The organism is Micromonospora sp. NPDC003241 (assembly GCF_053589795.1).
In genome coordinates this window covers 1-56,925 of the sequence record NZ_JBSFSO010000030.1, presented here as the reverse complement: position 1 = coordinate 56,925, position 56,925 = coordinate 1, and the positions used below count along the sequence as shown (strand labels likewise).

The following is a 56,925-nucleotide window of genomic DNA, read 5'->3' as shown; positions in this document are numbered from 1 at the left end:
GACGAAACCCCGGTCCGGATCCTCCACGTTGACCCGGCACTCGACGGCCACCCGGTCGTCGCCGAAGGCGGCCTGCGCGGCGGCGCGGGTGCGGGCGTACGCGCGGGGCAGGTCGGCCGGCACGCGGACCACCGTCATCCCCCGGCCGCCCCCGCCGGCCGCCGCCTTGACGATCACCGGGTAGCCCACCTCGGCGGCGACCAGCGCGGCCTCGCCCACCGTCGGCACCGGTTGCACCGCGCCCGGCGGCAGCGGCAGCCCGGCCCGGCGCATCAGCGCCCGGGCCGAGGACTTGTCCGCCAGCGCGGCCATCACCTGCGGCGACGGGCCGACGAAGGTGAGCCCGTTGTCCGCGCAGATCTCGGCGAAGTCGGCGTCCTCGGACAGGAAGCCGTAGCCGGGATGGACCGCCTGCGCGCCGACCTTGCGGGCCGCCTCCACCACGGCGGCGGCGTTGAGATAGCTGCGGCGGCTGGCCGACGGTCCGATCCGGACGGCCTCGTCGGCCAGCCGCACCGCGGCCGAGTCGGCGTCCGCGGTGGAGTAGACCACGGCGGTACGGATGCCCAGCTCACGGCAGGCTCGCAGGATGCGGAGGGCGATCTCGCCCCGGTCGGCGATGAGCACCTTCTCGAACACGGTCCACCACCTCAGGCCGGGTCCAGGGCGACCAGCGGCTGGTCGTACTCCACCGGCTGGCCGTCGGCGACCAGCACCTCGGTCACCCGGCCGGCCCGGTCGGCGGTGATCTCGTTCATCAGCTTCATCGCCTCGACGATGCCGACCACCTGCCCGGGTCGTACCAGGTCGCCGACGGTCACGAAGGGCGCGGCGCCGGGCTCGGGCGCCCGATAGAAGGTGCCGACCATGGGCGAGCGCACCGCGCTGCGAGGGACCGGCGGCACCGGCGGCACACCGACTCCGACCGCGACGGTGGGTACGGGCGACGCGGGGTGTACGGCCGACGCGGCGGGTGCGGTCGGCGTGCCGGGTGTGGGGGCGAGCGGGATGGTTCCGGCCTCGTGCTGCCATTCCACCTCCAGCTCGGCCCCGCCGGCACACAACCTGAGGCGGCGCAACGGACCGGGCAGCTCGGCGACGAGTCGGCCGGCGTGCCGCCGCAACCCGGTCAGCGTGGCCTCGGTGTCCGCCTCGTCGCGCGCTCCGGACTCCGATCCGGCGAGGTCCGGCCGGTGCGGGTCCGATCGGTGTGACTCCGGCCGGTGCGGGTCCGATCGGGGCGGGTCCGTCACGCCGGCCGCGGCCGGTGCGGGTGGCGGGCAGGTGGGCTCCGGAACGTGCTCGTCCCTCGGCGTCGGGGCGGGCGCCGGCTGCCTCACGGCTGCCGCTGGCCGGTCGACCGGTGCCGCGACACCGGGCCCCGGCAGTCCGCCCTCCAGGCCGCCCGGCACCGGCGGCCGGACCGTCGGGGTACCGGCGACGGCGGGCACGGTGCCGCCCGGGGCGCTCACCGGGCACCCGCCCGCAGGCCGGTCCGGGCCGCGCCGAACCGGCGGAACCGGCGTCGGCGGCGCTGCACCAGCGTGGCGACCGGCAACTCCAGCAGCGGCAGCAGGTTCGTCAGCACCGCCTCGCGGACCGCGTGGGCCACCGCCTCCGGGTCGTCGGCGGCCGAGCCGGGTGGTTCGGGCACCACCTCGTCGACGATGCCGAGCCGGATCAGGTCCGGGGCGGTCAGCTTCAGTGCCCGGGCCGCCTCCGGCGCGGCGGTCCGGCCCGGCCAGAGAATCGCGGCGCAGCCCTCCGGGCTGATCACCGAGTAGACCGCGTGCTGGAGCATCAGCACCCGGTCGGCGACCGCGAGGGCGAGCGCGCCGCCGCTGCCGCCCTCGCCGGTGACCACGGTGACGACCGGGGTGGGCAGCACGCTCATCGTCAGGATGTTCTCCGCGATGGCGGCGGCCTGGCCGTGCTGCTCGGCGGCGATGCCGGGGTCGGCGCCCGGGGTGTCCACCAGGGTCACCACCGGCAGGCCGAGCCGGGCGGCGAGTCGCATCAGCCGCAGCGCCTTGCGGTGCCCGGCCGGGCTGGCCATGCCGAAGTTGCGGGCCACCAGTTCGGCACTGGTGTGTCCCTTCTGGTGCCCGATCACCATCAGGTGCCGGCCGTCGAGCCGGGCCAGTCCACCGACCACGGCCGGGCAGTCGCCGCCGAGCCGGTCGCCGTGCAGCTCGGTGAACCCGTCGAAGGCGGTCTCCAGGTAGTCCAGCGTGGTCGGGCGGGCGGGATGCCGGGCCAGCCGTACCGTCGCCCAGGCGTCCCGGGTCGTCGACTCCGGGTCCGCGACCGGGCCGACGGGACGCGTCGACGTGGGCGCGACGCCGGGTCGACGCCCGCCGGCCGCGGCGGCGAGCAACGTCGTCAGCCGGGCGCGCAGCGCGTGCCGGGGCACCACCATGTCGACCTGGCCGTGCCGCAGCAGGAACTCGGCGGTCTGGAAGCCCTCCGGCAGGTTCCGTCCGGTGACCTGGCGGATCACCCGGGGGCCGGCGAAGCCCATCCGGGCGCCGCTCTCGGCGATCACCAGGTCGGTGCAGGTGGCGAACGAGGCGGCCACTCCCCCGTACGTCGGGTCGGTGAGCACGCTGACGGTGAGCAGCCCGGCCTCCCGCAGTGCGGCGATCGCCTGGCTGACGGTGGCCATCTGCATCAGGGACAGGGCGCCCTCCTGCATCCGGGCGCCCCCGGAGGCGGTGACCAGGACCAGCGGGACGCCGGCCGCCAGCGCCTCCTCGGCGGTGCGGGTGATCAGTTCACCGACCGCGCTGCCCAGACTGCCGCCGAGGAACCGGAAGTCCATCACGGCGAGCGCGCACCGGTACCGGCCGACGGCGGCGGTGCCGCAGAGCACCGCCTCGGCGAGGCCGGTGTCGGCGCGGGCGGCGGTGAGCCGGTGCGGGTACGGCAGCACGTCGACGAAGCCGATCGGGTCCACCTCGGCCGCGCGGTCCGGCAGCGGCTGGAAGGAGGACGGGTCGACCAGTTGACGTACCCGCTCGGGTGCCGCGAGTCGGGCGTGCCGGCCACACTCGGGGCAGACGTCGAGGTTGCGCCGCAGCCGTTTGCGGTACAGCAGGGTGGCGCAGCCGCCACAACGCGACCAGAGCGTCCCGTCGGCCGGCGCGCTGGCGGTCACGACCGTGGCCCGTCGAAGTGGTAGAAGCAGCGGGCCATCGCGTCGCGGGGGGACCGCCAGGTCGGCAGGTACGGCGAGACGTACGGACTCAGTCGGGCGCTGACCCGCTGGAACTCGGGATGGTCCCGGACGGCGGCGACCGCCTCGTCGCCGGGTGACTCGGTCTCCAGCAGGTGCACGTACAGGTCACCGAGCCGGTAGAGCGACCGGTGCCGCACACCGACCAACCGGGGCAGTTCGGTGGTGTCGGACTCGGCGAAGATCTCGGCGACGGTGGCCTCGGCGGTCGGGTCCACCTTCGCGACGATCAGCGTGCGGTCCATGCTGGACCTCCCCCCATGGCCGGTGGTGACACCACCGGATGCCCGGACGACTGCGGCCACGATGCGCCGCCGCGCGTCACCCGAGCGTCACCGGAAGCTCGGCCCACAAGAACGTTTGGTGACGTTCCGTTGACGCTTGCTGTGCCTCACCTGTGTGCCGCCGAACTTCATGATCATCGCAAGTGTGCAGTTCAGAGCCGTGTTCATGAAGCGAGTTTGGTTACTATGCCGACAGCAGCGTTGACCCAGAGTAACTGCGATTGATAATCTTCACGACGGAACCGACCCGTCCCGCAGGGGGTACCGCCGTGGCCGCCGAACCACCCGCGCCGACCACCGGCGAGCACCGCACCGCCGAGGTACGACTGCACTTGCTGGGCGGTTTCCGGCTCACCCACGACACCGCACCGGTGGTGGTGCCCCGAGGACTGCAACGGATCATCGCGCTGATCGGGCTCCGGCCCGACGCGACCCGCGCCCACCTGGCCGGGCTGCTCTGGCCCGAGGCCGGCGAGGACCGCGCACTCTCCTCGCTGCGCACCGCGCTGTGGCGACTGCGGCAGGATCCGTACTGCCCGTTGACCACCACCGCCGACACCATCCGCCTCGACCCGCTGGTCACCGTGGACGTCGACCGGCTGATCGAGACCGCCGCCCGGGTACGCGACGGCCAGGCGCCCGAAGACGCCGCCGAGGCGCTGGCCGCCGGGCGGCACGACCTGCTGCCCGGCTGGTACGAGGACTGGGTGCTGACCGACCGGGAACGGCTGCGCCAGCTCGGGCTGCACATGCTGGAACAGGTCGCCGCCCAGCATCTGGCCGCCGGCCGGCACGGCGAGGCCCTCGAGGCGGCGCTGGAGGCGATGTCCGCCGAACCGCTGCGCGAGACGCCGCACCGGCTGGTGGTCCGCATCCACCTCGCCGAGGGCAACGCCTTCGAGGCGGTACACGCCTTCTATGTCTACCGCGACCTGCTGCTGCGGGAACTGCGCCTGGAACCGTCCCCGGCGATGAGCGCGCTGCTCGACGAGACGCTGGAACCGATCCGCCGGGCCACCCGGGTACCGGCGGAGACCGGCCACCCGGGCGGCCGGGCGCGGTTCCGGACCCGCTGACTCACCGGTACCGCTGACTCACCGGTACCGCTGACCCGCCGGACCCGCCGACCCGCCGGTGGCGTCACCGGCCCGACCGGTCGCGTTGACGGGCAGGTGACAGTCCGCCGGACAGGGTGACACCGGACAGCCGTCCGTGGCCCGGCCAGATGCCCGGGCGGGAACACCGGTGAAAGGGGTCCGATGAGCCGTCTAGTGATCGTGAACAGGATCATCCCGGGAGCGGAGGGACGGGTGGCACAGATATTCGCCGAGTCCGACGCGACCGAACTGCCCAGCCTGACCGGGGTCCGTCACCGGTCCCTGTACTGCCTGCACGACCTGTGCGTACACCTGATGGAGACCGACGACGTCGGCACGGACGCCCTCGCGGCGGCCCGCAACCACCCGCTGTACCGCGAGGTCAACGAGCGGCTCTCCGCGCACACCTCGCCGTACCTGCCGACCTGGCGCTCCCCCCGCGACGCGATCGCCAGCTGCTTCTACCGCTGGGACGCCGCGGACGTCCCGGCGCCCCGCGTGGCCGGCTGACCGGCGGTCGGCTGATGTCCACCCGAGCACCGCACGTGCTGGTCATCGGCGCGGGCACCGGCGGTCTCTGCCTGGCGCACGGGCTGCGCCGGGCCGGGATCAGCGTCGCCGTGTACGAGCGGCACCGGACCCGGGCCGACGGGCTGCTCGGTTACCGGGTGGGCATCGGGCCCACCGGCAGCCGGGCGCTGCGCGACTGCCTGCCGCCCGAGCTGTTCCGGATCTACCTGGCCACCTGTGCCCGCTCGCCCCGCTACTTCAACGTGCTCACCCAGCGGATGCGGCACACCGCGTCGTTCCCGTTGCGACCGGACACCGACCCGGTGGACACCGAACGGTCGGTGGCCCGGATGACGCTGCGTCAGGTGCTGTTGACCGGCATGGAGGACGTGGTGCACTTCGACCGCACCTTCACGCACTACGAGCAGCACGACGACGGTACGGTCACCGCGTACTTCGCCGACGGCACCAGCGCGGTCGGCGACCTGCTGGTGGCGGCGGACGGCACGCACTCCGCGGTCCGCCGGCAGTACCTGCCGCACGCCACCGTCCGGGACGCCGGCACCGTCAACATCGCCACCCGGATCCCGCTCACCGCACACACCCGGGGACTGCTGCCGGAGACCGTCCGGCGCGGCATCTCACTGATCTTCGGGACCGGTGGGGTAATGGGCGTCCTGCACGTGATGGAGTTCAAGTGGGACGGCGACGGACGACTCAAGCCGGACGTCCCGCCCGCCGACGCGGCCCTGCTGGCCGACTGGCCGGGGCTGCGACACGACCCGACCCGCGACAACATCAACCTGGTGGTGTGGAGCACCGCGCGGCGCTTCCCGGTGGACGTGCTGCGCCGTCGGGGCGGGGATCTGGTCCAAGTGGCGCTGGAGTTGACCGCCGACTGGCACCCGACCCTGCGCGAACTGCTCAGCCGCGCCGACCCGGACAGCGCCCTGCCGATCCGGGTGTCCACATCGGAGCACGTGCCACCGTGGAAGAGCAGCACCGTCACGCTGCTCGGTGACGCGATCCACACCATGACGCCGGGTCGGGGTGTCGGCGCCAACACCGCGTTGCGCGACGCCAACCTGCTGCGGCGGCACCTGGTCCACGCCGTGGCCGGCGAGAAGACGCTGGTGCAGGCGGTGGCCGACTACGAGGCGACCATGCTGCCGTACGGCTTCGCCCGGGTGGCCGACTCGTTGAACCGCAGCGGCACCAACGGTGACGACCGGATGTACAAGCCGGTGTTCGGCCGACTCGCACTACTCGGCGCACGCGGATACTTCCGGGTCACCAGCCGGGTACCGCCGCTGCGCCGCAAGTTCGTCGACGACTTCTACACCTATCGCGGCGAGGAAGACTGATCCGTCCCCACCCGACCCCCGGCACGACGACCCCGTGCCGGGGGTCGCCGTGCCGGCGTCGTGGTGTACCCACCGTGTCCACACCGTCCGTTCCGCCTCGGACACCTGCGGTGAACCCCGTCCCGCGAGTACGGACTGTTACATGGCCTGCCTGTTGCCCCGGCCCCACGTGTGCGAAGCTGCGGCGAGCTTTTTTCGCGACGATTCGGACGTAGGACTTCAGGGAGGTTTACCGTGGGCGACTCCTTCGGGAGCTGGCTGATACTGCTCGTGGCGCTGCTGGCAGGTCTGGCGGTGGGCTGGGTGCTGCTGCGCGGGCGACGGGGCGAACCTCCCGCGTCGACCACCGCGAGCACCACCACCAGCGAGCCGACCCCGGCCGCCACCGTCAGCGAGCCGACCCCGGCCGCCGTCGAGACCGAGCCGACCCCCGCCGCCGTCGAGACCGCGCCGGCCCCCGCCGCCACCATCGCGGAAGCGGCCCCGACCGCAGTGGAGACCGAGCCGGCTCCGACCGCGGCCGAGAGCGAGACCTCCGCCGCCGCGACCGAGGCGGCGCCGACCACCGTCGAGGCCGCGCCCGTCGCTGAGACCGCGCCTGTCGCCGAGCCCGAGACCTCCGCCGTTGTCGAGGCCGAGCCGGCGTCGACCACCGTCGAGACCGCGCCTGCGGTGGACGTCGAGCCGGCCGCCACCCAGCCGGTGGTCGACGCGCCGGTGAGCACCAACACCGCCCCGGCCGGGGACGTCGTCACCGCGCCGACGACCGTCGACGCGACGGCGGCAGCCGAGCCCGAGCCCGTCCCGGCGGTGTCCGCCACGCCGGTCACCACCGAGCCGGTCACCCCTGAGCCGGTCACCCCGGACCCCGTCGCCGAGCCGGCCGTCACCGAGTCCGCCACGTCGCCGGTCGCCCCTGAGCCCACCGCGTCGCCGGTCACCACCGAGCCGGTCGCCGCTGAGCCGGTCACCACCGAGCCCGTCGCCGCTGAGCCGGTCGCCGCTGAGCCGGCCACCACCGAGCCGGTGGCATCCACCGAGCCGGTGGCATCCACCGAGCCGGTGGCAGCCACCTCGGTGGCCGCGCCCGCTGCCGGCGCGGCGGACGACTTCCGGCGTATCCAGGGTGTCGGGCCGAAGATGGCCGCCGCGCTGCAGGGCGCGGGCATCCTCACGTACCGGCAGTTGGCCGAGCTGGACGAGGCCGCGCTGCGGGAGGTCATCAAGGGTGCCGGGCTGCGCGCCACCGCGAGCCTGGTCACCTGGCCACAGCAGGCGAAGGTGCTGGCGGCCGGCGGCACCGACTGACGGCACGCCCCCACACGGGCCGCCGACGCGGACGGGTCTTCGGACCGTCCCGGGTCGGCGGTCCGTTCCGTTGCGGTCACCGTGTTGCCGGTGATGGTGTCCGGGGACACGGCCCGTCGACGGGGACGCGCCGGCCTCCGTTTGGCCGTTCGGTCCGTCTGGGTACAAGGCCCGGCACCGTGCAACCCACCGGACCGTGGAGGAAGCCATGCGTGGCACGTCGATATTCGGAGTCCTGGTCGTGATCTGGCTCATCATCGGCGCGGTCGCCGCCGGTCAGCGCGGCTACTACGACAACGAGGAGACCAACTGTGCCGAGTTGGGCACCATACTGGTGACCATCGTCGCCGGGCCGCTCAACTACGTCGGCGCCAACCCCCAGGTCGAATGCGAACTGCCGCAGCCCTCGCAGTGACTCTTCCCGGGTGGCGCCGGGTGACCCCCACCCGGCGCCCCCAACACCCCAACACCACCCGACATCACTCGTCGGCGCACACCTCGCACGAAGAAGATCACGCTCGATCCAGGATCGAGTGGCCTCGTAGCGCGACGCCAGCCACTCGATCCCGGATCGAGCGTGATCTTGCGGAGAGAGCGACGGTCACCGGCCCAGGACGGGGGTGCCGGGCCCAGGACGGGGGTGCCGGGGCGGACGTGACCGGCCCCCCGCGCCCGGTCACGAAGGACCAGGCGGCGGAGGGCCGGGCGGCGGAGGGCCGGGCGTACGGGTGGGTCAGCGGAAACAGTGCGCCACGGGCACACGGCTCCCCTCGCAGTTGGTGGGGTTGTTCTCGATGACGACGGTGTCGTCGTCGATCTTGATCTGGGCCCGCTCGACGTGCACGCCGCCGGCCTGCACGGTCGCCCGGTTGCCGGTCACCTGGCTGCGATAGAGCGAGGCGTTCCCGGCGGTGACGAACAGCCCGGCACCCAGGGACTGCGGCCCGACCGCCGCGTTGGCCTGCACGTCGCTGCCGCGCACCAGCAGGTTGGACTTCTCGGCGTAGATGCCGCCACCGTTGCCTCGGGTGGTGTTGTCCTGGATCACGCTGTCGTCCAGCGGCAGCAGGCCCTGGACGGTGGAGATACCGCCACCGGCCACCGCGGCCAGGTTGTCCCGGATCGTCATCTGCCGCAACACCAGCACCGCGTCCGAGTTGGCCAGGCCACCGCCGGTCTGGGCGCTGTTGCCGATCACCGCGCTGTCGAAGACCTTGGTACGCGCGGAGAAGCTGGCCAGGCCACCGCCCTGCCCGGCGTTGTTCTGCACGAAGGTGGAGGAGTACACGTCACCGGCGGCCCGGAAGTTGGCCAGGCCACCGCCGTAGCTGACCGCGCTGTTGTGCCGGAACTCGGTGCGGTGCATGGTCATCACACCGCCGTTGAGCAGGCCCCCACCCTTGCCCTGGGCGCCGGCGGCACGGTTGCCGATCAGCCGGCTGTCGCTGATCTGGAGGTTGCCGTCGTTGAAGATGCCTCCGCCGCCGCCCTCGGGGGACAGCGAGGTGCTGTTCACCACGGTGACTCCCTCGACCACCGCGGTCGCGCCGTGCACCACGAAGAGGCTGCCGCCCTCCAGCTTCGACCGACCGTTGCGCAGGGTCACGTCACGCAGGGTCAGCTCGCCGCCGTCCCGGACGGTGAAGAACCGGAACTCCTCGGCGTCGGCGGCGCGCACGATGGAGGCGCCGGAGCCCTCGATGGTGATGCCGTGATAGATGACCGGCAGTCCGGCCTTGTCGTCGGCCGGGTCGCGCGGCGGCGCCTCGGCGTCGCCCGGGGTCTCGGCGGCGTCCGCGGCCTCCCGCGCGTCGCGGATACCACCGTCGTACTCGTCGACCTGCGCGAAGGCGTGGGTCAGGGTGTAGGTGCACTCCTCGGCCAGGCGCAGCGTCGCGCCGCCCTCGGCGTTGGCGCGGACCAGCGCCGCGATGAGTCGGGCGGAGTCGCACGGCACCTTGATCGTCTCGGCCCGCGACGGACGACCGTTGCGGGCCGGTCGGTCGGCGGACGCGTCGTCGCCACGCCCGGAGGCGGCGCCGTCGCGGCGGCCGTCCCGCGCGCCCTCCGGTTCGCCGCCGTCCCGCGCGCCCTCCGGTTGCCCACCGTCGTGCCGCCACTCGGGGCGCTGCCGGTCCGGACGTTGCCGCGCGGAGTCGGGATCGGGGCCGGCGTCCGGGACGCCGGGGACGTCGGAGTACATCGCGGCGGGCCGCTCCGGGCTCGGCGCCGGTGTGTTGCTCTCGGTGGCGGAGGCGACGGCGGTCACGCCCGCCGCTCCGACCACCAGGGTTCCCGCCATCAGGCCGCCGGCCAGCAGCCAGCGGGACCGCCGTCCGGGTCGACCCGACCCGGGGCTGCCTCGGTAGGTGGACATCAAGGTTCCTGCCTCTCGTGCATGCGAAGACACGGCCGCGCCGAACCGGGCGCGGGGTGGCGGACGTCGCCTCCGCCACCAGAGGTCACCGTACGGCGATCAAAGGTTCATATCCGGCATACGTGAATAAGTACGCCACTCGCGTTCATGTTGTCTCAGAGAGGACCCGAGTCATCCGCCGACGTGGATGCCCGGCCGCCGGGCCGGGTCCGGCTCGGACTTGCGCAGGATCTCCCGGACCACCGGCGGCGTGTCGCCCCGTCCCAGGATCAGATAGCGCAGCAGGTGCGCGATCGGGTTGCCCTCGGACCACTCGAAGTGCGCGTGCGGACGTACGCCGGTGGCGTCACGCAGCGCCAGCAGGATCGCGGCGATGGCGTTCGGCGCGGCCGGGCTGCTGGCCCGCAGCACCCGGTACCCGCCCACCTCGACGCCGCACACCCGCAGCACGTGCCGGAACCCGGACGGGTCCACCACGTCGATCTCCAGGAACAGCACGTCGGTCGCGCCCGGCACCGGGTTCAGCCCACGCTGGGCGCGCTCCTTGATGGTGTACTCCTTGACCGCGCCGCTGCGCCGCTTGTGGGCGATCACGTGCAACCGGCCGTCGTGCGCCACCGAATCGGCGACGAAGCGCCGCGCCACCTCGTCGAACTCGACCCGCTCGGCCCGCAGCTCGGTGGTCCGGCTGACCCGGGAGACCAGCGAGACGGCGATGATGCCGAGGATGAACAGGCCGGAGATGGCGATCCCGTCCGGCTTCTCGATCACGTTCTCCACCAGGGCGTACACCAACACCAGGGTGAGCACGGTGAAGCCGACGGAGGCGGCGCGCTGCCGCCGGGCGACCGCGGCGATGGCCACCGCCACCGACGCGGAGACCATCATCGCCAGGATCCCGGTCGCGTACGCGCCGGCCTGCGCGTCCACGTCGGCGCGGAAGAGGACGGTCAGCACGATGCAGACCAGCGTGTAGACGATCACCACGGGCCGTACCGCACGCGCCCACTCGGGCGCCATGCCGTACGAGGGCAGGTAGCGCGGCACGATGTTGATCAGTCCGGCCATCGCCGAGGCGCCGGCGAACCAGAGGATCAGCACGCTGCTCAGGTCGTAGACGGTGCCGAACGCCTCGCCGACGTGTTCGTGGGCGAGGTAGGCCAGCGCCCGCCCGTTGGCCGCACCGCCCGGCGCGAACTGCTCGGGCGGGATGAGCAGCGTGGTGACGAAGGTGGTGGAGAGCAGGTAGACCGACATGATCAGCGCGGCGACGGTGAGCAGTCGCCGGGTGTTGCGGATGCGCGCGGCCAGCCGGGCCTCGGCGTCCCGGCCCTCCCCGGCGACCAGCGGCATCATGCTCACCCCGGTCTCGAAGCCGGAGAGTCCCAGCACCAGCAGCGGGAACGCCAGCGCCGCGGTCAGCGCCACGCCGCCCGGTCCGCCGCCGCCCGTGGTCAGCGCCGCCGTCCAGTCCGCCAGCGGGGCGGGATCGGCGGCGAGGTCGGTCAGCGACACCACCACGATCACCGCGTTCAGCGCCAGGAACACGGCGACCAGTGGCACCGCCACCGCCACCGCCTCCCGGAAGCCGAGCAGGAACACCCCGCCCAGGATCAGCAGCAGCACCACGGTGACCGTGACCGCCACGGCGGTCCCGCCGAACGCGTCCGGCAGGTACGGGTTCTGCAACATGTGCACCGTGGCGTCGGCCGAGGAGAGGGTGATCGTCACGATCCACGAGGTGGCGACGAAACCGAGCAGCACCAGGACGAAGACCTTGCCCCGCCAGAACGGCAGCAGCCGTTCGAGCATCGCCACCGACCCCTGGCCGTGCGGGCTCTCCCCGGCCACCCGGCGGTACATCGGCAGCATGCCGAACAGGGTCAGCGCCACGATCAGCAGCGTCGCCAGCGGGGAGAGCGCCCCGGCGGCCAGCGCGGCGATGCCGGGCAGGTACGACAGGGTGGAGAAGTAGTCGACGCCGGTCAGGCACATCACCCGCCACCAGGCCTGCGACCGGGTCTGCCCCTCGGCCGTCTCCGGTCCGACCGGCTGCACCTGGTGCACGAACAGCCACTGGCGCAGCCGGCTCTCCGGCCGGGCCGGGCCGGCCGGTACCGCGACCCGGTCGGGCACGGTGACCCGTCGACCGGCCCGTTCGCCGGGGCGGGTGGGGTCCCGCGCGGCACGCAGCGACGGTTCCGGTGTCCCGGACGCCGGGCGGCGCCGGTCCCGGCCCCGTCGCGCTCTGGTCCCGTCCCCCATCGCGGTCAGCCGCCGGGCGGTGTGGCCAGCGCGCGGGCCAGGGCGGCGGGGTCGTCGACGGTCACCGTCAGCCCGGGATGGCGCGGACGGCCGCCCGGCAGCAGCGCCGGCACCGGTCGCGCGAAGCGGACGCAGAGCCCGGTGGCGGTGGAACTGCCGAAGGTGACGCCGAGGTCGGCGGCGGACAGGCGCGGACCGACCACCCGCCACCAGCGGTAGGGGCCGGTGGTCTCGGTGTCCAGGACGTTCGCCCGATCGGTACGCAGCCGCCAGGGCCCGAACCGCACCGTCAACGTGTCGCCGTCGACCCGTACCCAGGCGGTGGAGGGCCGTACCCCGAGCAGGGCCAGGAGCGGACGCAGCGGCGGGTCGAACCGGAACGGGAAGCGGTGTGTGGTCATCCCCGGACCCGCCGGCCGACCCGGTCCCCCGGCCGACTCGGACGAGGCGGTGCGGCGGGGCGCGGGCGGGGCCGTGCGGCGGGACGCCGGAAGGCAGCGGTCATGGGCGCCGCGTACCCCGCGAAGGCCGGCCGACACCCCCCTGGCCGGCCGGCCTCCTGTTCCCCCCGTGCTCACATACCGGGCGACGTCGCCCGGGCGGGTCGGATGCCCCCGTGCCTCGCCGTCGGGCGAGACGCGGGGACCCCCCGTCCCGGCTACTGCAGGAATGCCCCGAGGGGCGACAGCAGCAACCGACCGAGCGCGGAGGCCGTCTGGTCCAGCCGCGCGCGCTCGCGCTCGTGTCGATGCGGGTCGTGCCGGCATCGCCAGATCCGTTGTGCGTTGCGCCAGGCGACATCCCGGGTGTACTCGATCAGCTCACCCTGGTACCAGTCGTCGATGTCGCCGTTGACCATGTCGATGAGCAGCTGCCACTGCTCAAGGTAGCCCCGGCGCAGGCCGGGGATCTTGTCGGCGAAGATCCGGTTGATCTCCAGGTAGTCGCGGTGCTGGTCGCTGCCCTCGACCGGCTCCGACTCCAGGTAGTCGAACGTCGTGACCAGGGCGAACGGCAGGTCGAAGTTGATGTGCGCGTTGACGCCGGCCGCCGCCGACGGCAACGGCCGGGCGTCCGGGCCGCGCATCCGCTCGAACAGGCAGGCCCACGCCTTGGGCGTACCGGGGCTGGAGTCGCTCCACATCCGCAACGCGTCGAAGTAGCGGGCGGCGAACTCGACGTCCAGCCGGGACAGGAAGACCGGGTCGACGAACCGGTCGGCGTAGAGGCCGTCCAACACGCTCGTGGTGATGGTGAGGTAGAGCTTGTTGAAGTCGGCCAGCGGGCAGCTCTCCAGCAGCGGTGGCAGCCGGACCAGCATGTCCTGGAGCTTGGTCAGGTGGTCGACGACGGCGGGCACGTCGGCCGGGTGATCGGCGAGCAGGTCCACGATGTCCCGGTGCACTGGCCCCCAGACCGGTTCACTCACGCTGCCCCCTCGCTGCTCCCGGCGTCGCGATCCGACGCCGGGCACAGCCTTTCAGGCGGGGACACCGCCGACATCAGTAGAACTACGTATCCGACACCGACACGCGACTACGCAGGAAGATGGCGCTCGCCTGCACCCGGGTACGTACGTGGAGCTTGTCGAAGATGTGCGAGACGTGCACGCCGATGGTCCGTTCGCTGATGAACAGCCGCTGGCCGATCTCCTTGTTGGTCAGCCCCTCGGCCACCGCGGCGAGCACCTCGCGCTCCCGCGCGGTCAACGCGGCCAGCTCGTCACCGGTGCCGGGCGGCGGCTCGACCCGACCGGCGGGGCGTTCCTCCAGCTCCACCCGGGCCCGGCCGGCGAGGGTACGGATCTCCTCGGTGAACGGCACCGCGCCGAGGCCCTGCGCCGCCTGGTACGCCTGCCGGAGCAGTCGGCCGGCGGTCGCCGTTCGGCGGCGGCGGGCCAGCAACGCCTCGGCCTGGCGCAGTCGCGCGTAGGCCGCCGGATACGGATGGTTGCGGCGATCCCACTCGGCTGCCGCCCGCCCCCACAGCTCCGGGTCGCTGTCGTCGAGTCGGCTCACCTCGGCGGCGCAGAGCGCCAGGTAACCGTCGACCACGTCGCGCACCGGACGGGCCGCGGGCACGCTCCGCCCGGCCACCCGGTCGGCGATCTCCCGCAGCCGGCGTACCGCGCTCTGGTCGACCGCGACGGTGCGGCTGGCGTGCGCCTCGGCCTCGGCGCGCAGGCCGTGCCAGACCAGCACGGCGAGGATCACCAGGTCGTCGGAGCGGGTCTCGGTCAGACCGCGCTGCACCGCGTGCCGGGCCACGTCGTGCCGCCCCTGCCACATCGCCAGCCCGGCGCGCAGGGTGAGCAGCGGGATGACGTGCCGGGCTCCGCCGCCGGCCAGCATGGTGGCCGCCGCGTCCAGGTCCCGGGCGGCGGCCTCGACGTCGCCGTACCCGACCGACAGCTTGCACCGGGCCAGCAGCAGCTCCACCGCGTCCGCCCCGGACGGGCGGTGCCGCAGCGCCGCCGCGATGACCTTCTCCGCCTCGGCCCACTGCCCCACCCGGAACAGCCCGTTGGTGGCGACGGCCAGCAGCCGGGTCTCGTAGGCACGACCCAACCCCAGCTCGGCCACCCGCTCGGCGCCCCGGCGGGCCACCACCACCCCCTCCTCGAGGATGTTCAGCGGCCCGGTGAGCAGCTCGGCCAGGTGCAGGTAGGCCCGTGCCACGTCCTCCGGGCGACCGGCCCGCTCGGCGGTCTCCAGCGCCCGCCGCAGCACCGCCAGGCCGGCGTCCGGATCCTCCAGGTACGCCTCGGAGAAGCCCAACGCCGCGCTGGCCAGCACCACTTCGGTGGTGGCTCCGTCGACCTGCTCCGCCAGGGCCAGCGCCTCCCGCGCGCGCTGGCCCGCGTCGGCGTACCGGCCCAGGTAGACCAGCAGGTCCGCCAGGTGTGCGGCGGCGGCGGCCCGCTGGCGGGGTGTGCAGTCCGCGGTGTCCAGCGCCTGCTGGTACTCCACCTCGGCCAGCGCCGACCGTCCGGCGGCGGCCAGATATCGCGCCCGCCGGATGTGCAGCTCGCAGGCGGGCAGGTCGGTGTCGGTGTCGGCCAACTCCTCCAGCAGAGCGAGCGCCCGGGCGTACTCGCCGCTCTTGTGCGCGGCCTCGGCGGCCTGACCCAGCAGCGCCGCCCGGTCGACCCCGTCCCGCCCCTGGCTCAGCTCCACCGCCACCGACCAGTGCCGGTGCGCCTCGGCGTAGCCGTACAGCCGCTCGGCCTCCTCGGCGGCGGCCACCGCCGCCGGCAACGCCCGCTCCGGTTCGCCGGCCAACCGCCAGTGGTGCGCCAGCCGGGCCTGGTGCAGCTCGCCCGGCGCGGCGGTCAGCGCCTCGGCGTAACGCCGGTGCAGCAGGGCGCGTTCGGCGGGCAGCAGCTCGTCCTCCAGCACCTCGGCGACGAGCCGGTGCCGCAGCCGGTAGCCGTCCTCGGAGCCGACCAGCAGCCGGTGCGCGACGGCGGCCTTGACCGCGACGAGCAGGTCCTGCTCCGGCAGCCCGACCACCTCGGTGAGCAGCCGGTGCTCGACCGGCTCCACTCCGGCGGCGACCGCGTGCACGGCCTGGTGCGCCGGTTGCGGCAACGCGTCCACCCGGGCCAGGAACACCTCGCGCAGCGTGTCGGACAGGTCGTCGCGGCCGTCGCGCAGATCCCGGGACAGCTCCTCCACCACGAACGGGTTGCCGCCGCTGCGTTGCCACAGCCGGTCGGCCGCCTCGGGCGCGAGCGGGGCCCGGACGATCGCCCCGGCGAGTTGCTCGGTGGCGGCACGGTCCAGCGGCGCCAGGTCCAGCACCCGCACCGACCGCAGCCGACGCAACTCGGTCAGCACGCGGCGCAGCGGGTGCGCCCCCTGCAACGACTCCGATCGCACCGCCGCCAGCACCGACAGTTGCAGGTCGCCCAGACCGGCGAGCAGATAGAGCAGCAACTGGCGGGTGGTCCGGTCGACCCACTGGAGGTCGTCCAGGACGAGCACCAGCGGGCGACCACCGGCGATCACGCCCAGTCCCCGGGACACCCGTTCCAGCAGCGCCCCGGCACCGTCCGGCCCGGTCGCGTCCTCGGCGAACACCCCGAGCAACGCGCGCACCGACGCGGTGGCGGCCGGCGGGAGGTCGGCGTCGAGACGCCGCAACGCCTGCCGCAACGGATGCAGCGGTGAGGCGTCGCCGATGTCCAGACAGGATCCGGTGAGCACCAGTGCCCCGGCGGCGCTCAACTGCCCGCCCACCTCGTACAGCAGCCGGGTCTTGCCCACGCCGCTCTCGCCGGTGAGGAAGACCCCGGCGGTGTTTCCCGGCGGAACGTCGTCGAGCAGCGCGGCGCGTACCGTCGCCACCAGGTCGGCCCGACCGACGAGCGGTGTGGTGTCCACGTCGCTGGCCATGGCTCGCAGCCTAGTCACAGCCGCCGCCCCCGTTCTACCGCCGCCGCGCCGCCCCTCCCCCACTCGCGTCGACATTGCGACCGAAGGTTGCGCTCGGCCGACATACGTCGTTCTGCAGATCCGCCGTCGGACCGGGGATGACAGTCTCCGGGACATCGTTGGCACGTACGGGGGGAGAGGCAGGTGCGATCTCGATGCCCATGTCGATTGTCGCAGGTCAGCCGGCCCAGCGAAGGCGCTGGCCGGTAGCCGAGGAACGACGGACGGTCACTGTCCTCTTCGTCGACATCGTCGGGTCGACACGTCTGGTCGACCGGCTCGACCCGGAGGACGTCCGCACACTGCAACGCGTCTACTTCCGCACGGTCGCCCGGGTGCTGCGGCGCTGGGACGGCGTGGTGGAGAAGTACGTCGGTGACGCGGTGATGGCGCTGTTCGGTGCCCGGACCGGGGACGGCTTCGAGGCGTACCGGGCGGTGCGGGCCGGGTTGGAGGTCCAGCGCGCCCTGGACCGCCGGCCGCTGGCAACCGCGCCCGGGCTGCGGGTCCGTGTCGGGGTGGCCACCGGCGAGGCCGTGGTGGACCTGGCCGCCGGGCGCGACGGCGGGCACGGCATGGCCAGTGGCGCGGTGATCACGCTCGCCGCCCGCCTCCAGGAACACGCCCCGCACGGCGGGGTGGCGGTCTGCGCGGCCACGCACCGGGCCGTCGCCGGACTGATCGCGCTGCGCCCGGTGCCGGCGGTGACGGTCAGAGGCAAGACCCTGCCGGTCGGCGTCTGGCACGCCGTGGGCACCGTGGCGCCCCGGCCGCCGCGCCACGACACACCGCTGGTCGGCCGGCACCGTGAGCTGGCCGCCGTCCGGGAACAGCTCGCCGAGGCGGTACGCGGACGCGGCGTACGGCGACTGGTGCTGACCGGTCCGCCGGGCAGCGGACGGAGCCGGTTGCTGCGCGAGCTGGCCCGCAGCACGCCGACGCTGGACGGGGTACCGGTGCGGTGGTGCCTGACCGCCTGCCCGCCGTACCCGGACGGGCCGCTGGCACCCGTCGTGGAGCTGGTGCGGACGCTGGCCGGCAGCCGTACCCCCGCCACCGACACCGACGTGCTCCGCGACCGGCTGGCCGCCGCCCTGGGCGGATCGGTGTCGGGCGAGCACCTGGCGGCGGCATTGGACACAGTGGACGATCTGGTGACCGGCGGCGGGGCCGCCGGTGCCCGAGCGGCGATGCGCTGGCGGGACGTCCTGCTCGGGCTGGCCCGCCGACAGCCGGTGGTGGTGGCCGTGGACGACCTGGACCGGGCCGCCCCGGCACTGCGCCGGCACCTGGACGCCCTGGTCGACCTGGCCACCGCGGACGGGCTGCCGCTGGTGCTGGTCGGCACCGGGGCGGGCGTCGACTCCGCCCGGCCGACGGCCCGGGTCCGGTTACGTCCGCTCGACACGGTGACCGTGGGTCGGCTGCTGCGTCGCCTGCTGCGCCGGGCCGGCCAGCCGGGCGGTCTGGTGGGGCGGCTGATCCCGCTGGTCGGCGGCAATCCCGGGCGGGCGGTGGCGTACGTGCGCTCGCTCGCCGGGGCGGACCCGGCGCGGCTTGCCGTGCCGGAGAGCATCCGGCGGGCCGCCGAAGCCCGGCTGGACCGGTTGGACGGCCCCCGGCGGGCCGCTCTGATGGCGGTCGCCGCCCTTCCGCCCGGCTGTCCCGTCGCGGACCTGGCGCGGGCACTCGGCTGGGCGGCGGCGCAGGTGGAGGCGGCCCTGCGCGCGTTGACCGGGGCGGGCCTGCTCGTCCGGCTGCCCACCGGCGGGCACGCGTTCGTCGACCCGGCGCTGCGGGAGGTCGCCGTCGCCCGGCTTCCCCGGGCGACCCGGGCCACCTTCACCCGCCGGGCCGGTGTCCCGGCCACCGACGCGCCGCCACCCGAGCCGGCAACGGCACGGCCCACGGTCGCGCGGGCGGCATCGACGCATCCAGGATCGGTTCGTTCGGGACCCGCCCGCTCGCAACCGGCCGCGCGGTCGGCGCGGTCCGCATCGGCGGCGCGGTCCGCATCGGCGGCGCCATCGTCATCGACGGCGCGGTCGGCACCTGCCGCGAGGTCGGCGTCGGCCGCAGGGTCGGTGCGGTCGTGGTCAGCGAGCGGCCAGGAAGGACAGCGCGCGCTCCCAGGCGAGCGCGGTGGAGGCCGGATCGTGGTCGGCCTCGGCCGGATCGGTGAACAGGTGACCCGCACCCGGGTAGCCGTGAACGGTGACGTGGGCGCCGGCGGCGGTCATCTCCCGCCGCCACTGGTCGACCTCGTCCGGCGGGTCGTACGGATCCGGGTCGGCCAGGTGCAGCTCGACCGCCAGCCCCGGCCGGGCGTCGGTGGGCGCGCCGCCGGTGCCGTGGAACAGCAGCAGGCCGCCGCTGTCGGGGCGTTCGGCCAGCATCGCGCCGGCCACCCCGGCGCCCATCGAGAACCCGGCGAGCACGGCGTCGGGCGGGAGCCCGTGCAGCGCGGCCCGGGCGCGGTCCAGCACGGTCTGCTGCCCGATCCGGTCGAGCAGGGCGAAGCCCTCCTCGACCGTGTCGACGGCGGGTACCCCGTACAGGTCGGGCGCGTGCACCTGGTGTCCGGCGGCGCGCAGCCGCTCGGCGGCGTCCCGCACCGCGGGCCGCAGCCCGTACACGGAGTGGAAGAGTGCGACATGTCCCATTCGCTCATCGTGCCGGACGGCACCGACACCGTCGGACCGCCGCGCGCGGGTGGCGCGGTCAGTCTCGGCCGGCGCCGTCCGGTCCGCCGGCCGGCGCCTCCGAGCCCGGTCCGTCGTCCGGCCGCGCCGGAGCCGTTACGCCGTCCCCGGCACCGGCGTCCGGCCGGAGGACCCGGCTGTGCCCCCGGAACTCGGCGATTACCTGTCCGTCCGCGCGGCTCACCGTGACGTCGTAGATCCCGCTGCGGCCGTACCGGGTCCGTTCCGTGGCCCGGGCGACCAGCACGTCCCCCTCGCGGGCCGGACGGACGAAGGTGATCTCGCCGCCGGCTGCGACGGTGGCCGGGCCGTGGCTGTTGCAGGCCAGTGCGAAGGCGGTGTCGGCGAGCAGGAAGACGAAGCCGCCGTGGGCGATGCGGTGGCCGTTGACCATGCTGTCGGTGACCCGCATCCGGGCCGTCGCGGTGCCGTCCCCGGCGCTGACCAACTCGATGCCGAGCCGGTTCGACGCCATGTCGGCCTCGAACATCTCGTGCGCGGCGGTGCGGGCGTCCACCTGGCTCCCGACGGTGGTCGGCGGGGCCCTGCGCCCCGGGGACCGCCATCATGCCACCGTCGACCGGGGCGTCCGGCGCGGTGGGTCCGCGACGACGACCGGGCCGGATCGGTGTCCCCGATCCGGCCCGGCGCTGATCATCGCCCCGCCATTGTCTCGCAGTTGCACATTGTTGGCAACAAGGCTGGACAACGACCCGTCGATGTAACTAGCCTGCTCGCCATGAGTCCTTACATCACCGATGCCGCCGCATGGCAGGAGAGCTGGGACCGGCAGCAGGAGGCGTACCTGCCGGACCGGGAACACCGCTTCACCGCCATGCTCGACGCGGTCGAGGCGGTCCGCGAGACCACCCCGCCGCGACTGCTGGACCTGGCCGGCGGCACCGGCACCATCTCGCTGCGCGCGCTGCGCCGCTTCCCCGACGCCGAGCTGACCCTGGTCGACCTCGATCCGGCGCTGCTCGCCCTCGCCACCGCCTCGCTCGGCGACCGGGCCACCATCGTCACCGCCGACCTCACCCGGCCGGACTGGGTGGACGCCCTGCCGCATCGCGGTTACGACGCGGTGCTCACCGCCACCGCGCTGCACTGGCTGCCCGCCGACCGGCTGACCGGGCTCTACACCGAGCTCCGCGAACTGCTGCGCCCCGGCGGCCTGCTGGTCAACGCCGACCACATGCCCGACGACACCCTGCCCGAGCTGACCAAGCGCCTGCTCGCCAAGGCCGAGGCGCGCCGGACGGCGCGGTACGCGGCGGGTGCGGTGCCCTCCTGGGCGCAGTGGTGGGAGCACGCCGCACAGGACCCGGAGCTGAGGCCCCTCGTCGAGCGTCGCCACGCCATCTATCCGACCGGGCACAGCCAGGAGTGGAGCCCACCGGTCTCCTGGCATCTCGGCGCGCTCTCCGAGGCCGGCTTCACCGAGGTGGGCACGCTCTGGCGCGGCGGCGCGGACGCGGCGGTCGTCGCCGTCCGGTGACCGCAGGCGGCCACCGGACGGACCGGTCAGCGGGCCCGGCGTTCCGGGTGTGCCCGGTTCCAGGCCCGCATCCGTTCCGGGTAGCCGACCTTGGTCGCCTCGTACAGCGGGATCGCGTGCTTACGGGCCATCTTCCCGGCGGCCCGGGGCGTCCCGGTACGCCGCCGGATCCACTCGCCGTCGTGGGCGATGGCGACCACCGTGGTGTCGGTGGCGGTGGTCTCCGGTTCGAGATAGAACTCCACCCCCTGCCGGCTGGTCGCGAACTCCTCCAGCGAGGCGAGGTCCTCCGGGGTCGCCTCGCGGTCCAACTTCGTCGGGGTGCCCTCTGCGGCCCGGGGCCGCCGGCTGAACCAGCCCATGCCCGGCTCCTCTCCTCGGCGTACCTCCCAGTGCAGCACCCGGACCTGGCAGTTGCCTGGACGGCCGGTGTACGGGCCCTGGTCGCTACGCCTCCGGTCGGGGAGAACTGGCCCGCTCCGGCTCCCCCGTGGCGCCGGAGACGGGCGGACGGGTGACGCGTACCAGCAACAGGGTCGGCAGCAGCAGCAACGGCACCACCAGCAACGCGTGCAGCGTGCCGATCCGGTCGCCGAGCAGCCCCAGCAACGGCGGACCGGCCAGGAACGCGGTGTAACCGATCACCGCGACCACGCTGACCCGGACGTGGGCGTGCTCCTCCTCGTCGGCGGCGGCGCTCATGCCGACCGGGAAACCGAGCGAGGCGCCGATCCCCCACAGCACGACACCGACCACCGCGACCGGACCGGAACCGGCCAGGATCGCCACCCCGGCGCCGACGATGGCGAGCAGGATCGTCACGGTCAACACCGGCACCCGCCCCCACCGGTCCAGGGCCACCGTGCCGAGCGTGCGGCCCACGGTCATGCCGGTGACGAAGACGGCGAAGACCGCCGCGCCGGCCGCCTCGCTGAAGCCGTACCCGTCGATGAAGGCGACCGCGATCCAGTCGTTGGCGCTGCCCTCGGCGAACGCCGCCGCCAGCACCACCAGACCGATGAGCAGGGTGCGCGGTTCCCGCCAGGCGGCGAGCAGAGACTTGCGACCGCCACCGGAGCCCTCGCCCTCCGTACCGGGCACGGCGGGCAGGAACGCGCGGGCACCCAGCAGCGTGCCGGCGAGCACCACCGCCGCCAGCACCCCGAGGTGGACGGCGACCGGCAGGCCGAGCCGGGCGGCCCCGGCGCCCAGACCGGCGCCCGCCACCGAACCGAGACTCCACGCCGCGTGGAAGCGGGGCATCACCGTCCACCCCAGGCGGCGTTCGACGATCGCGCCCTCGATGTTCATCGCCACGTCGCAACTGCCGGAGCCGTACCCGAGCGCGAACAGGCCCACCGCCACCCCGGGCAGCGAGCCGGCCACCGCCGACACCCCCGCCACGCTGAGGCCGAGGGCGACCACGGTGGTGGAGAACACCACCGCGCGGGCCGCGCCGAGGCGTTGGGTGAGCAGGCCGGCGGTGGGCATCGCGACGATCGCGCCGATCGACATGGCGAGCAGGAGCAGGCCGAGACGCCCGGGGCTGAGCTCCAGCCCGTCGCGGATCGCCGGCACCCGGGAGAACCAGGTCGCGACGGCCAGCCCGTTGAGTGCGAACACCACCGCCACGCCGTTACGGGCGGCCAGCACCCCACGAGGCGGACCCGAGGTGACCGGCGGTGTGGCGGGCGTGCTTATGGCGGGATCCATGGAACTTCCCGGTCCTCTCGACGGTGGTGAAGGCGCAGGCAACGATCACACACCTGGGAGCGCTACCACCACAATCCACCTCCGGTCCTTACCCCTGGACCTTCGGCGAGGCATGATGCGGGTGGGAGCCCGCGCACCAGGCGGGCCGAAGCAACAGGGAGACACCATGACCACGGCACGCCGGCCGGCAACCCTGGACGACGTCGCCCGAGCCGCCGGAGTCTCCCGCTCCACGGCGTCCCGGGTCATCGCGGGCAACGGGTTCGCGTCACCGACCGCTCGGGAGCGGGTACGCACCGCCGTGGACGAGCTCGGCTACGTACCCAACCCGGCCGCCCGGGCGCTGGTGCACGGCACCGGCGTACGGCTGCTGGTGGCGGTGGCCGGCACCGACCCGGCGGTGCTCGACGACAGCTATGTCGACCAGGTCCTCGGCGCCACCGCGCGGGTCTGCGCACCGCACGGGCTGGGCGTCACCGTCGACTGGGTGCCGCTGCACGCGCCGGAGCGACTGGTCCGGTTGACCGACGACCGGGGAGTGACCGGCCTGATCCTGGTCAACACGACCGCGGAGCTGTTGGAGCTGGTGCCGCGCCGGCTGCGCGGGCGGGCCGTGTCGATCGGAGTCGGCTCGGCCACCGTGCCGTCGGTGGACATCGACAACGGCGGCGCCACCGAGGCCATCGTCCGCCACCTCTACGCCAGCGGTCGCCGACGGATCGCGATGGTCACCGGTCCCCCCTGGCTGACCTGCGCCAACCGCTCGGTGGACGCGTACCGGGGGTTGTTGCGTGACGCCGGCCTACCGGCGCGCGAGGTGGTCGGCGACTTCTCGGTGGAACGGGGCCGTGCCGCCGCCCGCGAGGTGCTGCGCCGCTGGCCGGACACGGACGCGATCGTCGGGATCAGCGACGCGACCGCGCTGGGCGTGATCGGTCGACTCCGCGCCGACGGCGTGCAGGTGCCCGGTGACGTCGCGGTGACCGGCTTCGACGACATCCCGCTGGCCGCCGTGACGGCACCGGCCCTGACCACCGCCAGCCACCCGGTCCGCCAGATCGCCAGCGCCGCCGCCACCATGGTGCTGGAACACCGGCACGCCCCGATGTGCACCCGCTTCCCGTCCGCACTGGTACGCCGCGACAGCGCCTGACGGCACAACCTTTCAGGATATCCATTTCCGGGGTGTGCGACCTCGGTCGAATGTGACTGGTGAGCGGTAAGATCGGCGACTGCCATCTGACTGATCGCTGACTGATGACTCGGGTCGCGAACGCACAGACTGAGCCCATGAAATCGGGGCTCGGGCGCACCAGGATACTCCGCGGCGCGGCGTGTCTCGTCCTTCTGGCGGTTCTTTCCGGCTGCATGCAACTCAACACCGGACTGACCGTCAACGCCGACGACACGGTCAGCGGACAACTCCTGCTGACCGCCGAACGCAACGTGCTGACCGCGAACAACAAGACGGTCGAGGCCGGCTTCGCCGAGCTTCGGCAGAACATCCCGGCCCTGCCCGAAGGCACCGAGAGCCGGTACGAGGACACCACCCACTACGGTTCTCAGATCAACTACCGGAACGTTCCGCTCGATCAATTCGACAGCGAAAGTCTGAGCATCGTCCGGCAGGGTGACGACCGGTACGTGTTCACTCTTCCGCTCGACCCGAAGAAGTACGGCGGAAAAGTCGCCGAACAGGATCCGGCGAATCAGGCGCGATTCATGACGCTGATGTCGTTCGAGATCTCGGTGACCTTCCCCGGACGCGTTCTGGACGTCAGCGCGGGCGGTCAGGTCAACGACCGTACGGTCACTTGGCGGGTCGCCCGCAACCAGCCGAAGCCGCCCGAACTACGGGCCGTCGCCGAGGCACCGCCCCGACCGTCCGCCCCGGCGGACGAGGAGGACACCGGCGGGGGCTTCCCGTGGTTGCTGGTCGGTGCCGGTGCGGTGATCCTGCTGCTGGTCGCGGTGATCGTCGTACTGCTGCTGCGCCGGTCCGGCACGGGCCCGGCGGGTGACGGCGCGCCGACGTCCGGCGGACCGGGCCCCACCGGTGGTCCGCGCACGCCCGGTCCGGCACCGCACACCACCGGCGGTGTGCCGGGCTCCGGCTGACCCGGGTCAGCCGGCACCGTCGCCCGCCCGGCGGGCGGCACCACATCCCACCCCGCACCACGCGAAATCGAAGGGGGATCGGCGATGAACGATCTCTTCACCTGGGCGGCGCTGGGCAGTCTCACCGGCGCGAGCGCCGCGACACTGCTGGCCACCAACGTCATCGGCGGGCTGATCGGCCCGAGTGCCGACACCGCACGCAAGTGGATCGCGCTGGGTATCGCCCTGCTGCTGTCGTACCTCACCGCGGCCTTCGCCACCGACGCGGGCGCCGAGAAGTGGATCATCGCCTTCTTCAACGGGCTGGTCATCTTCTCCGCCGCCCTCGGCGTCAACCAACTGCCTCCCGGCAACCGGCAGGCGACTCCGACCCGGCTGGCGCAGGGCAACGAGCCCCGCTTCATCCGCTCCTGGGCCTAGAGGGGAACCGTCATGGCCGTCTTCGGAGTCATCAGCGCCGCCGTCCACGTCGCGGCGGGCACGGTCCTCGGCGGGCTGCTCGGCGGACCCGTCGGGCTGCTCGTCGGCGCGGGCGTCGGCCTGCTCGTCGGCGTCGTCTTCGGATGGTCGATCACCTCGGCCCGGGTCTACGGGGCCGACGCCCGAGGGATCTTCCTGTTCGTCGTCGACCACACGTGGAGCCTGCTGAACACGGTGGTGGGCGCGACCTACCTCGCGGTGCACCTGGTCTTCGGCCACTCGCTGGACCGGGCCACCTCGCAGCACAGTTGCCGGGTCAACGTGGTGGAGGGCGTCTCGCCGCGCTACGCCACCACGCTGGGCACGGTCTGCGCCGGCTCCGGGCCGGGCATCCAGCGCCACGAGGACGTGCACATCTTCCAGGCCCGGCTGCTCGGGCCGCTCTACATCCCGCTGGTCCTGGCCAACTACGTGCTGTTCACCATCGCGCCGGTGTGGCTGCTCTACCACGACCACACCGGTGCACCGATCAACCGCTTCACCCGGTACTTCGAGATCGGCGTCTACCCGCACGTGTGGAACGAGGCCATCGCGTACCGGATCCAGGGGACGCCGCCGCGATGACCGGAGGCGGTCCGATCGAGGCGGCCACCGCCGAACTGGCGCGGTGGCTGGCCGGGGCGGCGGGCGACGCCGTCCCGGTCGGCCCGCCCGCGCCCGGACCGGCGGCGGACGGGTTGACCCTGTGGCCGCTGGAGTTGCGCCCGGCCCGGCAGACCCGGGGCAGCGGCGGACCCGAGCCGTACCGGCTCATCGTCCGCTACCTGCTCGCCGCCGACGGACCGGAGGCCCTGGCGAAGCTGGACCGGGTGCTGGTCGCGGCCACCGGTCCGAGCGGACACACGCTCGTGCTGGAGGCGGGCGACCCGGCGCTGTGGGTGGCACTCGGCGTGCCGCCCCGGCCGGCCCTGCTGATCGACGTACCGGTGCAGGTCACCCATCCGCACGAGCCGGCACCGCCGGTGCTGCGCCCGCTGCGGCTGCGGCAACTGGAGATGCTCACCTTCGACGGCCGCGTCGTCGGTCCCGCCGACCAACCGCTCGCCGCGATGCGGGTGGAGGTCGTCGGCCAGCCGTACGCGACCCGGACCGACCCGGCGGGACGGTTCCGGGTCGTCGGCGTGCCACACGACCCGGAGCAGCCCGGACCGGTACGGCTCCGGCTCACCGGTCGGGGTCAGGTGCTCACCGCCGAGGTGGACCCGACCGACCCCGACATCGTCATCGTCTGCGCGCCACCGACCCGCTGACCCGACCCGTACGGGAGGACCGATGCCCAGCTACTTCTCACCCGGGATCTACGTCGAGGAGGTGCCTGCCGGTGCCCGGCCGATCGGACCGGTCGGCACCAGCACGGCAGCCTTCGTCGGCGTGGCACCGGACCGCACCGCCCGTCTCGGCGAGGCCCTCGCCGTGAACAACTGGACCGAGTTCCTCCGCCTCTACGCCGACGGCGACGAGTTCGAGAGCACCCCGTTGGCTCGCGCGGTCTTCGGTTTCCTCGACAACGGCGGCACCCGCTGCTGGGTGGTCAACGTCGGCGAGGGCGGCGCGCTCACCGGCAGCGGCCGTCAGCGCGGCGGGTTGGACCTGCTGGAGGCGATCGACGAGATCTCCATCGTGGCCGCGCCCGGTTTCCACGACGCGGTCGCGCACGAGGCGCTGCTGAGCCTGGCCGAGCGCACCCGCACCATGGTCGCGATCTGCGACCCGGCTCCCGACATCGACGACATCTCGACGCTGACCCGGGTGGCCACGGCCGGCTCCGGCCGGGCGGCGAAGCCCAGCGAGGGCGGCGACACCCCGGCCAGTTCGGGTGGCTCGGGTGGCTCCGGCGGTGGGTCGACCGGGTCGAGCGGGTCGAGCGGTAACCCGACGGCGCACCGGCCCCGGCAGTCGGACTTCGGCGCGCTGTACTTCCCCTGGCTGCGGGTACGCGACCCGCTCAGCGGCGACCTGGTGCTCACCCCGCCGAGCGGGCACCTGGCCGGCATCTGGGCCCGCACCGACGCCCTGCGCGGCGTGCACAAGGCACCCGCCAACGAGCCGGTACGCGGCGCCGTCGACCTGGGTCACCTGGTCACCCGCTCCGAGCACGACGTGCTCAACCCCAAGGGCGTCAACGTGATCCGGTACTTCCCCGGCGAGGGCATCCGGGTCTGGGGCGCGCGTACGCTCGCCGCCGAGGCCAGCGAGTGGCGGTACCTCAACGTCCGGCGGCTCTCCATCGCCATCGAGCAGGCCATCGCCAACGGCACCCGGTGGATGGTGTTCGAGCCGAACGACTACACGCTGTGGCGCTCCATCCGCCGGGACATCGGCGCCTTCCTGACCCGCGTGTGGCGCGACGGCGCGCTGCTGGGGCGTACGCCCGAGGAGGCGTTCTTCGTCAAGTGCGACGAGGAGACCAACCCGGCCGACGTCCGCGACGCCGGGATGGTGGTCGCGCACATCGGCATCGCGGTGGTCAAGCCGGCCGAGTTCGTGGTGTTCAAGCTGAGCCAGTGGGCCGGCGGCACCGAGACCGAGACGATTGGAGGCTGACATGCCGACCACGGCCACTCCGCAGCCGGGCGCCCCGGTCGACCCGTACCGGGCGTACAACTTCAAGCTGCTGGTCAACGGGGTCACCAACGGCCACTTCACCGAGGTCAGCGGCCTGGAGGTGAACATCCCCGCGCAACCGTACCGGGAGCAGGGCAACGACCGGATCCGGATGATCCCCGGCCAGGTCGAGTACGGCCCGGTCACGCTGCACTTCGGCCTGACCGCCTCCCGGGAACTGTGGGACTGGGTGCACACCATCGCCCGGGGCACCAGTGACCGCCGCAACGTCTCGGTGGTGCTGCTCGACTCCGCCGGCACGGCCGAGGTGCTGCGCTGGAACCTGCTCAACGCCTGGCCCACCCGGTGGCGCGGCGCGCACCTCAACACGCTCGGCCAGGAGATCGCCATCGCGGCGCTGACGCTGCGCTACGAGAGCCTGGAACTGGAGACCGGCGGTGCCGCGCCCACGCCCGCGTAGCTGGGTCGCCGGTCGGCTCCGGTCCGCCGCGCGCGCCGTGGACCGTGTCGCCGGCCTGGTGGACACCACCCCCGACGGCGCGGCGGGCGGCGGCCTGCGAGACGGCGTCGGCGGCAACACGGTCGGCGGCCTGCGGGGCGACGTCCGTGACAGCGCGATCGGCGGCCTGCGGGGCAACGTCCGTGACAGCGCGATCGGCGGCCTGCGGGGCGACGCGGTCGGCGGCACGGACCACGGCACCGACGCCGCCGCGTCGTCGGACGGGTGGGAGGCGGTCGCGTACCGGCATCCGGACCGTCCCCCGGAGCACTGGCTGCGGCTGATCGCGGCCCACGCCCCGGGGCTGCTCCGCGACCTCGCGGCCGAGTCGCCGGCCGGCGCTCTGCCGGCCGAGCGCGAGGAGTACGCCGACGACCCGCACCGGGCGGCCGAGGGCGCGGTGGAGGGGACCGATCCGTGGGCCGGGCGACGGCCGCCCGGCGGCGGTTGGGGCGACGGATCGTCGCACTACGCCGGGGTGCCGGGGACCGACCGGTCCTCCCCCGCCCCCTTCGCTCTGCTTCAACCGACGCAACCCCCCGGACACCGCAGCTCAGCCGTTGCGTGGAGTGAAGCAGAGCAGAGGCGCGGCGCAGGGATACCTTCCGGTGCGGCGGACACGCGCCGGGCCACTGCGGCGGCGCGCCATCACGACGCGCCGGGCGGCCGGCGCGCGGTGAGCGGGGCCGGCGCACCCCGGACCGGCTCCACAGCGGACAGCGCGGGCACGCCGTCTGCGGTGCGTGGGGCGGACACACCCGGAGCAGCGTCGACCGTCGACGGGTCGTACCCACCCGGAGCAGCGTCGACCGTCAGCGGGGCGCCCACACCGGGGGTAGGGGCGGTCGCCAACGGGGCGCCCACACCAGGGATCGTCGGCGGGACGGCCACACCCGGGGCAGGGCCGCTGGTCAGCGAGGCAGGCACATCGGGGACACGGTCGACGCCGGACGGCGCGGGGGCATCGGCGGCAGGGGCAGGGGCGGTGCCGAGTGGGGCGGGCGCGGGTCCGGCGGCGGGCGACGCGACGACGCCGTGGGCGGGCGGACGTGGGCGCCCCGCGGATTCGGCCCGGGGGCGGGCGGACACAGCGCCCACCGGCACCGGGGTGGCGGGCGTGTCGGGCCGTCGGCTGGTCGAGGGAGCCGACCGCCAGCGCGCGGACGCCGCTCCGGACGCCACTGCGGACGCCGCCGCGTCGTCGCCCGGCTTCGGATCGGCGACGGATCGCGCACGACCGGCAGCGGATCGGCGGCAAGCGCCGGGATCGGTGCCGGGCCGGAACAGGGCGGTGCTGCGGCTGGTCGACGCCGCCCCGGACGACTCGTCGTCGCCGGGAGCGGGGCGGGAGGCGTATCCGGCGCGGGCGTACCCACGGACGGCCGGCACGGTCGGCGGGATCGGCAGCGGCCCGGACGTCGACGGGCTGCGGCATCCGGCGCGGTCGAGTGTGCTCGGGCCCGACGGGGCTCGGCATCCGGGGCGGTGGGGGGCGGCAACGGGTGGGGACGAGGCGTACCGGACGGCGGGTGGGGACGGTCTGTCCGGGAGGGGCGGCGAGGTCGGGCGGCGGCGCGCGGACGGCGCGTTCGGAGACGGGCTCTGGCCCGGCGCGGGGCTGCCGGCCGGTGCCGGTCGTCGGCCGGTGCTGCCGCGCGGGCCGTGGCCGGACCTGACCGGTGCCGGTGCTCCCGACGTCCGGTCAGGTGACGGGCGGGACGCGTCGGACCCGTGGCCGGCGTTGCCGGACGACCGGGCGCTGTGGGTGGTTCCCGATCCGGAGGACGCCGCCGCGGCCCACCTGCGTCGCCTGGACCGGGAACAGGCGGGCGGCTGATGGAACGGGTCGCCTTCCTCGTGGACGCCACCGGTGAGCGGGTGGACTGCCTGCTCAACCCGGAGACCGTGCAGGTCAGTCGGCTGGCCGGGGTACGGCACCGGGGCAGCGCCGGCAGTCAGCTCACCGGCGTCGGGCTCGCCGACGATCCGCTGGTGTTCACCGGGGGTGGGCGCACCGAACTGGTGCTCGACCTGCTCTTCGACACCGACTTCGCGGAGGGGCAGGTCCGGCCCACCGACGTACGCGCGCTGACGCGTCCACTGTGGATGCTGGCGGAGAACTCGGCGGTCGAGCACGGCTGGGTCCGGCCGCCGCTGGTGCGGCTGGTCTGGGGCAAGACGTGGAACGTGCCGGGGGTGATCGTGGCGGTGGCGGAACGGTTCGACGCGTTCACCGCGACCGGTTCACCGCGCCGCTCCTGGCTGCGGCTCAAGCTGGTGCGGGTAGCCGAGGACGCCACCCGGGCCGAGGAGGGTTTCGCCGAGGAGCTGGCCGAGGCGCAGACGCCGGCCGTCGCGCCGGGCACGGCCCTGGTCGCCGCCGGTGACGGCACCGCCACGGCCGACTCCACCGGCGTACGTTTCGACCTGCTGGCCCACGACGCGCTCGGCTCGCCGCTGCGCTGGCGGCTGCTGGCCGAGCACAACCGGATCACCGACCCGCTGGCCGTGCCCGCCGGCACCGCGCTGGCCGTGCCGCCGCTGCCGGGGACCGTCGCCGCCACGGGTGACGGGGCATGAGCGGCGGCGCGCCCCGGGCGCTGACCGTGCTGCTTGACGGCGGCCCGTTGGCCGGCCGTGGGAGCGGACGGGTGCACTCGGTGCGGGTGGCCGCCCGACTGAACCGGCCCACCCAGTGCGAGGTGGCGCTGGCCGCCGGGCCGGGCAGCGCCGCGCCGGTCGCCTCGGCGCGGGTCGGCGCCCGCCTGGCGGTCCGCCTCGACGGGCACCCGACGGCGTTGTTCGACGGCGAGGTCACCGCCGTCGAGGTCGAGTACGCCGCCGACGGCGCGGCGACCCTGCGGATCCGGGCGTACGACGCGCTGCACCGCTTGCGCAAGCGGCAGCGGTTGCGGGTGTTCGAGTCGGTGACCGCCGCCGAGTTGGCCGCCGACCTCTGCGCCGACCTGGGCCTGCGGGTCGACGCCGAGGCTGACGGGCCACGGCTGGACCGGCTGCCGCACCACCGCCCGAGCGACCTCGACCTGCTGCTGGAGGTGACCGGCCGGGCCGGGCTGCACCTCAGTGTCGACGAGGAGGTGCTGCGTCTGCTGACGCTCGACGGGTACGGCACGCCGATCCCACTCGCGCTCGGCCTCGACGTGCACGGCCTGCGGCTGTCGGTGAACGTGGACACCGCCGCAGGCGAGAGCGCCGCGCTGGGTTGGCACCCGCAGCGAGCCGAACCGTTCACGTCGCAGGCCGGGGTGGCCCGGTGCGGGCGGGACACGCCGGTGGACCCGGATCCCGCCGACGTCGGCGCGGACGGCGCCCGGACCGCGCTAGACCAGCCGGGCCGCAGCGACGACGAGATCGCCGCGCTGGCCCAGGCCCGACTGGACGTACGGGCGGCGGCGCTGGTCACCGCCGAGGGCACCGCCGAGGGTGATCCCGCGTTGCGCCCCGGTCGCCGGATCCGGCTGACCGGGGTCACCGAGTCGATGGCCGGCACGTACGTGCTGACCGAGGTGGTGCACACCGTCGACGCCGACGGATACCTGAGTCGGTTCTCCACCGTGCCGCCGCCGGCACCGCCGGCCGGGCCACCCGCTCCGGCGGTGGTCACGCTGGGCACCGTCACGGATGTGGCCGACCCGGACGGGCTGGGCCGGGTGCGGGTGGAACTGCCCGCCTACGGCGGGGCGGACGCCGGGTGGCTGGCGGTGCTCTGCCCGGGAGCGGGCCGGGGCAAGGGACTGGTGGCGCTGCCCGATCCGCAGGACGCCGTGCTGGTGGCGCTGCCCGGTGGCGAACCCGCCTCCGGTGTGGTGCTCGGTGCGCTGTTCGGCGCCGTCACGCCGTACGACACCGGGGTGGACGACGGGCGGGCCCGGCGCTGGTCGCTGCGGACCTCGGGCGGGCAGCAGGTGGTGGTCGACGACGTGGCCCGCAGCCTGCGGCTGAGCACCGACACGGGTAGCTGGCTGGAGCTGACCCCGGACCTGGTCACCCTGCACGCCGCCGCCGACCTGGTGCTCTCCGCGCCGGGCCGGGCGATGGTGGTGCGCGCCCGCAGCGTCGACTTCCTGCACGCCGAGGCGAGCGAGGACCCGGGCACCGCCGCCGAGCGGGCCCGCAGCCTGGCCCGCACCCATCACCAAGGAGGTGGCTGATGCGCTGGATCCATCGCGACTCGGTGATCAGGTGTGACCACGACGGCCGGGTCCGCAACGAGGAGTCGCAGGGGTGGGTGCGGGTGGTGGGCGTACCGGTGCTGGTGGCCGACGACCCGAAGGGCCGCAAGATCGTCGCCTGCCCGAACTACGGCGCGACGGTCAAGCCGTGCACGAAGACCGAGCCGGTCCGGGTCGGCTACAGCGACTTCGTCCGCGTGGACGGCCACCGGGTGGTGCTGTCGCACCTGGAGGGATTCACCGACGGCAGCCCGCCGGGCCAGTTCCGATATCGGGTGCGCGATCCCCGGCAACGGTTCCTGGGGGCCGACCGGTGAGGGCCATCCGGTTCCTCGGCGCGGGTTTCGACGCCGGTCGCAGTGGTGGGCTCGGGCTGACCGCGGCCGGCGGGCTGGCCATGACCGACGGCGACGAGACGGTACGCCAGGCGCTGTTCCTGCTGCTGTCCACCACGCCGGGCGAGCGGCTGATGCGTCCCGGTTACGGCTCCCGGCTGCACCGGTTGGTCTTCGCACCGAACGACGACACCACCGCCGGGCTGGCCATCCACTACGTCCGTGCGGCGGTCACCCGCTGGGAGCCCCGCATCGACGTGCTCGACGTGGACGCCGGGCCGGACCCGGACGACCCGTGGCGGCTGGTGATCCGGCTGGACTACCGGATCCGGGCCAGCCTCACCCCTGGGCAGCTGGTCTTCTCCGTGGACCTGCTGCCCGTCGACGACGACCCGCCGGGGCCGACCCCCGACCCCGGCGCCGACGCTGAGGAGGGGCGATGACCCTGCCCGTGCCGCACCTGGACGACCGGACCTTCCTCGACCTGGTGACCGAGGCCCGGGAGCGGATCCGGCAGTCCTGCCCCGGCTGGACCGACCTGTCCGCGCACGACCCGGGCATCGCCCTGCTGGAGGCGTTCGCGCACCTCACCGAGGTGATGATCTATCGGCTGAACCAGTTGCCGGAGAAGGCGTACGTCTCCTTCCTCAACCTGCTCGGGGTGACCCGGCACGCGCCGTCGGCGGCCTGGGCGGACGTCCGGTTCACCCGGACCGGCGCCGACGACGAGGCGCTGCGCATCCCCGTCGGTACCCGGGTCGCGGCGGCGCGCGGGGCGGACCCGCGCCCGGTCGTCTTCGTCACCTGCGAACCGGCGCTGCTCGCCGCCGGCCAGCGCGAGGTGACCGTCCGGATGCACCACTGCGAGCCGGTCGAGGCCGAGCTGCTCGGGGTCGGCACCGGCGCGCCGGGGCAGGTGCTGCGGGCCGGGCGGGCTCCGCTGGCCCGGACCGCCGAGCCGCTGGACCTGCTGCTCGGCGTCGAGGTGCCGACCGGTTCGGTGGAGTTGGGCGCGGCGGCCCGCGAGCACGAGGGACGCACCTTCGAGATCTGGCGGGCGGTGGACAGCTTCGCCGGCCTCGGGTCGCAGGACAAGGCGTACCTGGTGGACCGCTGCTCGGGCACGGTGACCTTCGCCCCGGCGCTGGACCTGCGCGGGCCGGACCCGTCGGGCGACGACGCCCCGGTCGCGGCGGTGCCACCGGCCGGGCGGCAGGTGCGGCTCTGGTATCGCGCCGGTGGCGGCACCGCCGGCAACGTGGCGGCCGGGACGCTGACCAGCCTGCGGGACCCGCTGCCCGGGGTGAAGGTGGTCAACCCGTCACCGGCGGCCGGTGGCCGGGAGATGGAGGCGATGGAGTCGGTGCTGCTGCGCGGCCCGTACGCCTTCTTCGCCCAGCAGCGCGCGGTGACCGCCCGCGACTTCGAGGTGCTGGCCACCGGCTCCGGCGGGGTGAGTCGGGCCCGTGCCTTCACCCGGGCCGCCGTCTACAGCTTCGCCCGACCCGGCGAGGTCGAGGTGGTGCTGGTGCCGTACGTGCCGGACGACGCCCGGCCGGGCGGCCGGCTGCCGGTGGCGGTGCTGCGCGGGCACGAGGTGGAGGAGGCCCGGCTGCGGGTCGAGGCGGATCTGGAACGCCGCCGCTCGCTCGGCACCACCTGCCGGGCGAGCTGGGCGCGGTACAAGGCGGTGTCGATCCGGGCCCGGGTGGTGGTGCGCCGGGAGGAGGACGCGGAGGCGGTGCGGAGGCGCATCCACGACCGGCTGCACCAGACGCTGAGTCCGCTGCCCACCCCGCTGAACCCGGCCGGCTGGGCGTTCGGCGAGCCGCTACGCGCCTCCAACGTGTACCGGCTGCTGGAGCACGCCGAGCCCGGGGTGCGCTACGTCGAGTCGGTGCGGTTCGTCGTCGACGAGGCTCCCGACCAGCAGGTCCGCACGATCGCCGCGGACCAGTACCAACCACGCACCTGGTACGCGGGCAGCGGCCCGGTGCTGTTCCGTTCCACCAACGCCGGTGCGGGGTGGGAGCCGGCGGGCCGGTTCGACGGGGAGACCGTGCAGCGGGTGGCGCCCGCGCCCGCCCCGGTCCGGCCCGGCATCGTGCCCCGGCCCGGGTCGGTGGCGGTGGCCACGGTCCGGTCCGGCGGCGGTTCCCGGGTGCACCTGAGCGCCGACCTGGGCGAGACCTGGTCGCTGCTGGCCGACCTGGACTCCCGGATCAGTGACCTGGCCTGGATCGACCGGGACGGGGCGGGCGCGTTGCTGGTCGCCACCGACACCGGCCTGTACGAGGTGTCGCTGCTGCCCGGCGCGGTGCCGTTGCAGATCCTGGTCGACCCGGCCGACGCCGACCGGGGCTTCTACGCGGTGCGGGCGTTCGTCTCCGAGCGTGGCGTGCCCGGGGTGGCGGTGGCGGCGCAGGCCGGGTTCGGGGTCTATCTGTCCGGCAACGCGGGCCGCCCCGGCAGCTTCACCCACGTCGGTCTGGCCAATGTCGACAACCGGCTGCTCGCCGTGCAGTACGACGGTCCGGCCACGCTGCTGTGGAGCGGCGCCGGGGAGCCGGACCCGAAGCGGCCCGGGCAGGGCTGCTTCCGGGCCCGGCTGTTCGAGTCCGACGTGAAGTGGCAGGCGATGCAGTCCGGCTGGATCGGCGGCACCTGCCGGGACCTGGCCTTCAGCGGCACCCTGGCGCTGGCCGCCACCCAGAGCGGCGGGGTGTTGCGGCTGGACACGGTCGCGGCGCAGCCGCAGTGGTCGTCGGTGTCGGTCAACTGCGGGCTGCCGCTGCGCGACCGCACCCGGTTCGTGCCGGTCGACGCGATCGCCGCGACCGCCGGCACGGACCGGCTGGTGCTCGCCGGTGGGGAACGCGGCGTGCACCGCAGCGGCGACGCGGTCGACTGGTCGGCCAGCGCCAACCAGGCCACCGCCGACGTGGTCACCGTCCCGGACACCTGGCTGCTCTGCTCCGGCGAGCACGACATCGAGGTGGTGCGGCAGGATGCGTCGACCGGCCATTGAGCGGCTGCTGCCCGCCGCCTACCAGCGCGCCTGCGTGCCGGGCAGCGTGCTGTGGGCGTTGCTGGACGTGATGGAGGCGCTGCACGCGCCGGACGAGACGGTGCTGGCCGAGGTCGACGCGCTGTTCGCGCCGTACCGCGCGCCGGACGGCATGGTGGCGTACCTGGCCGGGTGGGTGGCGATGGACCACGTGGTCGCCGCGCCCCGGCGGGACGCCCCACTGCCGTTGCCGTCCAGCCGGCTGCGTGACCTGGTGGCGCACGGGGCGGCGCTGGCGACCTGGCGGGGCACTCCGGACGGGTTGCGGACCGCCCTGGAACTGGCCACCGGGGTCACCGGCTTCGTCCTCGACGAGCCGACCGACCGGCCCTTCCACCTGGTCGTCCGGGTGCCGTCGACCGCCGCCGACCAGCTCGCCCTGGTCAGCCGGATCGTCGCGGCGGAGAAACCGGCCGCCGTGACCGCCGAGGTCACCGTCGTGGCGGACGCGCCGGCGGTCGGCCGGGCCAGTGTGCCGTCCCCCTCCCCCGTTCCCACCCCGCCCGATCCCGCTCCGAAGGAGCCGTCATGACCACCGAATGGACCGTCGTCGCCGCAGCCGAGCAGTTCACCCTGGACGTCCGGAACGCCGGGGAGCTGACCTTCACCGTCTCCAATCCGGGACTCGCGCCGGACACGGTGGTGTTCGACGTGGCGCCCGGCGAGGGCACGCAACGTTCCTGGTTCACCGTCACCGAACCGCAGCGGGTGGTGCCCGGGCAGGGTTCGGTGTCGTTCCTGGTCCGGCTGGCCGTGCCGGCGGGGACGCCGCCGCGTCGTTACGACATGACCGGGTTCGCGTACTCGGCGAACACCGCGCCGGAGGAGAGCTCCCGGTCCAGCGGCCGGGTCACCTACGAGGTGCGGGCCGTGGCGCCGCCGAAGCGTACGCCTTGGCCGTGGATCGCCGCTGCGGCGGCGTTGGTGCTGGTGGTCTCGGCGGTGGTGGTGTTCCTGGTGGCGCGCGACGACGACCCGCCGCCGCAGGCCCGGGTGGTGACCGTCGAGGCGGAGACGCTGGTGACCGGCGCCCGGGTCGAGTCGCCGACCGGCGCCGCGCCGACGGTGGCGGTGCAGCCGAACTGCTGCGAGGTGACCTGGTCGCAGGACAACCAGCTCTTCTTCCTGGGGCGGGCGATCAACGACCGGGTGACCGTGACGGTGGAGCTGCCGGCCCAGGCCGTCTGGCAGTTCTCCACGGTGCGGACCACCGCTCCCGACTACGCCAACACGGTGTTCCTGATCGACGGCCGGCAGGTCGGTGACCCCTTCATCGGCTTCTCCCCCACGGTCCGGGTCACCGACTGGGTCGACGTGGCGCGGGTGCCGCTGGCGGCGGGCCCGCACCAGATCACCCTGGTGGCGATCGGCAGGACGCAGAGCACCGACCGCTACTTCGCCGGAGTCGACGCGATCCGCTTCACCGAACTCCCCCCAACCCCCTAACCCTGACCCCTGACCCCCTGACCCCTGGCCCCCCTGGCCCCTGGCCCCACCCCCTGACCCTGGTTGATCAAGAGGTTTGCGTCGGCTCAGCGCCTCTTTCCGACGCAAACCTCTTGATCAACGCGGCGAGACGACGTGCGACGAGAGCGAGGTGCAGTGGTGACGGGACGGCAGAAGGTGTTGTTGGCGGCGCTCGGTGTGCTGCTGGTGGTCTTGTTCGTGGTGGCGGTCGGGGCGGGGGGCGGGGGGCGGGGGGACCCGTCGTCGCGTAGTTCGCTGGTCGACCTGCTGGGGCGGGTTGGCGGCGGGACGTCGGCGGTGGACCCGGTCACCGTCGACGCGGACTGTGCCGAGGCGCCCGGTCGGCTGGTCGTTACCGGCGACTGCGAGCTGCGGGTGGCCGACCCGGGTGGGCTGCGCACGTTGATCCTGCGCAGCCCGGAGGCGTTCACCGTCGAGGCGCCGGCACCGGGGGACGCCGACTTCACCGTCGAGGACGACGTCAACCCGGCCGACGATGGCACCGGCGCGGTGACCCGGATCGCCGTGGACCGGGCCACCACGGTACGGGTGAGCTGCTCCGGCGGCTGCCCGGTCACGATCGCGCGGGACTGAGGCGGGGAGGCCGGGATGGGTGCGCTGCGCAAGCCGTTCCTGCTGCTGGCGATGCTGGCGCTGGTGCTGGCGGTGGGCGTCGAGTGGGGTGCCGGGCTGCTGCTGGGTGGCGGTGATGCCGGTGCGGCGCTGGCCGAGAGCGCCGGTGATCTCGGGGTCGAGGTCGGTGACGTGAGCGGGGTCGGCGAGCCGTCCGGCCGGGGCACCGGCTATCTGGCGCTCGTCGACGCGGTGGCGCTCTGGACCACCGGGCTGTTCTGTCTGGGGCTGGTGCTGCCCGAACGGATCCACGGCCGGGTGCAGGGCGTCGCGACGCTGATCTTCTCGATCATCCTGATCATCGTGGCGTTCGTGGCGTTGATCGTCGCCTTCGTCGAGCTGATGATCATGGTGTCGTTGTTCCTGGCGCCGCCGTTCGGCACGCTGGCGTACCTGGCGTTGTGGGGGTTCTTCCCGGTCGGCGACGCGGCCGTGCTGCTCGGTCTGGCGCTGCTGCTCAAGCTCGCCTGGGCCGGGCTGCTGGTGCTGGCCCAGCCGAAGTTCCTCCAGAACAAGGGCCTGGTCCTGCTGATCCTGACCAGCCTGCTCTGCACCGTGCTGCTGGAGTTCCTGCACAACCTGGTGCCGGTGATCCTGGTGAGCATCCTCGACGACCTGGGCGCGCTGCTCTTCGCGATCATCGCGATCGTCTGGGCGCTGGTGCTGCTGATCGGCGCGATCCCGGCGATCGTCAAGGCGCTGCGGGCCACCGCCGCGCTACGCGCCGAGCCCGATCCCGACCGCTAGGCCCGACACACCGGCCGTTGGGTGCGCGGGGCGGATATGGTGGTGCCGTGATCGGGCTCGGCATGATCTGGTACCTCGTCGGCGCACTCGCCGACGTCGGTGCCTCCAGCATGCTGTCCGGCACGGCCGCGGCGACCGGTGTGCTGCTGACCGTCGTGCTCGCCGCCGCGAACCTGGTCCATCGGGTGGTCACCGCCCCGGACCTGCGGATCACCCGACGGCTGCTGCGGGAACGGGCCGGGCGCACCGGCGTGCCCCGACACCGCGATCCGGACGCCGCCGGCCGGGCCCGCCCCAGGGCGCCGACCGCGACCCTCGCGGTCGCCTGAGCTCACCGTCGCTCGTTCCACCTGCCGCTTCTCGGCGACCGCTGCTGACTCGTCCCACCCGTCGTCAGTCGTGTCGCGTTCCGAGGGGTACCTACATGTCTAATTCGTCCGCTTTCCGCCACCGGTACGCTATCGGAGCCCTCCGGTGAGCGCCCTGTTCAGCCCACTGATGGCCGTCGTCTACGGCACCATCTCGGCCATTCTGCTGTTCTGGCACGGCGCCTGGCAGATGCTCTTCGGCGACGCCGCCGCGCTGGGCACCGACTGGGCCTGGGTGCTCGGCATCGTCTTCCTGGTGCTGACCGTCCGGGGTGTGCTGTTCCCGGTCTTCGTCAAGCAGATCAAGTCGCAGCGCGCCGTGCAGGCGCTCCAACCGCGGATCAAGGAGATCCAGGAGAAGCACAAGAACGACCGGGAGACCATGCAGAAGGAGCTGCTGGATCTCTATCGCACGGAGAAGGCCAATCCACTGATGGGCTTCCTGCCGATGCTGGTGCAGATCCCGGTCTTCCTGGGCCTGTTCCACGTGCTGCGGCATCTCAAGCCGACCATGCCGGAGCACATGAAGACGCTGTACGGCTGGACGGTCACCCAGTTCGACAGCGCGTCGTCGGCGACGTTGTTCGGCGCGCCGATCGCCGCCAGCTTCCGGTCCGGCGCGCAGGAGTTGTCGCTGCTCGGCACGGACGGCACGACCGTCCGGATCGTCGCCGCGATCCTGATCGTCACGATGATCGCCACGACCTACCTGAGCAGCCGGCAGATGATCCTGCGGACCGGATGGGCCGAGGACCCGCAGCAGCGGATGGTGCAGCGACTGATGCTCTACGGCATCCCGTTCTCGCTGCTCGTCTCGGGTCTGATCTTCCCGATCGGCGTGATCATCTACTGGGTGACCACGAACCTGTTCTCCCTCGCCCAGCAGACCTGGGTCCTCCGGAAGCACCCGCCACCGGCCACCGGCGCACCGAAGGCGGGGGCCACGGCCACCCCGGCCCGCGCCACACCCCCGGCCCGATCGCTCGCGCCCCGGCCGGGCGCGAAGCCGACCACCGCCCGCCGGGGCGCGCCGCGCAGTCGATAGACGCCGAGATCCCGGTACGCCCCCTTGCCGGGCGGCGTACCGGGATCACCGGTGACAGACGTCAGCGCACGTCGGTGGTGGTCCAGCGCGGCGAGGCGTTGGTCACCTTGGCGATGTCGCCGACCAGGGTGGTACGCGCCTCGGCGTCCCGGCGCACACTGCTGCCCACCCACACGTCGACGTCGCCGGGCTCCACCACGCGGGTGAGGCTGCGGTCGGAGAAGGCCAGGCGGGTGGTGGGCACCGTCAGCTCGACCGTGACCGACTGGCCCGGCTCCAGGTGCACCCGGCGGTAGCCGAGCAACTGGGCCACCGGCCGGGTCACCGAGCCGACCAGGTCACGACCGTAGAGCTGGACCACCTCGTCGCCGGCCACCGCACCGGTGTTGGTGAGCCGGACGGTCACCGGCAGCGCCCCGTCGGTCGGCACCGTGGCGGGGACGGTCAGGTCGGCGTACTCGAAGGTGGTGTAGGACAGGCCGTGACCGAACGGGGCCACCGGGATCGCCGGCAGGTTGGTCACCTCGCTGCCCTCGCCGAGAGTGGGGTGCAGGTACGAGAACGGCTGCGCCCCGGCCGATCCGGGCAGGCTGACCGGCAGCCGCCCCGACGGGTTGACCCGGCCGGAGAGCACCCCGGCGATCGCGCCCGCCCCCTCCTCACCGGGGAAGAACGCCTGCACCACGGCCGCGCAGCGGTCCACCGCCCAGCCGAGCACGTACGGCCGACCGGTGAGCAGCACCAGCACCACCGGCGTACCGGTCGCCAGCACCGCCTCGGCCAGCTCCCGCTGGACACCGGGCAGCTCCAGGTCCTCCCGGTCGCACCCCTCGCCCACGGTGCCGCGCCCGAACAGTCCCGCGTGGTCGCCGACCACCAGGATCGCCACGTCCGCCGCCGCGGCGGTGGCCACCGCCTCGTCGAAGCCGGACCGGTCCTCGGAGTCCACGTCGCAGCCCCGCGCCCAGCTCACCAGGTCAGCGCCGAACTCGGCACGGGCCGCCGCGAGGACCGTCGGCACCTCGATGCCGGTCTCCACGTCGGGGTGCTGGGCCAGCACGTGGTTGAGGAAGGAGTAGCAGCCGAACAGCGCACCCTCCCGGTCCGCGTTCGGCCCGACCACCGCCACCCGCCGCCCGGCCGACAGCGGGAGTACGCCCTGGTTGGCGACGAGGACGACGGACTTCTCGGCGAGCCGGCGGGCGATGGACCGGTGCTCCGGCGAGTCGAGGTCGACCGGCTGCGGCTCGTCGTCGAAGGTGGCGTCGAGCAGCCCGAGCGCCTCCTTCTGGCGCAGCACCCGCAGCACCGCCCGGTCCACGAGCGCCTCGTCGAGCCGGCCCGACCGCACCGACTCGGCCACCGTCAGGTAGGCGTCGCCGGTCGGCAGTTCGATGTCGACGCCGGCGGTCAGCGCCTGCACCGCCGCGTCGGCGTGGTCGGCCGCGACGTGGTGCAGCAGGTTCAGGAAGGCCACACCGAAGTAGTCGGCGACCACCGTCCCGTCGAAGCCCCACCGGTCCCGCAGGATCCCGGTCAGCATGGTCGGGTCGGCCGCCACCGGCACGCCGTCGATCTCCGCGTACGAGTGCATGACCGACCGCGCGTCGCCGTCCAGGATCGCCATCTCGAACGGCGGGAGCAGCACGTCGGCGAGTTCCCGGGGTCCGGCGTGCACCGGGGCGAAGTTGCGCCCGGCGCGGGAGGCGGAGTAGCCGGCGAAGTGCTTGAGCGTGGCCAGCACCCCCTGCGCCTGGAGTCCCCGCACGTACGACGTGCCGAGCGTGCCGACGAGGTAGGGATCCTCGGCGATGCACTCGTCGACCCGCCCCCACCGGGGGTCACGGATCACGTCGAGCACCGGGGAGAGCCCCTGGTGGATGCCGAGAGCCCGCATGGACGCCCCGATCGCCTCGGCCATCTCGGTGACGAGTTCCGGATCGCAGGCGGCGCCCCACGCCAGCGGGGTGGGATAGGTCGCCGCCTTCCACGCGGAGAGCCCGGTGAGGCACTCCTCGTGGACGATCGCCGGGATGCCGAGCCGGGTGCCGGTCACCAGGTCGGACTGGAACTTCCACAACCAGGACGCACGGGCCTCGGCGTCGACCGGTCGGGTGCCGTACGCCCGGGTGAGGTGCCCGAGGCCGTGCCGGGAGAAGGTCTCCAGCTTGCCGACGTCGGCGAACTCGCCCTGCAACGGCGCGACCGTCTCGCCGTCCTCCTTCTCCCAGAAGCCGACGAGCTGGGCGATCTTCTCCTCGATGGTCATCCGCCCGAGCAGCTCACGGACCCGTGCCTCGCCGTCCGGCCGGTCGGGCCGGTCGTGCCGGTCGTGGCCCGGACCCGGTTGTGCCGGGACCGGTGCGCCGACCACGCCGTGGACCTCAGTCATGCTGTGCTTTCCCCTTTGTGTTGTGCTGGCGCCGCGTCGGCTCTCGTCGGGCCGCGCCGCTCAGCCCTTGACCGCGCCCTGCAGGCCACCGACGATCTGCTTTTCGGCGAACGTGAAGAAGAGAAGTGCCGGCAGCATTGCCAGCGAGGTGAAGGCGAGGATTCCGGCCGTGTCCGAGGTGTACTGGCTGGAGAAGTTCTGTACGCCCAACGGCAGGGTGTGCAGGCTGGCGTCACCGAGGACCAGCAACGGCAGGAGGAAGGCGTTCCAGCTCGCCACGAACGCGAGGATCCCGACGGTGACGAGGGCGGGACGCGACAGCGGGAGCATGATGCGCCAGAGGAACCCGAGCCGACCGGTGCCGTCGATCGCGGCCGCGTCCTCCAGCTCGCGCGGGATAGCGGAGAGGAAGGGACGCAGGATCACGATCGTCAACGGCAGCGCGAAGGCGATCTGCGGCAGCATCACCGCGAAGTAGGAGTTGATCAGGTTCATGTCCCGCAACATGAGGTAGAGCGGCAGGATCGCCGCGCCGGCCGGGAAGAGCAGGCCGAGCGTGAAGAAGGTATAGAGCACCTCACGGCCACGGAAGGTGTAGCGGGCCAGCACGAACGCGGCGCAGACCCCGAGCAGGACGACGCCGAGCGTGGTGCCCAGCGCGATCACGGCGCTGTTGAACGCCTGCGTCCAGAAGCCGCTCTGGGTCAGCACCCGGGCGTAGTTGTCGAAGACCCACGGGTCGGGCAGACCGGCCGGGTTCGCGACGATCTGCGGGGTGGTGCGGAAGCCTCCGATGATGACGTACAGCACCGGGACGATCGACACCGCCGCGACCGCGAGGGCCAGCCCGTAGGTGAGGGGATTGCCCCACGACACCGGGCGACGCCGGCGGGACGGGGACAGGGTGGCGTTGGCGGTCACGTCAGTTCGCCCTTCCGGTCGTGGCACCCTGGATGTCCCGGCGCAGCAGGAACCGCTGGAACAGCAGTGCCGCGACGAACGAGATGACGAAGAGGATCACCGCCACCGCGTTGCCGTACCCCCACAGCCGGGCGAAGAACCCGTTGTCCACCATGTAGGTGGCCATGGTGGCGGAGGCGCCGAGCGAGCGGACGGCGGGCACCGAGGTCACCCAGATCACGTCGAAGACCTGCAACGAACCGATCATCGACAGGAACATCCAGATCCGGATGGTGGGGCCGAGCAGCGGCAGGGTGACGTGCCGTTGGATCTGCCACCAGCTCGCGCCGTCGATGGCGGCGGCCTCGTTCAGCTCCTGCGGCACGTTGGACAGGCCGGCGAGCAGCAGGATGATGGCGAAGCCGACGTACTTCCAGGTGAGCACGAACAGCAGCGTCCAGATGACGATGTCCAGGTCGGCCAGCCAGGCCTGCACCAGGCCACCCAGCCCGATCGACTGGAGCAGCGCGTCCAGACTGCCGTTCGGGGTCAGGATCAGCTTCCACATGATGCCGACGGTGACCTCGGCCAGCACGTACGGCACGAAGGCCAGCAGGCGGAACAGGGTGCGGCCCCGGAAGTGCCGGTTGAGCAGCAGGGCCACGCCGAGGGCGACCGGGCCCTGGAGCAGCAGCGAGCCGAAGACGATGATGGCGTTGTTGCGCAACGCGTCGAGGAAGATCGGGTCCTGGAACGCCATGACGTAGTTGTCGAACCCGATGTACTCGGTGGGTGGTCCGACTCCACGCCAGCGGAAGAGGCTGTAGTAGAGCGCGAAGCCCATCGGTACGAGGACGAACGTCACGTAGACGACGATCGCCGGGGTGGTGAGACCGATGATCTCGTACCACTTGCGTCGGGTCTCGGCGGCCCGGTCCTTCGAGGGGCGCCGGACGGGCCGGAGCCCCGCCGGCGGCGCGGAGGCACCGCCGGCAGGGTCCAGTGTGGTGGGGTTGGTGGCGGTCACTTGCGCGCGGCCGCCTTCATCGCCTCGACGACCTGCTCGGGAGTCCCGTTGCCGGCGAAGATGGCGACGATCGCGTCGTTCATCGCGTTACCGACGGTGCTGCCGAACGCGGTGTCCAGCCAGAGCTGCACGTAGGTCGCACCGGTGGTCGCCTCCAGGATGGAGCGCAGGGCCGGGTCCTGGACGCCGTCCTCGGCACCCTTGGCGACGGGCAGGCCGGTGCCGGTCTGCGCGTAGCCCTTCTGCACCTCGGGGCTGACGATGTACTTGAGGAACTCGACGCACTCGCCCGGGGCGTTCTTGGCGCAGGCGAAACCGTCGCCACCGCCGAGCGCCGCCTTCGGGTCACCGGCGGAGCCGGAGATCGCCGGCACCGGGAACCACCCGATGAACTTGTCGAGCGCCTCCTTGTCGTTGGTCACCGTCTCCAGCGAACCCTTGTTCCAGTCGCCCATCAGCTCCATCGCGGCCTTGCCGTTGGCGAGCAGACCGTTGGCGCTGGTCGGGTCGTTCTGACCCGGGGTGGCGATGAAGTTGTCCTGGAACGGCGTGGTGTCGATGAAGGCCTTGAGGTCCTGGCCGGCCTTCACGAAGCACGGGTCGTCGAAGACCGTCTCGGTGCTGGCCTTCTTCAGCGTGTCCACCGAGCAGGCGCGCAGGGCGAAGTTGTACCACCAGTGCGCGGCGGGCCACTTGTCACCGGCGCCCAGCGCGATCGGGATCACGTTGATCGCCTTGAGCTTGGTGACCGCGTCGTTGAGCTCGTCGAACGTGGTCGGCGGGGCGGCGATGCCGGCCCGCTGGAACATGTCCTTGTTGTACCAGACGCCCTCGATGCCCATCCGGTACGGCAGACCGTACTGCTTGCCGTCCACCTGCCAGATCTCGGCGGCGCTACCGATGTTGTCGACCTCCGACTTCACCTGCTCGGTGATGTCCTTGAGGTAGTCGGCCTCGACCTGCTCGCGGATCTCGCCGCCACCCCACGCCTGGAAGATGTCCGGCGGGTCGTTGCTCAGCAGCGCGGCGGGCAGCCGGGTGCGCTGGAGTTGGTTGGTCTCGATCCCCTCGATCTCGATCTTGACCGTGGGGTGGAGCGCGGTGAAGTCGGCGGCGACCTTCTCCCAGTAGGTCTTGCCGGGCCCGTCCTGGGAGGCGTTGTGCCACCAGGTCAGGGTCACCGGGTTCTTGAACAGCTCACTCTCCCCAGGAGCCTCGGACTCACCCCCGCCGCCACATCCGGCGGCAAGCAGTGCTGTGGTGATGGACAGCGCTATGGCGGTGGTTACGCGGCGCTTCAAAGCCATCGGAATCTCCTCGACGTATCAGTCGCGGTGCTCGGCCTGCCGGCGAGTTTTACAGTCGTGTAACTCAGTGTCAATCGGTGTCGATAACGTTTTCGACTCGCCGTTCGCGGCGCTCGTCGAGCCCTCTATCATCGTCGGCGTGGCGTTCCCGCAGCGTGTGAACATGTCGGACGTGGCCCGAGCGGCCGGCGTCTCGGTCGCGACCGTATCCAAGGTGGTGAATGGCCGATACGGCGTGGCGCAGGCGACCGTCGAGCGGGTCCAGCAGGTCATCCACCAACTCGGCTACGAGGCCAGCCTCGGCGCGCAGAGCCTGCGCAGCCACCGCACGAACGTGCTGGGCATCCTGGTGGCCGAGTTCGAACCGTTCTCCACCGAACTGCTCAAGGGCGCCTCGTCGGAGGTGACCGGCACCGGCTACCAGTTGCTGGCGTACTCCAGCGGTGACGTGGCCGGTGCCGCCGTCGGCTGGGAGCGCCGCTCACTGGCCCGGCTCTCCGGGACGCTCATCGACGGCGCCGTGATCGTCACCCCCACGGTGGTGGAGACCAAGCAGGGCTTCCACGTGGTGGCCGTCGACCCGCACACCGGCCCGTCCGGCCTGCCCACCGTCGACTCCGACAACTTCGCCGGCGCCGTGCTCGCCACCAACTACCTGCTCTCGCTCGGCCACCGCCGCATCGGGCACATCTCCGGCCGCGCCGACCTGGAGTCGTCCCGGCTGCGCGAGGCGGGCTTCCGGCAGGCCATGGCCGACGCCGGGGTGACCGTCGACGAACGGCTCGTCCGGGTCGGCGGCTTCCGGATCGAGAGCGCCGCCGGCACTGCCGCCGAACTGCTCGCCCTTCCCGACCGGCCGACCGCGGTCTTCGCCGGTAACGACCTCTCCGCCATCTCGACCATCGACGTGGCGCGGAGCATGGGCCTGTCGGTACCGGACGACGTCTCCGTGATCGGCTTCGACAACGTCCCGGAGTCGGCGCTGACCAACCCGCCGCTGACCACCATCATGCAGCCGATCCAGCGGATGGGCGCCGAGGCGCTGCGGCTGCTCGTCGACCTGATCGCCGGGGTCGAGCGCGACATCCACATCCGGCTCCCCACCGAACTGGTGGTCCGCGCCTCCTGCCGCCCGTTCCCCGCCTGACACCGCCGAGCAGGCGGATTCGCCCGTCCTCGCACCATCTGACGACGGGTATCACCGGCGCGATTTCCGGCTCCTGAACTACGTCATCGCGCCGAAACGGTACGGACACCCACCGTGACCGGCGCACGCTCCTTCGATAGGAGAACGTGTCATGAGCAGTGCAGGAAGACGGGTACGCGGCGCCGTGGTGGTCGGGCTCACCGCCGCGGTGCTGACCGGGCTGCTGGCCGTCACCGCCGCCGCGGCGGTACCGGTCGAGGCGGTACCGGGGGCCGCCGCAGCGGCCCGTACCGACGTCTACATCAAGGACACCGCCGCCGACGTCGGAGTCGAGCCGCACGCGCTGAACCCGCTCTGGGCCAGCCCCGACATCAAGGTCTGCCCCACCGCCGTCGAGTGCGCCGTCAGCCAGAACCCGATCGTCGGCGTCACCAACTACCTCTTCATCAAGCTGCGCAACCCCGGCCCGTACGGCTCGGGCGGCAGCAGCGGGGTGCTCCGCGTCTACCGGACCACGCCGGGGGGCGGCGCGGTCTGGCCGACCCACTGGACCCAGATCGGCGCGGCCAACGTGGTCGCCTTCGCGGGTGTCACCACGGTCACCATCCCGTGGACCGGTGTCCCCGGGCCGGGGCACTTCTGCCTGCTCGCCCGCTGGGTGTCCGCGACCGACCCGATGACCTTCGAGGGCCCGGACATCAGCACGAACACCCGGTACAACAACAACATCGCGTGGCGCAACGTCGACTCGGTCCGGCTCACCGCGGGTGGACCGTCGGTCGTGCGGCCCTTCGCCATCGGCAACTCGCTGACCGTACCGTCCCGGAACGAGGTCGTCTTCGCGGCGGCCGAGCCGCTCCAGGCGATCGGCGGCCGGGTCGTCGTCGATCTCGGCCCGGACCTCTTCGAGCGCTGGCGGGCCGGGGGTGCGGTCGGCACCGGCGTCCGGGCGGTCGGCCGGACCCAGGTGGAGATCGTCGAACCCACCAAGGCCAGCCTGGGCAACCTGGCGCTGAACCCCGGTGAGCGGGCGGAGTTCTCGCTGCTCTTCTCCGCTGCGGCGGACAGTCAGCGGGAGATCTCCTTCACCGTGACCCAGTTCGGCCCGGACAGCAGCGGGGCCCGGTCGACCGACCTCGGCGGTGTGCAGTACCTGATCAGCACCGGCAGGCAGGGCTAGCTCGCACCGCGTCGCGGGGGTCGTGGGTCGAGGGGGCCCACGACCCTCGTGACGTCAGCGCAGGCAGACCCAGTCGGTGGCCACCGCGTACTCGCCGCGGTAGGCGCGAAGCTGCACCGGGCCGGTCGGCGGCACCCCGAGCGAGAAGAGACCCACCGCGTCGACCGTCGCCTCGTCGTAGATCCCGCTCACGGTCCGGGCGCTGACCCGGCCACGACCGGCCGGCGAGCACTGGCCGACGATGCCGGCGTCGCTCACCTCGATCTCCAGGACGATCCCGTCACCCCGGAAGCACAGGCTCCGCGCCGAACCGGACGAGCGGGTGAGCCCGGCCGGCTCCGCCTCGAGCGCCGAGTCGAAGGTCAGCTCGGCCAGGGCCAGCCCGGTGTCCGTCGTCCGCTCGGCGAACGCCGCCCGCGCCGCCGCCAGATGGTCCTCGGGCACTCCCGTGGAGTCCCAGAGCGCGGCGACCAGTTCGGCCGTCAACCTGTCGTCATCGACCGGCGGCCACGGCTCCATCGCGTTCACCCCCCTGCCGTCCGGCGTCCGGGCACGGTCCGAGGTACGGCGCCAGCGCCTCGCAGCCCCGCAGCCTCCGCAGGCAGCGGGCCTGGGTCGGGCCGATGCTGCCGACCGGTACGCCCAACCGGTCGGAGACCTGCCGATAGCTCGGCGGCGGCTCGGCGATCAGCAGGGCGAGTAGTTCCTGGCACCGGGGCGGCAGCTGGGCGAAGCCCTCCCGCAGCGCCTGCCGCCGTTCCGCCCGCAGCAGGTCCTCGTCCGGCGGCGCGGCGTCCGCCCAGGTCCCGTGGTAGGCGTCGAGCGCACCGTCGGACGGGTCGACGGGTTGGGTCCGCCGGACGAGGCGGGACATCCGGTAGCACTCCCGCCGGGTGGTGACGGCCAGCCAGGCCGCCAGCGCCTCCGGTTCGCGGACCTGCCTCAGGTGCTCCACCAGGCGCAGCCACACGGTCTGGTTGACATCCGCCGCGTCGGCGCCGCTCAGGTCGTGCGACCGGATCACCGAGTACACCAGCGGGGTGTACCGGCGCACCAGCTCGGCCCAGGCCGACTCGTCCCCGTCGGCGGCGGCGGCGACCAGGACGCGTACGCTCCGGTCGGTCACCACGGCACCGCTCGGTGGCTCCGCTGCGCCGCTCACGCGACGAGCACGCCGTAGTCGGGGTGCCAGCGCGGCGACGCGAGCAGGGCCAGCCGGGCCGCGTCGGCGCTCAGGCCACCCGCGCTCATCAGGGCGGCGAGTCGGCCGGCGACGTGTGCGGTGGCGAACGACGTACCGGCCCAGGTGGCGTACCGGTGGAACAGCCGGGTCGGTCGTCCGGGCAACGGCAGCCGCCCCTCGACGTACGTGCTGTCCCGGCGGCCGAGGGCGCAGGCGTCGACCCATGGCCCCCGACCGCTGTAGTCCGTCGGCACCACCGCACCTGCGGCACCCGTCTCGACGGCCCCGACCGCGAGCACGCGGTCCAGCGCGGCCGGCCAGACCGGACGGTCGGCACCGGCGTTGCCCGCCGCCGCCACCACCGCCGTCGTCTGCGGCATCGCCGCCAGCGCGTTGGCCAGCGGCACCGAGGGCCGGTCGTCGAGGGTGAAGCCGCCCAGGGAGAGGTTCACCACCGACACCTCGGCCGAGAGTCGGCTCAGGGCGGCCACCAGCATCGACTCGTCCCCGACTCCGGTGGGCGCCAGCGCCGTCTCGGGGTCGAGGCGTACGCCCGGGGCGGCCTGCCGCACCACCCCGGCGACGAACGTGCCGTGACCGCCCTGCGGGGCGAGCACGTCGGTGTGCACGTAGAGGGGGTCCTCGTCGTCGACCTCCGGCAGGTACGCGCCGCCGAGCCACTGCGGGTGTCGGCTGCCGGCCAGTCGGCAGATGCCGGTGTCGCAGATCCCGACCGTCACCCCCGCGCCCTCGGCGAGCCGGGCCGGGTCCGGCGGCGGCAGTGCGGCAAGCGTCCGGGGCGGCCCGCCCGGGTTGCCCATGATGTTGCCGAGCCCGAGCAGGACGTGGTGCGGTTGGACCACCGGCACCGGCGCTCCGGGCCACTGTCGGGGATCGCGCAGCTTCGTCACGAGCGTGGGGATGTCGGCCTCCCCGGCGAACACCAGCCGGGCGACACCGGCGAAGCCGACGCCGAACGTCACCGGGTTGCCGCTGGCCCTGAGCCAGGCCGCGACCCGCTGGGCGTCGGCGGGAGCGGTGAGCAACTGCCGGGGCCGGTACAAGATCTCCCGGCCCGGTACGGCGTACCGCCGCACGGTGCGGTCGGCGTCGAGCATCTCGGCGAACGCGAGCTGGTACGCCCTGTCGTCGGCGGCGGTGTCGTCGCCGAGTGCCGACGCCGGCCGCGCGGTGGAGGCCAGTGGCGCCGCCACCGTGGCCAGTGCGGACACCGCCAGGAGGCGCCGTCGGGACAGCCGGGTGCTGACGGGTGGTGCGACGGGACGGTCGGGCAGCAAGGGTCCTCCCCCAGACGACTCGGGAGGCGGCACGTCACTGGTGGTGGTGCGGCGGATTCCCGGTCTCCGGTCAATTCTTCCCTTCGATCGGCGCATGTCAATGCCAAGCGCATACTCACCGTCACCTGTCGACCACTCGGCGGGGCATCGACGATACTCAACGGGTGGTGAACTCTCCGCCGGTGCCCGACAGCACCACCGGCGGCGTCGATACCGCCCAGGCGGCACTCGACGCCGTCCAGCGCCGCCCCAGTGACGCGATCATGATCGCCGAACGGGTGCTCGCCGCCGGAACCGACGACGACGAGCGCTCGACCGCCGACCGCGCCATCGGTCTGGCGCTGCGCGAACTCAACGACCTGGCCGGCGCCCGGCGCCACCTCCGTCGGGCGGTGCGCAGCGCGGGCACGGCCCGGACCCGGGCGCTGGCCCGGATGAGTCTCGGGTACGTCCTGGCCAGCTCGGGACACACCGCGGCGGCGCTGCGGGCCGTCACCGCCGCGCTGCCCGACCTCACCGGAGCCGACGCCGGTCGCGGCCGGATGCAACGGGGGGTGGTGCTGCACTACCGCGGCAGGTACGACGAGGCGGTGCGGGACTACGGCCTCGCCATCGACATCGCCCAACGCGAGGGCGACCTCCTGCTGGAGGCACGCGCCCGCAACAACCGGGGCCTGCTCAACGCCCACCGGGGCACCACCGGCGGTGCCGACGACCTCTCCCGGGCGGCGAGCGCCTTCGACCGGCTCGGCCTGGACCTCGCGGCGGCCGACGCCCGTTGGAACAGCGGGATCGCGGCCGGACGACGCGGCGACATCGCGGCGGCGTTGCGCTGTTTCGCCGCCGTCGGCGAGGAGTACCGACGCCTCGCCGTGCCCCGGCCGGCGCTGCTGCTGGACCGGTTCGAGTTGCTGCTGTCGGTGCCCCTGGTCGACGAGGCGGTGCAGGTCGCCGCCGTGGCGATCCAGGAAGTGCGCCGTCGTGGCATGGCCTCCGACCTGGCCGAGGCGCTGCTCGCCCAGGCACGGGCCGCGCTGCTCGCCGGTGACCTGGCCACCGCCGCCGAGGCCGCGGCCGCCGCCCGGACCCGGTTCCGGCGGCAGGGCCGCCGCACCTGGGCCGCGTTCGCCCGGCACGTCGAGCTACGCGCCGAGGCCCGCCGGGGCACCCGGACGCCGGCCCTGCTCACGGCGATGACGCGGACCGCCGACCAGCTCGACGGCACGGGGTGGGTCGACCCCGCGCTGGTCACCCGCATCGACGCGGGCCTACTGGCCAGCGCGGCGGGTCGCCCCGACCGTGCCCTGGCCCTGTTCACCGTCGCCGCCCGCGCGCGGACCCGGGGCACCGCCCCGCGACGCGCCCAGGGCTGGTACGCCCTGGCGCTGTCGCGTCGGCTGGGCGGAGACGAGGCGGGTGCGGCCCGCGCGCTCCGCCGTGGACTGGGCGTGCTCGACCGGCACCGGACCTCGCTCGGCGCCACCGAACTGCGGGCCAGCAGCGGGGCGTACGGGCAGGAACTGGCGGCCGAGGGGCTGGACATCGCGATCCGGGCCGGCGCGCCGGCACAGGTCCTCGCCTGGGCCGAGCGGTGGCGGGCCAACGCGCTGCGCATGCGGCCCGCCCTGCCGCCCGACGATCCCGACCTGGTCACGGCGCTGGCCGAACTGCGGCTCGTCAGCGGTCTCCTGGAGGACGCGGTCCTGGCCGGACGTCCGGTACGCGCCCTGCGCGGCCGGCAGACCCGACTCGAACAGCGCATCCGGGACCTGGCCCGGCGGGTGCCCGGCGCGGCCGGGGTGACCACCCCGCCCGGCGTACGCCGACTGGCCGACCGGCTCGGCTCCCGCGTCCTGGTCGAACTCGTGGCCCACGGCGACCGGCTCAAGGCGGTGCTGGTCCGCGACGGCCGGGCCAGCCTGCACGACCTCGGGCCGCTCGCCGAGGCGGCGAGGCTGGCCCGATGGCACCGGTTCGGGCTGCGCCGGCTGATCGTCGGCGGGGATCCGACCGCCGCACGGGTCGGGGCCGCACACGCCGCGGCGGCGCTCGACAGTCAGCTCTTCGATCCGTTGCGGCCCCGCCTCGGCGACCGGCCTCTGGTGATCGTCCCGGTCGGTGTCCTGCACTCGGTGGCCTGGGCCGGGTTGCCCACCTGCGCCGGACGCGCCGTCACGGTCGCCCCCTCGGCGACGGCCTGGCTCCTGGCGGATCGGCGGACCACGGGGACGGGCCCGCCGGTGCTGGCCAGTGGGCCACGCCTGGCCGCCGGACGGGCCGAGGTCGAACGGCTCGCCGAGGTGTTGCCGGGCGCCCGGCCGCTCGTCGGGCCGGACGCCACCGCCGGTGCGCTGACCGCCGCGCTGGACGGCGCCGGGATGGTGCACATCGCGGCCCACGGCACCTTCCGCGCCGACAATCCCCAGTTCTCCACGCTGGAGCTGGCAGACGGGCCGCTGTTCGCCTACGAGTGGGAGCGGGTCGCCCGGCCACCCGGCTGCGTGGTGCTCTCCGCCTGCGAGTCGGGGCTGACCGACGTACGCCCCGGCGACGAGATCATGGGTTTCGCCGCGGTGCTGCTGGCCCTGGGTACCCGGTGCCTGATCGCCACCGTCCTGCCGGTGCCCGCCGAGCCCACCACCGCGCTGATGGTGGACCTGCACCGACGGATGTGGGCGGGCGCCCGCCCGGCCTCGGCTCTCGCCGACGCCCAGCAGGCGTTCGTCGCCACCGGCGACAGCGCCGCCCGCGCCACCGCAGCCGCGTTCGTCTGCCTGGGCGCCGGATGACCGGGCGTCCCTAGGACGCGCCGCCGACCAGCGCGGCAGCGGTGGCGCGATCCAGCGCACCGTCGGCGACGACGACCCGATAGCGGCCGTGCCGGCTGGAGCCGGCCGGGATCGTCACGGTCTCCTCGAACGCGAACGCCACGCAGACCCCCGGGTACATCGAGGTCCGCACGAACCACCGGTCGCCGGGCCCGAGGCCGCTGAAGACCAGGGTGTACGCCGCCCCGCCCGGCGCCCGAGCCCGCATCGCCACCCACGGTTCGTCGCCGCCGTTGACCTGTTCCTCGCCGGTCGACGAGTCGCTGAAGACCTCGGGCTGCCCGTCCGCCACGGCACGCCAGAAGAAGCCGCCGTAGCCGGCCCCGCCGGGGCGGCCGTTGGTCGCCGGGCTGCCCAGTGTCACGTCCCGGTCGGCGGGGGCGGTGAGGGTGCTGGTCACCTCCAGCCGCCAGGCACCCTCGGGGCCCGTGTCGGACATCCCGTCCGCCGGGGCGGGCAGCGCCGAGGCGGTGAGCGTACGCCGCTCGGTGAGCAGCACCGCACCGGACGGGTCACCCCAGTGCAGCCGATGGTCGAGGCGGTCGTCCGCCCGGTGTTCCCAGCCGGCGTGCACGATCCGGCCGTGGTCGCCCCGCCAGGTGTAGCCGACGTCGCGGACGTAGGTGCGTCCGCCCCAGAGGTTGGTGCCGTCGACGTCCTGCACGGCCAGCGAGGCGCCGAGGTGCCAGACGTGGTCGGCCGGGAGCGCGTCGGTCACCGGCACGCCGGCCAGCGTGCGTACCGGGTGCAGGTAGGGCCGGGGCCCGTGCGTGGCGTCGAGGTCGGGGGCGAGCACGTACCGGGCGACCGGGGTGCCGGCGACCATCAGGTGCGGATCATCGGTGTCGGTGGCGGGCGTACCGGCGACCGGGTCGGCGGCGGTCACGACAGCTCCGGCTCGGCGACCGGCCGGCGGCGGGCCACCGCGTGCACGGCGGCCAGCGCGTACCCGGCGAGGATCGGCACCGCGACCGGGGTGACCAGCACGCCGAGCAGCGCGGCGACCACGGTGGTGCCGGCCAGCGCGGCCCAGTGCGCGGGGTGGTCGAGGCAGGCCCGGGCGGCCCGGCTGGCGGCCGACCGCCAGCCGGTGCCGCCGGTGGAGCCCACCTCGACCACGACCGCGGCGGCGTAGCCGAGCAGGCCCGCCGCGACGACGGTGGTGACGCTCAACGCCAGCGCCCCGCCGGGCACCCGGCCGGTGGCCAGCGCCACCAGGTCGGCGGCGAGCAGACCGACGGCGGCGAGCCCGAGCAGCGCCACCGGCAGGCCCGGTAGCAGTCCCCGGCCGAACCGGGCGAACGTCTGCCGGGCCGTCGGCCAACTGCCGGTGGCCAGCCAGTCGTGCACGGCCGCGCTGGCGGTGCCGACCGCGGCACCGGCGGTCACCACCGGCACCGAGGCGAGCACCGTCAGGATGCCGACCAGCGCCAGGTCGGCGGCGTCGCGAACGGTGTCCCGCCAGTCGCGGCGCGGCGGGCGCCGGTCGTGGCCGTCGTCAGCCCTTGAGTCCACTGGTGTTGATCCCCTCGACGAGCATCCGTTGGAAGGCCACGAAGAACACGAAGACCGGCAGCAGGGACAGCACCGACATGGCGAACATCGGTCCCACCGCGCTCTGGCTGGTGGAGTCGATGAACAGGGTCAGCGCCACCGGCACCGTGTAGTCGCTCAGGCTGGACAGGAAGACCAGTTGCCGGAAGAAGTCGTTCCAGGTCCAGATGAACGAGAAGATCGCGGTGGTGACCAGCGCGGGCCGGCTCAGCGGCAGGATGACGTACCGGAAGATGCCGTACGCGTTGGCGCCGTCGATCCGGGCGGCCTCGTCCAGCTCACGCGGGATGCTCCGCATGAACTGCACCATCAGGAAGACGAAGAACGCCTCGGTGGCCAGGAACTGCGGGATCAGCAGTGGGAGGTACGGCCAGTCGCCGCCGACCAGGCCGAGGCTGCGGAACAGGATGTACTGCGGCACGATCAGCACGTGCCCCGGCAGCAGCAGGGTGCCGATCATGACGGCGAACCACACCCCGCGCAGCCGGAACTTCAGCCGGGCGAAGGCGTACGCGGCCAGCAGGCAGCTCACCGCGTTGCCGACCACGGTCAGCAGGCTGACCATGGCGCTGTTGAAGAAGAACCGGCCGAAGCTGACGTCGAAGTTGCTCCACCCGTTGGTGTAGTTGCCCGGGGTGAACGTCTCCGGCAGCAGGCCGATGTTGTTGACGATCTCCTGCTGCGACTTGAACGACGTGCCGATCATCCAGATCAGCGGGTAGAGCACCACCGCGACGATGGCCAGCAGCACGATCAGTCGCAGCCAGGAGCGGCTACGCGGGCGTTGCGGGCGGGTCGCCACGGGGGGCGCCACGGTGCTCGCCACCATCAGCGGTCCTCCCCGTCGGAGTAGTGCACCCAGAACCGGCCGGTGCTGAAGAAGACGACCGTGATCAGGGCGATGGCGATCAGGAACACCCAGGCCATCGCGGAGGCGTAGCCCATCTCCAGGTCGGTGAAGCCGGTGATGTAGAGGTTCAGCGTGTACATCAGGGTCGAGTCGACCGGCCCGCCGGTGCCGTTGCTGAGCACGAACGCGGCGGTGAAGCCCTGGAAACCGTTGATGGTCTCCAGCACCAGGTTGAAGAAGATCACCGGGGAGAGCATCGGCAGCGTCACGTTGACGAACTTCCGGAACTTGCCGGCGCCGTCCACCGACGCGGCCTCGTACAGCTCGGTCGGCACCTGCTTGAGCCCGGCCAGGAAGATCACCATCGGTGCGCCGAACTGCCAGATGGCCAGCACCATCAGGGTCTCCAGGGCCCAGTCCGGGTCGTTGACCCAGGGCTTGCCCTCGATGCCGAACAGCGCCAGGAAGGAGTTGAACGCCCCCTCCCGGTTGAACATGTTCACCCAGACGATGGCCAGCGCCACGCTGCCGCCGAGCAGCGACGGCAGATAGAACAGACCCCGGAACAGCCCGACCCCGCGCCAGGCCCGGTTGAGCAGCAGCGCCACACCGAGGGCCGCGGCCAGTTTCAGTGGCACGGCGATCAGGGCGAAGCTGAGGGTAACCCGGACCGAGTGCCACCACGACGGGTCGCTGGTGAACATCCGTTCGTAGTTGGCCAGCCCGACCCACTCCACCTCGGACCAGGGGGTGAGGATGTCGTAGTTGGTGAAGCTGAGGTAGAGCGACAACAGCATGGGCATCGCCGTGATGGCCATCAGACCGATGAGCCAGGGCGACAGGAAGACGTAACCGGCCAGACCTTCCGCGTGCCGGTTCCGTCCGGCCCGACGCCGGCGGCGAGTTCGGCGGGCCGGTCCCGGGTCGGGACCAGGACGTCGAGCAGACGATCG

Annotated in this window: 51 protein-coding genes and 2 pseudogenes (1 of these 53 only partly in view); 29 read left to right on the top strand and 24 right to left on the bottom strand. The window is 73.5% G+C overall.

All coding sequences use genetic code 11. The annotated features are described in order from the left end of the window. The 4 genes from ACWDVW_RS22190 to ACWDVW_RS22175 form a co-directional block, all read right to left on the bottom strand. On the bottom strand, positions 1-639 hold the 5' portion of the coding sequence (locus ACWDVW_RS22190) for a biotin carboxylase N-terminal domain-containing protein (protein ID WP_449951880.1). It extends 333 nt beyond the left edge of the window; only the first 639 of its 972 coding nucleotides appear in the window; the start codon lies at positions 637-639; its stop codon lies beyond the left edge, outside the window. Between the two features lie 11 nt (positions 640-650). Next, positions 651-1,253 (bottom strand): acetyl-CoA carboxylase biotin carboxyl carrier protein, encoded by a 603-nt coding sequence (accB, locus tag ACWDVW_RS22185; RefSeq protein WP_449951951.1) that lies wholly within the window; start codon positions 1,251-1,253, stop codon positions 651-653. Positions 1,254-1,468: 215 nt separating this feature from the next. Then, complete coding sequence (locus ACWDVW_RS22180; RefSeq protein WP_449951877.1) at positions 1,469-3,157, bottom strand: acetyl-CoA carboxylase carboxyltransferase subunit alpha; 1,689 nt, start codon at positions 3,155-3,157, stop codon at positions 1,469-1,471. Further along, on the bottom strand, positions 3,154-3,480 hold the full coding sequence (locus tag ACWDVW_RS22175; RefSeq protein WP_131056042.1) for a TcmI family type II polyketide cyclase: 327 nt from the start codon (positions 3,478-3,480) through the stop codon (positions 3,154-3,156). Before ACWDVW_RS22175 ends, ACWDVW_RS22180 begins: the two co-directional genes overlap by 4 nt. Positions 3,481-3,788: 308 nt before the next feature. On the opposite strand from ACWDVW_RS22175, the gene ACWDVW_RS22170 reads away from it, so the two are divergent. From ACWDVW_RS22170 to ACWDVW_RS22150, 5 genes are all read left to right on the top strand, one after another. Continuing rightward, positions 3,789-4,595, top strand: a complete 807-nt coding sequence (locus tag ACWDVW_RS22170; protein WP_449951874.1) for an AfsR/SARP family transcriptional regulator — start codon at positions 3,789-3,791, stop codon at positions 4,593-4,595. Positions 4,596-4,778: 183 nt separating this feature from the next. Continuing rightward, complete coding sequence (locus ACWDVW_RS22165; protein WP_131056046.1) at positions 4,779-5,126, top strand: TcmI family type II polyketide cyclase; 348 nt, start codon at positions 4,779-4,781, stop codon at positions 5,124-5,126. A gap of 14 nt (positions 5,127-5,140) precedes the next feature. Further along, complete coding sequence (locus ACWDVW_RS22160) at positions 5,141-6,490, top strand: FAD-dependent oxidoreductase (protein ID WP_449951871.1); 1,350 nt, start codon at positions 5,141-5,143, stop codon at positions 6,488-6,490. Between the two features lie 234 nt (positions 6,491-6,724). Continuing rightward, complete coding sequence (locus ACWDVW_RS22155) at positions 6,725-7,798, top strand: helix-hairpin-helix domain-containing protein (RefSeq protein ID WP_449951868.1); 1,074 nt, start codon at positions 6,725-6,727, stop codon at positions 7,796-7,798. Positions 7,799-8,006: 208 nt separating this feature from the next. Further along, positions 8,007-8,213, top strand: a complete 207-nt coding sequence (locus tag ACWDVW_RS22150; RefSeq protein WP_117228195.1) for a hypothetical protein — start codon at positions 8,007-8,009, stop codon at positions 8,211-8,213. Between the two features lie 318 nt (positions 8,214-8,531). Here the strand turns inward: ACWDVW_RS22150 and ACWDVW_RS22145 are convergent, their stop codons facing one another. The 5 genes from ACWDVW_RS22145 to ACWDVW_RS22125 form a co-directional block, all read right to left on the bottom strand. Then, on the bottom strand, positions 8,532-10,001 hold the full coding sequence (locus ACWDVW_RS22145; protein WP_449951948.1) for a hypothetical protein: 1,470 nt from the start codon (positions 9,999-10,001) through the stop codon (positions 8,532-8,534). A gap of 345 nt (positions 10,002-10,346) precedes the next feature. Then, a complete protein-coding gene (locus ACWDVW_RS22140; RefSeq protein ID WP_449951865.1) occupies positions 10,347-12,440 on the bottom strand; it encodes an amino acid transporter in 2,094 nt (697 codons plus the stop codon). Between the two features lie 5 nt (positions 12,441-12,445). Continuing rightward, positions 12,446-12,841, bottom strand: a complete 396-nt coding sequence (locus ACWDVW_RS22135; protein WP_449951862.1) for a hypothetical protein — start codon at positions 12,839-12,841, stop codon at positions 12,446-12,448. 257 nt (positions 12,842-13,098) lie between these two features. Next, positions 13,099-13,869, bottom strand: coding sequence for a DUF5995 family protein (locus ACWDVW_RS22130; RefSeq protein ID WP_449951859.1), 771 nt, complete (start codon positions 13,867-13,869; stop codon positions 13,099-13,101). 82 nt (positions 13,870-13,951) lie between these two features. Continuing rightward, complete coding sequence (locus tag ACWDVW_RS22125; protein WP_449951856.1) at positions 13,952-16,837, bottom strand: helix-turn-helix transcriptional regulator; 2,886 nt, start codon at positions 16,835-16,837, stop codon at positions 13,952-13,954. Positions 16,838-16,974: 137 nt separating this feature from the next. Here ACWDVW_RS22125 and ACWDVW_RS22120 point away from each other — a divergent pair. After that, positions 16,975-18,213 (top strand): annotated as a pseudogene (locus ACWDVW_RS22120) (adenylate/guanylate cyclase domain-containing protein); the annotation flags it as partial. A gap of 759 nt (positions 18,214-18,972) precedes the next feature. Here the strand turns inward: ACWDVW_RS22120 and ACWDVW_RS22115 are convergent. Both ACWDVW_RS22115 and paaI read right to left on the bottom strand, forming a co-directional pair. Beyond that, on the bottom strand, positions 18,973-19,539 hold the full coding sequence (locus ACWDVW_RS22115; protein WP_449951945.1) for a dienelactone hydrolase family protein: 567 nt from the start codon (positions 19,537-19,539) through the stop codon (positions 18,973-18,975). Positions 19,540-19,705: 166 nt separating this feature from the next. Next, a pseudogene (gene paaI, locus ACWDVW_RS22110) lies at positions 19,706-20,068 on the bottom strand (hydroxyphenylacetyl-CoA thioesterase PaaI); the annotation flags it as partial. Positions 20,069-20,317: 249 nt separating this feature from the next. Between paaI and ACWDVW_RS22105 the strand changes: the two are divergent. After that, a complete protein-coding gene (locus tag ACWDVW_RS22105) occupies positions 20,318-21,076 on the top strand; it encodes a class I SAM-dependent methyltransferase (protein WP_449951853.1) in 759 nt (252 codons plus the stop codon). Between the two features lie 26 nt (positions 21,077-21,102). Here the strand turns inward: ACWDVW_RS22105 and ACWDVW_RS22100 are convergent, their stop codons facing one another. Together ACWDVW_RS22100 and ACWDVW_RS22095 are read right to left on the bottom strand one after the other, a co-directional pair. Continuing rightward, positions 21,103-21,438: a hypothetical protein gene (locus ACWDVW_RS22100; protein WP_176094417.1), complete on the bottom strand. Its 336-nt coding sequence runs from the start codon at positions 21,436-21,438 to the stop codon at positions 21,103-21,105. A gap of 85 nt (positions 21,439-21,523) precedes the next feature. Beyond that, positions 21,524-22,777 (bottom strand): MFS transporter, encoded by a 1,254-nt coding sequence (locus ACWDVW_RS22095; RefSeq protein WP_449951942.1) that lies wholly within the window; start codon positions 22,775-22,777, stop codon positions 21,524-21,526. Positions 22,778-22,955: 178 nt separating this feature from the next. Here ACWDVW_RS22095 and ACWDVW_RS22090 point away from each other — a divergent pair, with 178 nt between their 5' ends. From ACWDVW_RS22090 to yidC, 19 genes are all read left to right on the top strand, one after another. Further along, complete coding sequence (locus tag ACWDVW_RS22090) at positions 22,956-23,942, top strand: LacI family DNA-binding transcriptional regulator (RefSeq protein ID WP_449951850.1); 987 nt, start codon at positions 22,956-22,958, stop codon at positions 23,940-23,942. 137 nt (positions 23,943-24,079) lie between these two features. Beyond that, positions 24,080-24,907, top strand: a complete 828-nt coding sequence (locus ACWDVW_RS22085; protein ID WP_449951847.1) for an LppM family (lipo)protein — start codon at positions 24,080-24,082, stop codon at positions 24,905-24,907. A gap of 84 nt (positions 24,908-24,991) precedes the next feature. Then, positions 24,992-25,327, top strand: a complete 336-nt coding sequence (locus tag ACWDVW_RS22080; RefSeq protein WP_131054723.1) for a hypothetical protein — start codon at positions 24,992-24,994, stop codon at positions 25,325-25,327. Positions 25,328-25,339: 12 nt separating this feature from the next. Next, complete coding sequence (locus ACWDVW_RS22075) at positions 25,340-25,951, top strand: glycine zipper family protein (protein ID WP_449951844.1); 612 nt, start codon at positions 25,340-25,342, stop codon at positions 25,949-25,951. Continuing rightward, the gene (locus ACWDVW_RS22070; protein ID WP_449951841.1) at positions 25,948-26,637 is read left to right on the top strand and encodes a carboxypeptidase-like regulatory domain-containing protein; all 690 of its coding nucleotides are present in this window, start codon (positions 25,948-25,950) and stop codon (positions 26,635-26,637) included. Before ACWDVW_RS22075 ends, ACWDVW_RS22070 begins: the two co-directional genes overlap by 4 nt. A gap of 22 nt (positions 26,638-26,659) precedes the next feature. Next, the gene (locus tag ACWDVW_RS22065) at positions 26,660-27,931 is read left to right on the top strand and encodes a phage tail sheath family protein (protein WP_449951839.1); all 1,272 of its coding nucleotides are present in this window, start codon (positions 26,660-26,662) and stop codon (positions 27,929-27,931) included. A gap of 1 nt (position 27,932) precedes the next feature. After that, positions 27,933-28,412, top strand: coding sequence for a phage tail protein (locus ACWDVW_RS22060; protein WP_449951836.1), 480 nt, complete (start codon positions 27,933-27,935; stop codon positions 28,410-28,412). After that, positions 28,390-30,288 carry a hypothetical protein gene (locus tag ACWDVW_RS22055; protein WP_449951834.1) on the top strand — a complete coding sequence of 633 codons (1,899 nt, stop codon included), beginning with the start codon at positions 28,390-28,392 and terminating at the stop codon, positions 30,286-30,288. The genes ACWDVW_RS22060 and ACWDVW_RS22055 overlap by 23 nt, the downstream gene beginning before the upstream one ends. After that, complete coding sequence (locus ACWDVW_RS22050) at positions 30,288-31,031, top strand: CIS tube protein (RefSeq protein WP_449951831.1); 744 nt, start codon at positions 30,288-30,290, stop codon at positions 31,029-31,031. Before ACWDVW_RS22055 ends, ACWDVW_RS22050 begins: the two co-directional genes overlap by 1 nt. Continuing rightward, positions 31,028-32,623, top strand: a complete 1,596-nt coding sequence (locus tag ACWDVW_RS22045; RefSeq protein ID WP_449951828.1) for a phage baseplate assembly protein V — start codon at positions 31,028-31,030, stop codon at positions 32,621-32,623. The genes ACWDVW_RS22050 and ACWDVW_RS22045 overlap by 4 nt, the downstream gene beginning before the upstream one ends. After that, a complete protein-coding gene (locus tag ACWDVW_RS22040) occupies positions 32,623-32,961 on the top strand; it encodes a hypothetical protein (RefSeq protein ID WP_396747360.1) in 339 nt (112 codons plus the stop codon). Before ACWDVW_RS22045 ends, ACWDVW_RS22040 begins: the two co-directional genes overlap by 1 nt. Continuing rightward, on the top strand, positions 32,958-33,422 hold the full coding sequence (locus ACWDVW_RS22035; RefSeq protein ID WP_449951824.1) for a GPW/gp25 family protein: 465 nt from the start codon (positions 32,958-32,960) through the stop codon (positions 33,420-33,422). The genes ACWDVW_RS22040 and ACWDVW_RS22035 overlap by 4 nt, the downstream gene beginning before the upstream one ends. Then, positions 33,419-36,007, top strand: coding sequence for a putative baseplate assembly protein (locus ACWDVW_RS22030; RefSeq protein WP_449951822.1), 2,589 nt, complete (start codon positions 33,419-33,421; stop codon positions 36,005-36,007). Before ACWDVW_RS22035 ends, ACWDVW_RS22030 begins: the two co-directional genes overlap by 4 nt. Next, a complete protein-coding gene (locus tag ACWDVW_RS22025; RefSeq protein ID WP_449951820.1) occupies positions 35,988-36,578 on the top strand; it encodes a phage tail protein in 591 nt (196 codons plus the stop codon). Before ACWDVW_RS22030 ends, ACWDVW_RS22025 begins: the two co-directional genes overlap by 20 nt. After that, positions 36,575-37,492, top strand: coding sequence for a hypothetical protein (locus ACWDVW_RS22020; protein ID WP_396747348.1), 918 nt, complete (start codon positions 36,575-36,577; stop codon positions 37,490-37,492). Before ACWDVW_RS22025 ends, ACWDVW_RS22020 begins: the two co-directional genes overlap by 4 nt. A gap of 159 nt (positions 37,493-37,651) precedes the next feature. Next, complete coding sequence (locus tag ACWDVW_RS22015; RefSeq protein ID WP_449951817.1) at positions 37,652-38,107, top strand: hypothetical protein; 456 nt, start codon at positions 37,652-37,654, stop codon at positions 38,105-38,107. Between the two features lie 15 nt (positions 38,108-38,122). Further along, complete coding sequence (locus tag ACWDVW_RS22010) at positions 38,123-38,893, top strand: hypothetical protein (protein WP_449951815.1); 771 nt, start codon at positions 38,123-38,125, stop codon at positions 38,891-38,893. 47 nt (positions 38,894-38,940) lie between these two features. Then, positions 38,941-39,222, top strand: a complete 282-nt coding sequence (locus ACWDVW_RS22005; protein ID WP_449951812.1) for a DUF6412 domain-containing protein — start codon at positions 38,941-38,943, stop codon at positions 39,220-39,222. A gap of 169 nt (positions 39,223-39,391) precedes the next feature. Beyond that, positions 39,392-40,306, top strand: coding sequence for a membrane protein insertase YidC (gene yidC / locus ACWDVW_RS22000; protein WP_449951939.1), 915 nt, complete (start codon positions 39,392-39,394; stop codon positions 40,304-40,306). 61 nt (positions 40,307-40,367) lie between these two features. On the opposite strand, the gene ACWDVW_RS21995 is transcribed toward yidC, so the two are convergent. Genes ACWDVW_RS21995 through ACWDVW_RS21980 form a run of 4 tightly spaced genes read right to left on the bottom strand, consistent with a single transcriptional unit; the run spans position 40,368 to position 45,932 of the window. Continuing rightward, complete coding sequence (locus ACWDVW_RS21995; protein WP_449951809.1) at positions 40,368-42,698, bottom strand: beta-xylosidase/alpha-l-arabinosidase; 2,331 nt, start codon at positions 42,696-42,698, stop codon at positions 40,368-40,370. Between the two features lie 60 nt (positions 42,699-42,758). Beyond that, positions 42,759-43,619 (bottom strand): carbohydrate ABC transporter permease, encoded by an 861-nt coding sequence (locus tag ACWDVW_RS21990; protein WP_131054785.1) that lies wholly within the window; start codon positions 43,617-43,619, stop codon positions 42,759-42,761. A 1-nt stretch (position 43,620) separates the two neighbouring features. Beyond that, on the bottom strand, positions 43,621-44,625 hold the full coding sequence (locus ACWDVW_RS21985) for a carbohydrate ABC transporter permease (RefSeq protein ID WP_131054784.1): 1,005 nt from the start codon (positions 44,623-44,625) through the stop codon (positions 43,621-43,623). Beyond that, positions 44,622-45,932: an extracellular solute-binding protein gene (locus ACWDVW_RS21980; RefSeq protein ID WP_449951804.1), complete on the bottom strand. Its 1,311-nt coding sequence runs from the start codon at positions 45,930-45,932 to the stop codon at positions 44,622-44,624. Before ACWDVW_RS21980 ends, ACWDVW_RS21985 begins: the two co-directional genes overlap by 4 nt. Positions 45,933-46,071: 139 nt before the next feature. On the opposite strand from ACWDVW_RS21980, the gene ACWDVW_RS21975 reads away from it, so the two are divergent. Beyond that, entirely contained in the window at positions 46,072-47,079 is a 1,008-nt protein-coding gene (locus ACWDVW_RS21975; RefSeq protein ID WP_449951801.1) for a LacI family DNA-binding transcriptional regulator, read from the top strand. 151 nt (positions 47,080-47,230) lie between these two features. Continuing rightward, entirely contained in the window at positions 47,231-48,259 is a 1,029-nt protein-coding gene (locus ACWDVW_RS21970; protein WP_449951798.1) for a hypothetical protein, read from the top strand. A 54-nt stretch (positions 48,260-48,313) separates the two neighbouring features. On the opposite strand, the gene ACWDVW_RS21965 is transcribed toward ACWDVW_RS21970, so the two are convergent. From ACWDVW_RS21965 to ACWDVW_RS21955, 3 genes are read right to left on the bottom strand one after another with little or no spacing between them, the layout of a single operon-like run. Further along, complete coding sequence (locus tag ACWDVW_RS21965) at positions 48,314-48,778, bottom strand: hypothetical protein (protein ID WP_449951795.1); 465 nt, start codon at positions 48,776-48,778, stop codon at positions 48,314-48,316. Further along, the gene (locus ACWDVW_RS21960; RefSeq protein WP_449951793.1) at positions 48,753-49,385 is read right to left on the bottom strand and encodes an RNA polymerase sigma factor; all 633 of its coding nucleotides are present in this window, start codon (positions 49,383-49,385) and stop codon (positions 48,753-48,755) included. The genes ACWDVW_RS21965 and ACWDVW_RS21960 overlap by 26 nt, the downstream gene beginning before the upstream one ends. 32 nt (positions 49,386-49,417) lie before the next feature. Continuing rightward, positions 49,418-50,674 (bottom strand): S8 family serine peptidase, encoded by a 1,257-nt coding sequence (locus tag ACWDVW_RS21955; protein WP_449951790.1) that lies wholly within the window; start codon positions 50,672-50,674, stop codon positions 49,418-49,420. A gap of 230 nt (positions 50,675-50,904) precedes the next feature. On the opposite strand from ACWDVW_RS21955, the gene ACWDVW_RS21950 reads away from it, so the two are divergent. Continuing rightward, the gene (locus ACWDVW_RS21950; protein WP_449951787.1) at positions 50,905-53,529 is read left to right on the top strand and encodes a CHAT domain-containing protein; all 2,625 of its coding nucleotides are present in this window, start codon (positions 50,905-50,907) and stop codon (positions 53,527-53,529) included. Positions 53,530-53,539: 10 nt separating this feature from the next. Here ACWDVW_RS21950 and ACWDVW_RS21945 read toward each other — a convergent pair whose 3' ends face one another. From ACWDVW_RS21945 to ACWDVW_RS21930, 4 genes are read right to left on the bottom strand one after another with little or no spacing between them, the layout of a single operon-like run. After that, positions 53,540-54,454 carry a DUF6807 domain-containing protein gene (locus ACWDVW_RS21945; protein WP_449951785.1) on the bottom strand — a complete coding sequence of 305 codons (915 nt, stop codon included), beginning with the start codon at positions 54,452-54,454 and terminating at the stop codon, positions 53,540-53,542. Then, on the bottom strand, positions 54,451-55,083 hold the full coding sequence (locus tag ACWDVW_RS21940) for a hypothetical protein (protein ID WP_449951782.1): 633 nt from the start codon (positions 55,081-55,083) through the stop codon (positions 54,451-54,453). Before ACWDVW_RS21940 ends, ACWDVW_RS21945 begins: the two co-directional genes overlap by 4 nt. Further along, on the bottom strand, positions 55,067-55,951 hold the full coding sequence (locus tag ACWDVW_RS21935; protein ID WP_449951779.1) for a carbohydrate ABC transporter permease: 885 nt from the start codon (positions 55,949-55,951) through the stop codon (positions 55,067-55,069). The genes ACWDVW_RS21940 and ACWDVW_RS21935 overlap by 17 nt, the downstream gene beginning before the upstream one ends. Further along, positions 55,951-56,832, bottom strand: a complete 882-nt coding sequence (locus ACWDVW_RS21930; protein ID WP_396747790.1) for a carbohydrate ABC transporter permease — start codon at positions 56,830-56,832, stop codon at positions 55,951-55,953. The genes ACWDVW_RS21935 and ACWDVW_RS21930 overlap by 1 nt, the downstream gene beginning before the upstream one ends. Between the last annotated feature and the right edge of the window lie 93 nt (positions 56,833-56,925).

Bases quoted from the DNA above. Each gene is read 5' to 3' on its own strand.
- ACWDVW_RS22175 (WP_131056042.1), bottom strand. From the start codon at position 3,480: ATGGACCGCACGCTGATCGTCGCGAAGGTGGACCCGACCGCCGAGGCC.
- ACWDVW_RS22165 (WP_131056046.1), top strand. From the start codon at position 4,779: ATGAGCCGTCTAGTGATCGTGAACAGGATCATCCCGGGAGCGGAGGGA.
- ACWDVW_RS22160 (WP_449951871.1), top strand. From the start codon at position 5,141: ATGTCCACCCGAGCACCGCACGTGCTGGTCATCGGCGCGGGCACCGGC.
- ACWDVW_RS22150 (WP_117228195.1), top strand. From the start codon at position 8,007: ATGCGTGGCACGTCGATATTCGGAGTCCTGGTCGTGATCTGGCTCATC.
- ACWDVW_RS22145 (WP_449951948.1), bottom strand. From the start codon at position 10,001: ATGTACTCCGACGTCCCCGGCGTCCCGGACGCCGGCCCCGATCCCGAC.
- ACWDVW_RS22140 (WP_449951865.1), bottom strand. From the start codon at position 12,440: ATGGGGGACGGGACCAGAGCGCGACGGGGCCGGGACCGGCGCCGCCCG.
- ACWDVW_RS22135 (WP_449951862.1), bottom strand. From the start codon at position 12,841: ATGACCACACACCGCTTCCCGTTCCGGTTCGACCCGCCGCTGCGTCCG.
- ACWDVW_RS22125 (WP_449951856.1), bottom strand. From the start codon at position 16,837: ATGGCCAGCGACGTGGACACCACACCGCTCGTCGGTCGGGCCGACCTG.
- ACWDVW_RS22115 (WP_449951945.1), bottom strand. From the start codon at position 19,539: ATGGGACATGTCGCACTCTTCCACTCCGTGTACGGGCTGCGGCCCGCG.
- ACWDVW_RS22105 (WP_449951853.1), top strand. From the start codon at position 20,318: ATGAGTCCTTACATCACCGATGCCGCCGCATGGCAGGAGAGCTGGGAC.
- ACWDVW_RS22100 (WP_176094417.1), bottom strand. From the start codon at position 21,438: ATGGGCTGGTTCAGCCGGCGGCCCCGGGCCGCAGAGGGCACCCCGACG.
- ACWDVW_RS22090 (WP_449951850.1), top strand. From the start codon at position 22,956: ATGACCACGGCACGCCGGCCGGCAACCCTGGACGACGTCGCCCGAGCC.
- ACWDVW_RS22085 (WP_449951847.1), top strand. From the start codon at position 24,080: ATGAAATCGGGGCTCGGGCGCACCAGGATACTCCGCGGCGCGGCGTGT.
- ACWDVW_RS22080 (WP_131054723.1), top strand. From the start codon at position 24,992: ATGAACGATCTCTTCACCTGGGCGGCGCTGGGCAGTCTCACCGGCGCG.
- ACWDVW_RS22075 (WP_449951844.1), top strand. From the start codon at position 25,340: ATGGCCGTCTTCGGAGTCATCAGCGCCGCCGTCCACGTCGCGGCGGGC.
- ACWDVW_RS22070 (WP_449951841.1), top strand. From the start codon at position 25,948: ATGACCGGAGGCGGTCCGATCGAGGCGGCCACCGCCGAACTGGCGCGG.
- ACWDVW_RS22065 (WP_449951839.1), top strand. From the start codon at position 26,660: ATGCCCAGCTACTTCTCACCCGGGATCTACGTCGAGGAGGTGCCTGCC.
- ACWDVW_RS22060 (WP_449951836.1), top strand. From the start codon at position 27,933: ATGCCGACCACGGCCACTCCGCAGCCGGGCGCCCCGGTCGACCCGTAC.
- ACWDVW_RS22050 (WP_449951831.1), top strand. From the start codon at position 30,288: ATGGAACGGGTCGCCTTCCTCGTGGACGCCACCGGTGAGCGGGTGGAC.
- ACWDVW_RS22045 (WP_449951828.1), top strand. From the start codon at position 31,028: ATGAGCGGCGGCGCGCCCCGGGCGCTGACCGTGCTGCTTGACGGCGGC.
- ACWDVW_RS22040 (WP_396747360.1), top strand. From the start codon at position 32,623: ATGCGCTGGATCCATCGCGACTCGGTGATCAGGTGTGACCACGACGGC.
- ACWDVW_RS22030 (WP_449951822.1), top strand. From the start codon at position 33,419: ATGACCCTGCCCGTGCCGCACCTGGACGACCGGACCTTCCTCGACCTG.
- ACWDVW_RS22025 (WP_449951820.1), top strand. From the start codon at position 35,988: ATGCGTCGACCGGCCATTGAGCGGCTGCTGCCCGCCGCCTACCAGCGC.
- ACWDVW_RS22020 (WP_396747348.1), top strand. From the start codon at position 36,575: ATGACCACCGAATGGACCGTCGTCGCCGCAGCCGAGCAGTTCACCCTG.
- ACWDVW_RS22010 (WP_449951815.1), top strand. From the start codon at position 38,123: ATGGGTGCGCTGCGCAAGCCGTTCCTGCTGCTGGCGATGCTGGCGCTG.
- yidC (WP_449951939.1), top strand. From the start codon at position 39,392: ATGGCCGTCGTCTACGGCACCATCTCGGCCATTCTGCTGTTCTGGCAC.
- ACWDVW_RS21995 (WP_449951809.1), bottom strand. From the start codon at position 42,698: ATGACTGAGGTCCACGGCGTGGTCGGCGCACCGGTCCCGGCACAACCG.
- ACWDVW_RS21980 (WP_449951804.1), bottom strand. From the start codon at position 45,932: ATGGCTTTGAAGCGCCGCGTAACCACCGCCATAGCGCTGTCCATCACC.
- ACWDVW_RS21970 (WP_449951798.1), top strand. From the start codon at position 47,231: ATGAGCAGTGCAGGAAGACGGGTACGCGGCGCCGTGGTGGTCGGGCTC.
- ACWDVW_RS21965 (WP_449951795.1), bottom strand. From the start codon at position 48,778: ATGGAGCCGTGGCCGCCGGTCGATGACGACAGGTTGACGGCCGAACTG.
- ACWDVW_RS21935 (WP_449951779.1), bottom strand. From the start codon at position 55,951: ATGGTGGCGAGCACCGTGGCGCCCCCCGTGGCGACCCGCCCGCAACGC.